The organism is Micromonospora chaiyaphumensis, assembly GCF_900091435.1.
In the GTDB taxonomy this organism is placed as follows: domain Bacteria; phylum Actinomycetota; class Actinomycetes; order Mycobacteriales; family Micromonosporaceae; genus Micromonospora; species Micromonospora chaiyaphumensis.
Genome location: NZ_FMCS01000015.1, coordinates 1 through 57,671, shown reverse-complemented (window position 1 = coordinate 57,671; position 57,671 = coordinate 1). Strand labels below are relative to the sequence as shown.

The following is a 57,671-nucleotide window of genomic DNA, read 5'->3' as shown; positions in this document are numbered from 1 at the left end:
CCGTTGTAGATCGTGCGGGTGGATGAGACGACCAGGTTGTCGCGGGCGCTTTCCGCGAGAATGACGCGGCCGGCTCCGTCGTAGGTGTTGAAGGTCTGGTTGTACACCTTCTTGGCGAGGTCCGGCGCGTACACCGGAGTGGTGCCCGGGGTGTTCTTGTCGTCCCACCAGCCGTTGTAGGTGGCCCTCACCCAGCTGCGGCTGTCGTAGAAGGTGTCGGTGATCATCCGGCCGCCCGACGGGGTGGTGTCCTGGGTCTGGCGCGGGCGCAGCTGGGCGTCGTAGATCTGGGTGGAGATGGCGTAGGCGCCGGCGTTGTTCAGTGTCTCGGTGGTCGTGGCGGTCGGGCCGGTCTTCTGGACGAGGTAGGTGTAGCGGTAGTGGGGTGTGCTGCTGGTCGGCCGGGAGGCGACCCAGACCGCCTTGACCCGGCCGAGCGCGTCGAACTGGCGGCTGGTCACAACGCCGTTGACGTCGCTGCTCACCGTGGTGAGGGCACGCATCGGCGTCACCGTCGCCGACGTCTCGTGCCCCTCGGCGTTGGTCGTTTTGACCCCGATGGTCAGGCCCACCGTGTTGTCGGTGTATGCGGTGGTGCTGGTGTTGCCGTTGGCGTCGTAGGTAGTGACGGCGCGGCCGTAGCGGTCGAAGTCGGCGCGGTCGGTTGTCTGGTAGACGTAGGCGCCCGAGACGTAGTCCTTCGCCTTGCGCACCATGGTCACGTCACCCTTAGTGGGGGCGGCGGTCTGCGGGAAGACGGTGTCGAAGGTCGGGTCGTCGTAGTACGTCCGCACGTGCGAGACGACCTGAGCGGGCCGGTCGACGTTCACCGGAGCGGTAAGCGTGTTGACGCTGCCGGGCTCGGACGCGGGTGAGCCCTGGGTGAAGCCACCGCAGGCGACCGAGACCGTTTCGATCTGACTGATCAGACCGACCAGGTTGAGAGCCGTGTTCACCGGTGCGTACGTGGTGGACGTGCATCGGTCGTAGGCGGTGCTGACCGGCACGGCGTGGTCGTAGGAGAACTTCAGCAAGCCGAACGTCGGCGAGTCGACATTCGTGTCGTAGGTGTTGTCGGTCTGGCTGTAGCGCCAGGTGGTGGTCCCCGCTGAGGTGACCGCCTGCCGGGTCCATGTCTGGATTGGCGCCATCTTGTTGGCCGTCAGAGCGGGCAGGCCGCTGCGTGATCGGGTCGCTGTTGCCGCCGAAATCCAGTAGGAAGTGACGGTCGAGCTCTCCACCGGTCCACCGTCGCCGCGGTACGCGGTCGTCTCGAGTTCGCGGCCGGCGAGTTGGTCAAGGTCCTCGTGCTGGCCGCCAACGGAGTCGGTCAGGTTGACGACCGTGCTGCTGTTGTTCCGCGACATCCCGCGGTAGTAGGTCGACGCCGACAGCGTTTGTGGGTCGTTGACGCCATCACCGTTGCGGGTTTCGACCGTGCCGTAGCCGCGGAACTGTCCGTAGGTGCGGTACTTGGCCTTGACGACCTCGTTGTCGTCGTAGCGCCAGGCCGCTCCGCCGACGTACCTGTAGCTGGTGGAGGTGAGCGGAGCGCCGCCGGTCGGATCCGAGGCGGTCACCCGCGTAACGGCGTACTTGTGGAACCAGTCCCGTTTCGGGGTGGTCAGGCCGTCCGGTGTCCAGTAGACCGGGTAGCAGGACCTCGTGTTCGACTCAGGGGCGACGGTGACGGGGGCCGTGCACGGCACCGGCAGTTCGTAGCTGGCAGTGATCACGGAGCCGGTTTCGGTGGTGACCGTCTCGATGCGCCGCCGGTAGAACGACGGAAAACCACCGGCGGTGTCCACCCGGTTGGCCAGCTTGATCGCGGTGAAGGATACGGACGGCAGGGTGATCGCCGTCGTCGACCCGCCTGAGGTGAGGTCGTTGCCGGTCCGGGTGATGGAGTCAAGCCACAGGGTCGGCGCGGTGCCGTCTCCGGTGGCTGGCATGGTCTGCGCCAGTGCATAGGAATCGACAGGAAGGTGCTTGCCTGCGGTCAGGTCGTACTGCTGGGTCTCGATCGAAGTCAGCCGAATAGTGGAGAAGAACGAAGGGCTCCAGGACTTGCAGTCGGTGCCCTGGTCACAGACGAGGTCGTAGGGGACGTCGGGCCAGTTGGCCTTCGTGGTGTCGTTCAGCGGCGTGCAGGTTCCGGACAGGCAGCGGACGTCGGTGTTGAACACGACCCGGTTCGACACGGTGCCGTAGGCGCCGCCGTCGGTGAAGCCGTAGTCAATGCGGGCAAGGTTGCTGTCCCGGATGTAGGGCACGTCGGTGCTGCCCTCGTTCTGCCCGTAGTAGTTGACGGCCTGGTTGTAGTAGTAGGCCATCGCGTTACCGTGTGGGTCCTTGACGTAGTCGAGGTTCCACCGATACGCCATCGTGCAGACGGAGGCGTTGAAGCCAGCAGCGTCGTAGCAGGGATCGCCGGCATGCGGTGAGTAGACCGGCGTGTAGTCGACAGACTTGGTCTCGGCCTTGCCGGACGTCCAGCCCGGAAGCCGGTTCCGCCCGAACTCGTAGACCGTGCCGTCCGGCTCGGTCACCCGCCAGTAGTCGGTGTTGTAGGTGCCGCTGCCGTTGTTGGAGTTGGTGACCTGGGTGATGTCGGAGCCGTTGTCGTTCTGGAGCTTCCAGACCCGCTTTCCAGCGTCCCAGATCATCGATGTCGACGAGCCGTTCAGCGACAGGGTCAGGATGGGGCCTGTGTAGCAGCGGTCGTAGGTTTCCTTGGGTGACGCGCTGCCGCCGGGGTCGTCCTTGCATGAGACGAAGGTCTGCTCGACGTAGTTGCGCGGGGTCGACCAGCCGTCGCCAATCCAGGACGCCTGGGCATTGGTGGCAACCGTCTGACCGTCCACGGCGCTTGAGTCGTAGGAGAGCGCGAGTTGTGGCGCGAGCTTCGACCTCGCCGGGGGCAGGGTCAGCGGGTACGAGTAGCTGAAGGATCCGGTGCTGCCCCCCGCGGTCCAGGATCCGGAGGGCTTCAGCTCTGTCGCGGCGTAGGTGCCCCCGGCACCACCCTCGTCGCCGGCCCCAGCGACCGCTGCGATGAGCATGGCCGTGTTCGTTGTGCCAGCTTTCGAGTCGGCGCCTACTGGAAGCTCGGCGGAGACGGTTTTCGCGGCAGCGTCGTTGATCGAAGGCAGCGGCTGCTGCCGGCGGCACTCAGAGCGCTGCGGCGTGGTCAGTGCGCAAGCCGGCAGGCGGACCAGCCTGAGCCGAAGGCCGTAGTTGCCTCCGTACGCCTCGGCGAAGGAGTCATAGTCCACCCCGACTCGGACAGTCCCGGTACCCGCGTCGCCCGCGGATGGGGTGGACTGTGGCGTCACCTCGACCAGCAGCCCATTCACACCGGCGGTAGCCGCCGCGGTCCGATCGAACACCCGCACGTCGAGGTGCTTCGGTCCGGCATAGTTGGCACGGCCCTTCGGCGCCGGACTCACCCACACCGGCGTCCCCGCTGCTTTGGCCTTCACGGGGCTGGATGCGTTGGTCTCGGCACCGCTCAGGTCGACCTGGGCGTTGGCAGCCCCGGGCCATCTGGTCCTGGTTGGCAGGTAATTGGCCCTGGCGGTGTTGCGAGCAGGCGCGAACTTGCTGGGCAGCGGTTTCACACCGTCGACTGATCTGCCGGGCGCCGGAACCGGCGGCTGCGCCGCGCCCACCCCTTCCGGCTTGCCACTGGCGGGTGTGCCGACCAGCGTGCCTGCCGTGATGACCGCCGCGGTGAGCGATGCGACGAGCCGTGTGCGGCGCGCGAACAGCCGCGATCCCCCGTGCCTGAGCATGCGATTCCCAACCTGAGAACGGATGACGGGCCACGCGGGTTGTTCCCGTCGCACACCCCCGTGGCGCGAACAATCTGCCATGAAGCAGATGGGAAAAGGTCACGGGAATATAACGATAGATCAAAGAGCATGCGATCAAACCTGTCGCAGTGAGTGCGAAAAGGACAACCGAAAGTAAGGAGATCCGTTCCCGGGATGGCGCTGGCGCTGGTTCACTGTGCCCCGCCATCGGGACGCGCACCGGCGCGTCCCCTGACACGGGGAGTTCCTCACCATGCCCACAACCCGGCCTCCACGACGAACAAGGGCCACCTCGTTCGCGACCGCGGCCAGCCTGCTCGTCACCGCAGCCGCGATGTGGCCCGGTGCCGTCGCCACCGCCGACCCGGACGGCTACGCCGGCGCCCCCCGCCCGGCACCCACCGCGGACACATCGCTGGACGTCGAGCAGGCCTTGGCACAGGCACGACGGACCGGCCAGCCGGTCGAAGCTACCGCCACCGGGACATCGACCTCAGTCGTCACCGCCCTGCCCGACGGCCAGGTTCATCTGACCCAGCACGCCACCGCCACCCGCAAGAAGGTCGACGGGAGCTGGAAGCCGCTGGATGCGACCTTGGTCAGGCGGCCGGACGGCACCATCACCTCAAGCGTGACAACCAACGACGTCGCCCTCTCTCCCGGCGGGGAGGCTCCGCTGGCACAGTTGACCTCCGGCGACCGCACCTTCACCGTAGATGCGCCGATGCCGCTGCCCGCACCCACACTGTCGGGTGCCACCGCCACCTACGCCGGCGTGCTACCTGACGTCGACCTCGTCGTCACCGTAAATCGGAATGGCGGCTTCTCCCACGTTTTCGTGGTCCGCACTCCGGAGGCTGCCGACAACCCAGAGCTGTTGACCCTCTCGCTCGGCACCCACGCCCAAGGCTTCAGCCTCAGTGTCGACAAGGCCGGGAACATCGCTGGCCGTGATCGGTCGGGGGCAACGGCGCTCTCCGCGCCAGCGCCGCTGATGTGGGACTCCAGCTCCTCGCCCGCAGCGGGACCGGCAGCTCGTAGCGGGCAAACGTCAGATGCCACCGCGCCCGGCCGGGCCGCGCGTACCGCGCCCGTCAAGGTGCGCATGCAGGGCCGAAAGCTGCATCTGGTTCCCGACCGGACCCTGCTTAGCGGCACGAAGACGGTGTACCCGGTGTTCATCGACCCGACGTTCAACTGGTCGCCCGCCGGATCCGGAAGAGGCGGCTGGGCGAGCATCTCCTACCAGCACCAGTCCACCAACTACTGGATGACCACCCCAGATCCCATTGGCCGCATGCAGGTCGGGAACGCCGGAGAGCAGCGGTCGAACACCCTCATCAACTTCTCGGTCCCCGTCAGCACGCTGACCGGCGCGGAAATCAACTCGGCCATTTTTAAGATCACCAATACACGATCTTGGAATTGCGACCCGAAGCAGGTCAACGTCTACGCACCCAACACCGTGCTGAGCGGCACCAACGCCACATGGAACTACTGGGAAGGCCAGAGCAGCGGACCTCTAGCCGCCTCCAAGAGCTTCGCGTACGGATACAGCGGATGCGCGGCCGATGGTGTCTCCTTCGACATCACCGGTCAGATTCAGAGGGACGTCAGCGACAACCACAAGACCCGCACCCTGTGGATGAAGGCGTACAACGAGGCCGGCGACCCGGAAAGTTGGAAGGAATTCCTGGAGACAAGTCCGACCCTCGAGATCCAGTACAACCACAAGCCGAACAAGCCCACCGGGCTGACCACCTCCCCGAAGACCACCTGCGCCGGCGGCTCGACCGTCGGCGACGCCTCGGTTTCGCTCTACGCGCCGGTGTCCGACCGCAACGGCGGCGTCCTCGGGGTGTCCTTCCGGCTCACCCGCAAAAGCGACGGCGCCGTCGTCGCCACGTCCGATCCGAACAAGCTGACCGCCTCGTCTGGCACCACCGCCGTGCTCGTGGTCCCGCAGGCCACCCTGCGTCAGTACGCCGGCTACACCGGCCCCGGCACTGGGACGGTCACGGCGTACACCTGGAAAGTACAGGCCACGGATTTCAGGACGCCCAGCGACTGGTCGGACACCTGCACCTTCAGCTTCGACCCCACTCGCCCGGGCCACCCCGATGTGACAGCCCCGGCTGAGTCGGTCATCGGGCAGCCGGCGAGCTTCACCATCACCGCAGCAGGAGGCACAACCCCCAGCGGTTACCTCTACCAGCTCAACGCCGCCGCCCCGGTCCAAGTCACTGCGTCCGGCACCGGCAGCACCACCGTCTCCATCCTGCCGACCCGGTACACCAACACCCTGACCGTCACCAGCCTCTCCCCCGGCGGCAACATCGGCGACTCCGAAAGCGTCACCTTCAACTCAGACCCCGCAGTCACCGCGGTCGACGGCGACATGACCGGAGACGACATCCCCGATCTACTAGTCGCCGGCAACACCAACGGCCTCCCGCCAGGACTATGGCTCACCGAAGGCGGCTCGGACGGCCCGCCCGCACCCGCCACCAACATCGGATCCAAGGGCAACGGCCTGGGCACCGTCGGCTCCTCGAAAGACTTCAACGGCGCGCAAGCCATCACCGGCCAGTTCGCCGGCTACGGCCTCCAAGACGTCCTGGTCTACTACCCGGCCGGTGCCAACGCCGGCGGAGCCAGCATGCTGCGCGCCAACGGAGACGGATCAGTAATCCAACCCTACGAGAACGGCAACCAGGTCACGGTCCCCCGGGAAGCCCTGACCGACGAGGCCGACGTATCACCACTGCAGGTCGCCAACGCAGGCGACGCCCGGCACACCGGCCAGCCCTACCCCGACCTGATCGGCATCAGCGGCAACGAGACCGGCTACTACCTCACGTACTACCCGTCCACCGGACCGGGCTCGTTCCAGCAAGTCACCCGCACGTCAGCGACGACCCCCGACGGCGGCAACGACTGGAACAACTGGACCATCGCCACCACGCAGACCACCAACACAACCGGCACCAGCACGGCCATGTTCCTGTGGAAGCCCGGCACGGGTGCCCTGCACCTCTGGACCGGCCTCAGCTTCGACATCGACAACGGCCAGCTGACGTACACCTCGTACACACTCTCTACAGCAGGCTGGAACAAGGACGCCGTGCTCGGCCTGCGCGCCGCCGACATCAACAATGACGGCACCCCGGACCTCTGGACCGTCGGCGCCAGCGGCACCACCAAGACGTGGCGCGTTACCAACCTCACCGCCGGAACGGGTTCCATCACCGGCGATCCTGAGGGCAGGATCGTCACCGCCAAACACGCCTGGCACTTCGCCGACGCCAAGGACGGACAAGCCAGCACCGTCCCAGCGGAGGACGCGGTCGGAACGCTGGCAGCGACCGGCAGTGGCGCCGCAGCCTGGCGGACCGGGGATCTCTTCGACCCGAGCATCACTCTCGACGGCGCCAACAGCACCCTGACAACCACCGGGGCGGCTGTGGCCACGGACGCCGGCTTCTCCATCTCGGTGTGGGCGAAACCCAACGCCAGCGGCGGCACGGTCGTCTCCCAGGACGGCGTCAACACCGCCGGATTCAAACTCTGGGCCGATGCGAGCGACAACTCCTGGCGGTTCGCGATGTCCCGCAGCGATGTCGCGAGCCCCATCTGGGACACGGTGAGCAGTGGCGCCAACACCGTACGACTCGGTGCCTGGACGCAATTGGCGATCACGTTCAAACCCGCCAGCGGAACTCTCAGAAACATGTACCTCTACATCAACGGACGCAACATCGCCTCGGCCTCGCACACCACCATCTGGAATGCCGACCGGAGCCTGCGTTTCGGCAGCACGCGCACTGGAGCCAGCACCACCGGCGGCTACTTCAACGGCCAGCTCTCCACGGCCCAGGCATGGGACTCCGCGGTCATCAACCCGAGCCCCGCCCCGCACGACCTCAACGGTGACGGCAAAGCCGACATCGTCACCGCCGACTCCTCCGGCAACCTTTACCTCCGGCCCAACACCGGCGGCACCGGGATGTCCACCTTCGGCACCCCGATGAAGATCGGACAAGGCTGGGACGGCTGGCGGTGGGACATCCACGACTGGACCCAAGACGGTCTCGCCGACGTCATGGGCGTCGACGCCAGCGGACAGCTGTGGGCCTACCCGAACGTCAACGGCGCGCCCACCTACGCAACCCGCAAGCGCGTCGGCGTCGGCTGGACTGACTATACCCACGCCTCCGCCAACGCCAATACATCACCACAACCCGACCATTTCGGCATCAAAAACTCGACCGGCGAACTGTTCTACTACCCCAACGGCTGCTGTGCAGTACGGGTGGCGCAATCCGGGTGGTCGAACTACCGCATCTACCCGGTCGATTTCAACCGCGACGGACTCGACGACCTCATCTCGATCGACACGACAGGCAACCTGTACTGGTACCCCAACACTGGCCAAGCCGGGCTGGCGATGTTCGGCACCCGCAAACAGATCGGCTCTGGCTGGGCCACCTATCGCGTCGCCATCACCGACGTCAACGGCGACGGTCTCCCAGACATCGTCGCCGGCGACTCGAAGGGCGACGGCTGGGTCTACCCGGGCAGCAGCGACGTGAGCTTCCCGAGCCGATACCAAATTGCAAGTGGCTGGCTCGTCAGCCTAGTGAAGACCATCGGTTGATGTGAGCCCCAGAAAGATCCGGTGCCCCGAAGCTCACATCTCGGGGCACCGGATCTCGACGTCGAACTCCGGCCGACTAATGGCTACAAGCCAAAGAAGCGCCGGACGATTCGGTCTGTGAGAGATCGAACGGCCAACCTGGCCGCTGCACAAGCTCAAACGCCGAGGGGTCGCGCGCCACCAATCCGCAGCGAAGGTGGGCAGCCGAGGAACTCGCTGCGCCTCACCTGCCATCACTACCCGACAGCAACGTCGTGGCTCGCGCACGCATCGACCAGCCGCGGGACCGCCCTCGACAGCTCGGTGCGAGCCCTCTCGGCTGCTGGACCAGACCTGCGAGGGTCTTGGACCCGCTCGACCATCCCCACTGCATAAACACCAGCGGACTTCAAATCATCATGCGAAGAGCGCTCAAAAAGTTCCCCCACGCGCCGCATCTCGCCGTCAGGTGCCGCCTCTCCCTCCGCGGCCCGAATCACCAGGTCGGCCGATCGGCAGGCAGTCACCCCTGGGTCCTCCTCACGAGATCCCCTTAACTGCCAAACCACGGCGATGGCGCCCACGAGCAACACGAAAACAATCATGGCTGCGCCAATCCAACGGCGCTGAAATCCTGGCTTGTCAGCAGATTCCCTTGCTTCAGAGGCAGGTGCCCGCATCACATCTCCGTCTCACAACCTAAGAGTCAACGAGGAGAGCGGTAAGCTACCATCGGCCAAAGGTTCTAGGAACCTCCACATGCGCTCCTGGCGCAACGCGCCGGCCTGGTAGGTCGCTAGAGGTCTACCGTCGCCAAACGAGGTCGGCGCTGCCGCTGCGGACAGCTCTCGGTGACGGCGATGCAGCACCTACCGCGTGCCGTTGCCGCGCACATATCCGAGCGGCAGGAGGTCGCAGTCGGCGCTGGCGCGTGAGGCCTTGGCAGTCGTTGGTGGCGAGTTCTCGTGCGACCGACGGGTCCGCGCGGTAGAGGATCGCGCAGGCCGGTGCCGTTCGGCGAGGCCGTGACCGGTATAGGCCGACGCCGACTGCTACACGCCGAGCCGCGCAGCGCCCGCGCTCTGCCTTGCGAGGACCGAGCCGGCGCTCACCACGCTAAGCGCGCTGCGGCCCTGAGCGACCCTGCAGAACCTGGCTTTCAGCTGCTGACTCAACACACTCTGTCCCACAGGGTCAGGACATGCACGGCCGACAAGCGTGAGGCAAAGACGCTGACGCCTTCGGTCTTCCCGAAGAGGTCATGCATGACAACTTGGGGGGCCGCTCGTGCGTGACCTGCGGCGATAAGCCCTTCGGGTACGGGTAGCGGCCGTTGATTCGCAGTTCAGTGCTCCCGGTTGCTCCCAACGCGCTCCCACCGAGGCAGTCGCTCCGCCCGCGGCGTCGTCGAGAGACCGCGCAGGGCTTCCTAAGCCGTTACGCGGCCAGTTGACGGCGAAGCTCCGAGGCTTCGTCGATGCGTCCGAGACCGTCGAGTACATCTGCCATGGTGTGGCACGCGGACAACAATTGTCGTCCGAATGCTTGTGGTAGCTGCTCGGCAAGTCTCGAGTACAGTCCGACCGCTTCCGTAACCGCGCCGAGCGCGTGGGGCAGGTTGTCCTGGACCATGACGCAGATCTGCGCGTACACCCACAACGACATAGGGAGATCGGGCACGTGAGCAGCCGGGTAAGCCCGCGCCAGCTGTCGGTAAAGGTCGGTGGCTTCCTCGGCGGGGTCCAGGGCCTCGCGCCGCCCAAGGCGCGACAGCTGGATGCCGAAGTTGCTTAATGCCCCGGCAAGGTTGGGCAGGTGGGCAGGGTTGGCCTGGGCCAGCTGCCGGTACAGGTCGGTGGCTTCCTGAGTGGGGGCCAGGGCCTCGTCCCACCGCCCCAACTCGGACAGCACCGCGCCGAAATTGATCAACGATGACGCGAGGTCTGGCAGGTGAGCGGCCGGGTAAGCCCGCGCCAGCTGCCGGCGGAACGTCACGGCTTCCATAGCGGGGATCAGGGCCTCGTCGTGCCGCCTTAGCTTCGCAAGCTGCATGCCGAGGTTAGTCAACGACGCGGCGAGGTTGGGCAGGTGGACGGCGGGGTTGGTCCGCGCCAGCTGCCGGTACAGGTCGGCGGCTTCCTGCGTGGGAGCCAGGACATCCTCCCACCGCCTCAGCTCCGACAGTCGGATGCCGAAGTTGCTCAGTGACATGGCGAGATTGGGTAAATGCGCGGCGGGGTTGGCCTGGGCCAGCTGCCGATACAGGCCAGTGGCTTCCTGAGCGAGGACCAGGGCCTCCTCCCGCCGCCCCAGGTCCGACAGCGAGTTGCCGAGGTTGGTCAACGACATGGCGAGATTGGGCAGGTGCGCGGCAGGGTCGGCCTGGGCCAGCTGCCGGTACAGGCCGGTGGCTTCTTCGGCCGGATCCAAGGCTTGTTCGTGCAGGCCAGCGTTGGCGAGGCGCCAGGCGTGGATGGCGTGCAGACGCGCGTGGTCCACGGGGTCGTCAGTGGCGGCTAATTGGTGGCGAGTAAGAGTGGTGGTAATGGCGGCGGCGGCGACGTCGAGGTCTACGTGTCGCTCGATGGGCAGGACGCTGTCGACGGCGGTGAGGACGTCGGGATCGACTCCAGGGATGGTGGTGAGGCGGGTGATGGTGGCGCCGCCGGCGGCCAGGGCCAGTTTTGGGTGTCGGCGCAGGAGTGGATACAGCACGTCAGTGGCGACATGGTCCCAGCGGCGCGCGGTTTCGACGAGCACGGCAATAGTGTTGGCTGCCCATGGCGGCGGGTCGGTGTCGGTGTGCAGAAGCTGTCCGGCGGCGGTGAGGGCCCAGTCGTCGCTGTCCCATTCGTCTTCGTCGCTGGTGTGCGGGTGGCCGGGCGTGAACAACGCGATCAGGTCTTCGCCGAGCCGGTCTGGGTGCAGCGCCTGCAGCACAGTGCGGGGGTCGTCGGGCGGGTAGCAGAACCGGTGGTCGTCGATGATTGTGGTGGTGCCCGGTTCGGTCAGCCCGACGCGGTGCAGCAGGTCGATGGCGGTGGCGCGGGGCACGGCGGCGGTGAGCGTGGCGAGGTACACGGCGCGGCCCATCACCTCGGGCGGGGTCTTGCGCGGTTCTGCCGGGCGGTTGTGCAGCTTGTACCAGTGGTCGCGTTCGCGTTCCAGGAGGTAGGACGACAGCGCGTGCGGGTGGGTCGGTGCTGCGGTGTTGCGAAGGTGGGCGTCGACGGCCACGAGGGCCGCCATGTGTATGGACAGCACCTGCCGGAACGCTTCGTCGGCCAGATTGGTCGGCAGCGGGAGCTGGTCGGCGCCAGCCACGTCCAGTGCGGCGGCGAAACGGGCGCGGGCCTGCTGGAACAGCATCTCGCGGTTGACCTGGTCGCCAAGCGGCGGCAAGGGCTGTGTGGTGGCATCCACCTGATGGTCGCTGCGCAGTCGGTTGCGAAGTGCGGGCCACCACCCGGTGGTGGAGCGGGCCAACAGCAGCACCCGCACGGTGAGCCCAGTGCTCAAGTTCATGCTCTTCAGGTGGGTGAGCAGGCTCTGCAGATGGGCGACCGGCCACCGGTCGGCGTAGTCAACGACGACCAGGAGCCCGCCACCAGCTGGTAGGTCCATCCTGTAGCCGCCGGAGAACACCGGCTCGTGCAGCACCCGCCACACCGTCCAGCCGGTGGCAGCGCATGCTTCGGCGACGTGCGCGGCCAGCCGGGTCTTGCCCTGCCCGCCAGCCGCATGCAGCAGCCGCACCAGCACCCCGCCCGGCCGGGCCATCCACGCCGCCACCTCGCCGAGGTCGCCGTCACGTCCGACGAGACCCACCACCCGATGCTCGGCCAGCAGCAGCCGAGACGGTCGCTGCCGCGCCGCCTCGACGGCAACGGTCTCGGCCACACCGGGGAGCGGCTCTATCCGGTACGGCGGCCGTTCGGTGGTGATCGTGACGTTGCCCCCGACCCCCGACACTGCGATCAGATCGCCGAACGTGACCACACCGTCGAACCACTGCCCGTGCGTCGATCCATTGGCCGGCCGGGGCACCGCCTCCACTGATACCGCCGACCCTGGCGGGCTGGGCCAGCCGGGGCCGGTCACGGGTTGATGTCCACGTCGCCGTCCACCCCGCGAACGATCCGGATCGCGCCTTTGGCCCGCACGTCATGAACTACTTGCTTGCCTGGCACCGTCGGCGTCCCTAACGTTTGTGGCGGCTCGGACGTGGCGGACGGCGGCGTCACCGACGACGGTGCGGTACCCATCCGCAGATTGCCCCGCACACCATCGACCACATCGATGTCACGGCCGGCGTCCAAGCCCTCGACCTGCTGTGCAACCGTCACCGGCAGAGGTGGTGGTGACGGCGCGGGTGCGGGTCGGCCTGACACGATCCCGTACACCGTCGCCGACAGCGCGGCGATACCGACAAACAGTGCGAAGACACTGGCGTATCTGTCCGCATCGTCCAGCCCGACCACCACCAGGAACCCCGCGAGGCCGCCCAGCACGACGCCCACACCGACCCAGCTGAGCACCCTCGCCCAGTTCCAACCTGTCACGACACCATCATCAGGGTTGACATCCAGCCTGGCATCCTCGCACCGGTTCGCCTATCCGACACCAACCGCCACCAGCCATAGTCGATTGGCTGCGTCAGCAGCTCAGCGCGCCATTCGCTACCTGCGATCGACGACGAGGTGGATCTTCACCTCATTCTTTTGCGGGATCGGCCTATGGCCTCGCCACCTGCGCACCACGCGTCGCGAAAGCTTGATGAGGAGCCTCATTTTTGCGAATAGAGCTGTCAGGCGACAGATCGCAGCCGGCGGACGGCCCTTTGGGGACGGTCGGGTTGGGTGGCTTCCCAGCGACGCTGAAGCGCGTCGACCAGGTTGCTGATCATGGGCTCGGTGACGTGGCTGTAGATGCCTCTTACGCCTGCGAGGCGGTGTCCGAGGCGGCGGGCTTGGGCGATTTCGGGGATGCCGTCTTCGATAAGCCAGGTCTTGTGGGTGTGGCGCAGGTCGTGGAAGTGCATGCCGGGCAGGATCGGCGGGATTCCCTGTTTGGGGTTGCCTGCGACGGCGGGGGTCCAGGCGCGGCGGTTGAAGTTGGAGCGGCGTTGGTGGTAGCCGCGGGCGCCGGGGAAGACGGTGTCGTGGGGGTGTTCGGCGAGGTGGGTGGCGAGGAGGTTGGTGAGGAAGCGGGGTAAGCGGATGTGGCGGACGGAGTCGTTGGTTTTGGGTGGGCCGAGGTAGAGCTTGCCTTCGACTTCGTGGAGGGCGCCGACGTCGGGGTGGACGTAGATGCTGCCAAGGTTGAGGTCGAGGTTGTCGCGGTGCAGGCCGGCGAGCTCCCCCCAGCGCATGCCGGTGTAGGCGGCGGTGAGGATCATCAGCCCGTCCGACGGGCGGGCTTGGCGGGCGACGATGGCGGCGACCTGGTCGGCGGTGGCGTGGGGTCGTTCGGCGCGGATGCCTTTGGGGATGCGGATTCCTCGGCAGGGGTTGAAGGGGATCCGGCGGTCTTCGACCGCTTCTTGCAGGATCATCGACAGGACCATGATCACGTCGGTGACGGATCGGGGGGCCAGGCGTTTGCCGAGGGCGACGGCGAGGGCCTTGACGTGTTGGCGGCGGATGTCGACCAGGGGTAGTGGGCCGAGGGTGGGCAGGATGTGCAGCCGCAGGTGGCTGCGGTAGGCGGCCCAGGTGGCGGGCGATGCCTGGTGGGTCTGTTCCCAGATCGGGACCCAGTCGCTGAGGGGGATGCGTCCGCCGCGCGGGTCGATGAAGGTGTCGCGGGAGACTTCCACGTCGATTTCCTTGGCGCGGATGGTGGCGTCGGCGCGGCGTTCGTGTGTGGAGTCGGTGGTGACGGTGCCGTCGGGCATGCGGAGGCGGACGCGGAACTTGGTGCCGCGCTTTTCCACCCAGGCCATGGGTTACTCCGATCGGTTCGGTTCGGGTGCGGCGGTGATTGGCGCGTGACTTTGAGGTTGGGTCAAGTCGGCGGTCGACGGTGGGCGTGGCCGCCTGGCCCGTCGGCGGCTGGTGGCGGGTTCGGCGGCGGCGGCGATGATGGCGGCGAGGTCGGCGGCGGAGAATCGCAGGTGTTTGCCGAGGAAGGTGCGGGGGATCTGGCGGCGGCCGGCGCGGCGGCGCAGCCAGGATTCGGGGACGCGCAGCAGTGCCGCGGCCTCTGCGGGGGTGTAGAGGCGCGGGCCTTGATCGTCGGATAGATCACCAGCTGGGGCGGGTGGAGGCGCGGGCGGCGGTAGCCGGCGTCGGGATCGCGAAGGGTTCGAAGGCATAGCTGGCTCCCGGGAGCGTGTGGGGTGACGTGGCCAAGGCGGACGGGGTCTCCGCGGGCAGCCGCATGAGGCTGCCCGCGGAGAGTTCCGTGTGGTGGGGCGTTCAGCGGTGGCGGCAGAGCAGGAGACGTAGGGCGGTCGCTGCTTGGGCGGGGACGACGCCGTTGCCGAGGACGCGCAGGGCGCCGGTGCGGGGAAGGTCGAGGGTGGGGTCGGTGACCCAGTGGGCGGGTAGGCCCATGAGCCATTCCACGAACGGCGGTGCGAGCACGGGCTTGCCGTGCTGGCCGGGTTGGGTGGGCGCGGGAACGGGCCGGCCGATCAGAAGCTCCCAGCGTGCGATCGCCGGTGCGTAGATCCCCCAGGTCGCCTGATCGGGTGTTCCCAGGCTGCCGGTGGCGAGTTGGGCGACGGTGGTGCGTAGGTCGGGGCCGCCGTCGCCGTGGTGGCCGGGCCCATGCGCGTCGGAGGCCCGGGGCGTCGGTAGGGCGGGCACCGCACATCCGACGGCTGCGGACGGCAGGGTGAGGTCGCCGTGTGAGCCCCGTTGTCCCGGGCAGCCTTTCTGCCCGTCCGTCGCCCGCGGGGTCGGCAGGAGCACCTGTGACAGGGGCGGCCGGAAACGGCTACCCGCTCGGCGGCCTGGGGTGCCGGTGTCGCTGGAGCGTAGGGTCGGCAGCAGGTCGTGGCGGGTGCCGTGGGGTTCGATGAGGTCGGGCAGCCCGTTGTGGTGTCCGGGTCCTTTGCCGTCACGGGCGCAGGGCGTGGGCAGTGTCCGCATGCTCTCCCCCGCCGCTGGTGGCGAGCAGGAACAGCCGGTCGCGTCGGTGGGCGGCGCCGATGTCGGATGCGCGTAGGCATAGCCAGCTCGTGTCGTACCCGAGCGTGGCCAGGTCGGTGTGGACGACGTCGAGTCCGCGCCTGCGCAGGGCGGCCACGTTCTCCACGAACACGAGCGGTGGTCGAAGATAGCGAAGGGCTCTGGTGATGTGATGCCAGAGGTTGGAGTGGGGGCCGGTGATGCCGGCGCGTTTGCCGGCGTTGGAGATGTCTTGTCGCTCCAATGTCAAGTTTTGGACGGTGCGACCCAGGCTTCGCTCCTGACCGAGGGCTGGTTGGATGGGCTCGTGCGTGAGACAGCCGAGTGGATCGATCACCGCGTGGTGGACGGCGGGGTGATCGAGCGGTCGTTCCGCCTGACTGGGGCGGCCGGTCCCATTCCGGGCATGCTGTGGCTGCCGCCTCGCCCCAACTCCCCACCACCACTTGTCCTGCTGGGGCACGGGGGTAGCGGGCATAAGAGAAGCGGGCGGATAGCGGATCTGGCCCACTGGTTCGCAGCATGTGCCGGTCTCGCGGCACTCGCGATTGATGGGCCTCACCACGGAGAGCGAGTTCCTGCTCCACTAAAGGCCGCGGAGTACCAGGCCCTCATCGTCGCCGAGGGAATCGAAACCGTCCTCGATCGAATGGCGAGCGAGTGGCGGGCCGCACTACGTGCCGTCAGTATTCAAGGCACCGTGGACACCGACCACGTCGGGTACCTGGGCCTGTCCATGGGGACACGGTTCGGGCTGCCCTTAGCCGCCACCATGGGCGACGAACTTCGTTGCGTGGTCTTTGGCAAATTCGGATTGCAACAAGGACCGGCCATGCACAAGGGCTTGGAGGCACCAGAGCGCGTTCTGAGGGATGCCCGGCTGGTTACTGCCCCGGCCCTCTTCCACCTCCAATGGCATGACGAGATTTTCCCGAGGGACGGGCAACTGGCCCTCTTCGACGTGCTGGGCTCACGGGACAAGCAGCTGATCGGCTACGCCGGCGGGCACGCTGAGACCAAGTCGCAGGCTATCGTCCTCTGGCGCGACTTCATCCGTCGCCACCTGACTCCCGGACGTGCAGACAACTGCCAAGAGCTACCCGGTCGCGCCAGCTGGGGCCGAATTCGGTAGAGATAGACGAGTTGATGCTGCGGCCGTGGTGAGCAGTCCGTACACGTGGCGGGCGAGGTGACGTTTAAGGGCACGAATTGCCTCAGTGCGACTGTTACCCATGCTCTTGCGGCGCTCCAGGTAGCGCCGGGCGCCGTCGTGGATACGGGCCTGGGTGATCACGATGCGATGGATGGCGGCGTTGAGCCGGCGGTTGCCGCCTCGGTTGAGCCGATGCCGGTGTGTGGCCCCAGACGAGGCGGGGATTGGTGCGGTGCCGGTGTGCATGGCGAACGCGGCGCTGGAGTGGAACCGGCGCACGTTTCCGGTCTCCGCCACGATCCTGGCCGCGGACAGTGGCCCGCACCCGGGCAGCGCGAGCAACTGCGGCGCCTGGGCCTTCATCAACTCGTGGAGTTCGCGTTCGAGCTGATCAGCGCGCCGGGCCAGCTCCTCGACCCGGCCGAGCAGTTCCGCAGCGATGGACAGACCGACACTCCCCGTCTGCGCGGCGAGGTAGTCGCGCACATGCGTCACCCAGCGGCGCTTGTGTAGCTTGCGTGCCGGAATCGTTTCGGCGAAGTCCGGGTCCAGGTCGTGCAGCAGCCACCGCAGCCGTGAGCACATGCGCACCATCTCACCCACGAGGTCCTCGCGGTGGTCGAGCAGCATCTTGACCACGCGCGACTCGTCCTCCGGCAGGGCCGGCGGCAGGTCCTCCCGCAGCGCGGCGCGGGCGACGGCGAGAGCGTCGATAGGGTCGCTCTTGCCCTGGCCTCGACCGACCCGCCGGTGGCGGGCGGTCAGCTGCGTCGGCACCCACACCGCCTGCTCGCCGGCGGCGAGCAGACCCCGCATCAGGCCGCCGGCAACGTGCCGGACGTCCTCGACGGCCCATAACCGTTCGCCGTACTGCCGAGCCCACCGCAGCAGGGACTTCACCCCGCGTGGCCGGGCCGGGGCGGAGGTCACGTCGAGCTGACGGCCGTTGCTGTCCACCGCGACAACGACCAGCAGGTCTTTGTGGGGGTCGACACCAAGAACGATCACTTCTGCTGAACTCCCAGGTCGTGACGGCGAGAGGTGAACCTAACCGGCGGACATGCCTCAATCGGGGACGGGACCAAGCTCCAATCAAGTCACGCCGGCAGGTCGACACGGCGGCGGACGACATGACAAGACCTCGTCAGCCCGCAGGGCGACAGCACGGAAACGAGTCAGTCCGCCACCGTGGCGTATTTACCACGGCGACGGACCGACCAGCGCCCCACGGGGCGACAGCACGGGAATGAGTCAGCCCGCTACCGCGTCGGCGCCGCCCGAAGACGGCCCACCCAGCGTGTCATTGAGGCAGGGGAAGCCGGCGGTGAGAACGTCGACGGGTGGGACGCGGGTCCAGTCGATGGTGCGGATGTCGCCGAGGTTGGGCACGTGCGGCCAGTGGTGGGCGCAGACGGTGCGGGCGTGTCGGTCAGTTTCGGCGTACCAGAGGAGCTGGCCGCCGAGCACCAGCTCGACGGCCAGGTCGAGGCCGCCGTAGCCGGTGCACAGCGACCCGATCCGCGGCCCGGAAACGCGGTCACTCACGCCACCTCCCGCACACCGTTGCGGACGTTGGCGCCCAGCGGTGGTCGTCAGTCATCGGCGACCGCCGCGGGTAGTTCCGGCCGCCGGAAGATCAACACGTCCTCGTGGGTGATCAGGTGCAGCGGCGTGCCGCCGGTGCGGGCCTTGCGCACGGCTTGAAGTTGGAAGAACGACGGCCGGGCGACGAGCCGCCCGTCGCGGACCGCGGCGAGGAGCGCGACGCACCGCTCGGTCGGGATGAGGCCCGCCCGGACACCAGCGGCGATGACCGCGCTGGGCAGGTCGACCAGCTGGCCGTTCTTGCGCCACGGACGGGCGGTGACCACCACGGTGCCGCCGGGGCGCAGCAGCACCGCGCACCCGGACAGGATCTGCTCGAACCCATCAGTGAGACCGGTGAGGTCCCGGTAGGCGAGGTTTCCCTTGTCGGTGCCGTCGTTGTAGGCGTTGTCGAATTTCGCCACCCCGTCGGCGCCGGGTCGGACGAGGCCGTGAACGGTGGGCCCGTACGGCGGTGAGGTGACGACCAGGGCGACCTGCCCCGTGAGGGCGGCGGGCAGCAGCGATCGCAGGCGGGTGGCGTCGCCGCGGACCACGGAGGCCCGGCCGCCGGCGCCCTGTTGCTGTGCGTGGGTGATGTTGGCGTCGGCGATGTTCGACCATCGCGGCTCGTACTCCACCCCGATCGCGTCGCGGCCCGCGTGGATCGCTTCGACCAGGGTGGTGCCGATCCCGCACATGGGGTCGAGGACGAGGTCGCCGGGTTGGGTGTAGGCGGCGATGGCGTGGGCGGCGATCGCGGGCAGCATCCGGGCGGGGTGTTTGACGGACTCGGCGACGTAGCGGCCGCGGCGCTGCACCGGCCCGGTCCGCTGGGCGGTCGTCCACACCGACAGGCCCTCCGGTCCGCCCGGCGCGCGGTGACGTCCGCCGGTGTCGCGGTGGCGGCCCTCGTAGAGGAGGTGCTGACCATGGTGGGTGTCCTCGGCTGAGCTTGCCGGCTGGTTCGGGTCGGCGGGGAAGAGCAGGTGCTCAGCCACGGCGACCGCCTTCCGAGCGGGGGTTCGGCTGAGAGGTGGGCGCCTGGTGGTGGTTGAACACCAGCAGGTCCGCGTGCACCTGCAGGTGCGCCACCGTCCACGGCTGCTCGGCCTGCGTGGCGAGGGCCAGGAGTTCCTCGTCGGTGACGTGGTAGACGAACGCGTCGCCGCACGTGTCGGCGGTGACGGCGACGATGTGCTGCAGGTAGCCCAGCCCGACGGCGGCGGCCGCATGAACGACGGGGGTGAAGTCCTCCGGGGCGGCCGCGCTGGCGGGGGCGGTGACGACGAGGATCAGGCAGCCGCCGGGGCGCAGCAGCCGCGCGCACGCGGTCAACAGCCACGCCAGTCGGATGCGGTTGGTCGCGTCGGCGGTGTCGAGGGGCCAGCAGGCCACGACCAGGCTGGTCGCCTCCGCCAGGGACGCGCCGTCGGGTACAGGGATAGCCGGGTTGCTGGACGGCGGCAGGTCGGTGTCGGTGAGGTCGTCACCGAACCAGGCGCCCGTGTCCGGCAGGTCGCCGTTGTCGGGCTGGGCGGCCGGGTCGGGGCGGGTCGGCGGGCCGATGATCAGGCTGGACGCGTCGGTGAACCAGCCGGGGTGGTGTCGGCGCCCGCCCGTGGTGCAGGCGATGGTGAGGGCGTGGTCCGTGGTGAGGTCGATGACCGCGTCGCCGGGGCGGCTGTAGGCGGCCACGAGCCGGTAGGCCAGCCGGGCGCCGATCGGGCGGCCGGTGTCGGCGTCGGTGCGGGCGGTGCGCCAAACGGTGATCGGGACCGGCGGGTCACCGGCCACCAGGTCGATGATGGTCGGGTCGACATGCGGGTCGACGGGGTGGGCGGGGTCGTGGTGGTGCTGCGGCGTGTGCTCGCTCATCTGGATGTCGGCTCCGCGCCGCGCGGGTAGTGCGCTGACACCCCCAAACCGACGGTTGTGTGCTCTGACGAACGCCCCCGGTTCTCACAGCGGCTCGCAAGCGCTCACGGTCAGGTGTTCGTCGCGCTCACATCGGGGGTCAGCGGCGGTACTGGACTGGTGAGGGCGTCGCGAGCGCCCGCCGTTTGCTCCAGTTCCGTGCGCCCGCTCAACCCGGCTGGGCGGGGCGTGTGGCGTTCGGCTGCTGTGTGGTGGGGACATGCGGCGGCACCCTCACCTAGGCCCTGTTTCATAAGCCGGGTCGGAGCCATTCGTTGATCGTGGCGACGTGCACGGTGGCGTGGTAGCGGACGGCGAGTTTGTCCGCCGCCGCCTGACACAACCACCCGGCAACCGTGCGACTAGGTAGACGCCCACGTAGCCGGCCTACCTATCGCTGACCAGCGGGCATGCCGCAGGGTAGGCACGATCGATTTCATCCGCACGACGATTGCGTGGGCCAAAGCGTTGATCTACGGTTCGCACGTGACGAACCAGGGACGCGTGGTAGGTGGCCGCCTGACGGGCGCCAGCGTTGACTCAGGCCAGGGCGGACTCGTCATCCCGCACCCGTACAACCCCTTGAAGCGGTACAAGCTCAACGCCGAGACCGTGCTCGAATGGGAGGAACTTCCGGGCAACGAAGGTGTCGTCAGCGCCATGGGCCGGGCTGCCGCGACGGCTGCTCTGCCGGGGAGGATCGGCAAGGCTGTCGGCGCCAGCCTCGGGGCTGCCATGAAACCCCCGCGGGTAGTCCGCGTGAACTGGGCCGACGGCGATCAGTCCGTCCTCGAGTTGCCGGAGAAGCTGTTCACGGTCTTCTCCGTATTGCTCCAGGGCCGACAGGTCGTCACCGAAGCCTCCGCGCAGGCCAAGTCTTCGGAGCTTCAGGCGCAGCCCGGCGTGACCGACAAGATCTTGGACCTCGCCTCCTCGGTGATCCAGCGAGGCACGCCGGGGACCCCGGCCGTGGCCGCAGCTCAGCCGGATGTCGTTGGGCAGATTGAAAAGCTCGCCTCGCTCCACGACGCTGGCATCCTCACGGATGAGGAGTTCGCGGCGAAGAAGGCTGAGCTGCTCGGACGCCTCTGACACTCGAGGAAGCCAGTCTTCGCTCCGATCGCCGAACGCGGACGGACCGCTCAAGATGGAAATCCGCCCTAGCAGTACTAACGGCCCTCCCCGGCTGCGCCGGGCGTCGGCTCCGCCGCCGGGCGGGCGTGTCCCACGCATGACCCGCCCGGCCGGTCGCTGACCGCCGCCCCGGTATGCCGACACGCCCCCCGGCCGGCTGTTCGCCGCCCCCGCCACTGTGCGCCCCACCCCCACCCCGGCCGCTGGCGCTAAGTGGTGACACGGCCGGCGCGAGTGGCTGCTCGGTGTTCGGCTTGGGCCGCGAGGGTGGCGGCGGCGTGCGGGGAGGCGATGCCGGTGAGCAGACCCCTGTGCAGTGCGTCGGCGATGCGGGTGTCGATGCGACCCAGACGCATGCGTAGGGCGTCGACGGTGATGCCGAGTCCGGCGGCGATCGGCTCGATCGCCCGCCGCCCGAGCCGCACGTCGATGTAGGGCTGTTCGTCGTCCGGGTCGAGGATGCCTAGGCCGACGGCGCGGCGCACAAGCACGTCGGGGTGTCCGTAGGGCACCTTGGGGGTGCGGGGGCCGGGCAGGTGGTCGACGTCGGCGATCGAGGTGTACTCGCCGGCCTGCAGGCGCAGCCGGTGCCCGGCGCGCCACGCCGCCCGGCACAGCGCCGCGTACGGGGCGTCCCCGGTCAGGTCGACGCGGTCGCGCAGGGCAGTAAGGAATCCGGTGAGGATCTCGGCGTCGATGTCGTCGGGGTCGCCGTCGTAGCCGGCGCACAACTGCCCGGCGTAGCGGCGCAGGGCAGGCATGGCCATCCCGACCGCGGCGATCACCCACGCCGGCCCGTCCAAGCGGGCACGGCGGATCAGCTCCCGCCACACGCCGTCGCGTAGCGCATATGCGTGAGGGTGCCGCAGGAGCCAGTCGCGCAGCGCCGGCAGTGTCATGACGCCCGACCCGGATGCGTCGGGCACGCCGCAGGTGTCTAGGTCGAGCGTCAAGGGTGCTGGCTCGCCGGTCAGCGCGGTGAAGGCGGCGTCTGCGGCTGCGAGAGGCGAGGCTGGCCAGTCGGTGGCGGCGGGCACGCTCATGTCACAACTCCCCCTGTGTCGAAAATGACCGCCGATTCGGCAAGGCCGCGATGTCACGGCGGCGCGGCGGCACCGATTGGGCCACGGCCGTCACACAACCCGCTCACAGCGCAGGCCACGGCCCTCCGGGGCGGCGCCGGCACTCGTGACACCGCCACAGGCAGGCAACCCGTGACATCGAGCCATGTCGTTGCGTTTAGATTTGTCAGTGCCCTTGAGCTGGGCTGTGACACAGGCCAGGCGCTGATGCCACCGGCCGCCGAGGGCAATGCCGTCGACAACCGGATGGATCGCGACGGGCTTGCCACCGGCGGAGGTGACACTCACCGCCGCCTACGGTCGCTCACAACGACTCACATCCGGGCACCTGTGTCGTCGGGCGACCGCGACGCTGTCACCGGTGCCGGGTCTGGCGCGACGCGGCGTCGACGTCAGTGCCACCAGGACCTCACAAGGCCGGTCTGACACCGAGACCTGAGGTCATGTCAGCGGCAGGATGACAAAGCATCGGTGACACCGGCGGCGATGGTCACAGGAGGTGTCGTCCGCGCCGTGTCACCGGCGTCTATAGCTAACTTCGGCGGCCTTCAGTGGTGCGTCGTGTCTGACAGCCGTGCCTGACATCACCACGACTCGACCAGGTGTCGCACATCGGTGGTCCCCGGCCGACATCCGCCATTACACCGAGGCGGAGTCCAATCGGCGCGAGATGAAGTTGCTGTGTGCCGCTGTGAGTGGCGGAGAGAACCGGGGGCGTTCGCCACAGCACACAACCGGCGGTTTGGGGGTGCAGGACTCCTCGTCGCCCACGCCGTGGCGAGGATCCCGCCCGCCGCCGGGTCCGCACCTAGTCGGGCCGCCCGCCGTGCCGGCCGCCTCGGGTGCCGCGCAGTGCTTGGTGCGCTGACACCTCATCGAACACCCGCTACCCGACAAGGGAGGAAGGGCTCCTCCCGGGGACGGTCTGGTTCGCCGCGCGTGCCGTCCGCAGGCCCGGCGGTGGTCTCCCGTGACCATCCGCTAGCACCCCGCCGCGTCCCCGGACGTCGGCGGGGCCGGAGGTGAAAGAGTCATGTCCCGCATTTCGGCACGTCTTCGTGCCCTCACCCGCTCCCGTACCGCCCGCCGTCTCGCCTTCACCGGGTTGGTGATGGTGTTGTTGTCGGCGCCCACCGCCGCGCACGCCGATCCGGGTGCGCCGGCGATCGTGGCGGTGAACTCGCTGCCGGTTGTCATCGCCAATCTGCGGGCCTGGCTGATCGGCATCCTCGCCGCGCTGGCCACTCTGTTCCTCGTCCTGGCCGGCGTCTACTGGGCCACCGCCGGCGGCGACCCGGCGCAGGTCGAGCGGGCCAAGGGCGCACTGAAAAACGCCCTCGTCGGCTACGGCCTGGCCGTCCTCGCCCCGGTCCTGCTGCAGGTCGTCCAAGGAATCGTCGGGGGCTGACCATGGGCTGGCTACTCGACCAGATCCTGGACTGGCTGGCGGCGGCGATCCTCGCCAGCCTGGACGCGCTGTTCGGGGTGATCAGCAGCGCGCTGCTGATCACCCCGAAGGTCACCGCCCTGCCGCAGGTGCAGGCCCTGACGGGCCGGTCGGTGCTCGTCGTCGACACCGTCTTCGTCCTCGCCTTCGTGGCCGCCGGGGTGCTCACCATGACCGCCGGCGGCAGTGAAACCACCCGCTACACCGCCAAGGACCTCACTCCGAGGCTGATCGTGGGGTTCGTCGCCGCGCATTTCTCGCAGCTGTGGTGCGGCATGCTCATCGACCTGGCCAACGCCCTGACCGGCGCGCTCACCACCCCCGAGGGCGACAGCGACGGCGCGCTGCGCGCCATCAAGACGCACATCCTCGCCGGACGGGACACCACGGCGGTGCTGCTGTTCGTGATCTGCGTGGCGATCATCGCCGTCCTGCTCGCGGGCACCGCGTTCAGCGTGATCGTCCGCTTCGCCGTCATCATCGTCCTGACCGCCTTCGCGCCGCTGGCCCTGGCGTGTCACGCGATGCCGCAGACCGAACCGGTCGCCCGCATGTGGTGGCGGTCCTACACCGGCGTCCTCGCCGTCCCCGTGGTGCAGGGCTTCACCCTCTACGCCGGGCACTGGATGCTCACCGACCCCGAGCACCTGCTGCCCGTGCTCGGGCTGCCGGTGGATCCGGGCGGCGCGATCAACCTGTTCGTGGTCATGGCCATGCTCTGGACGACGCTGCGCGTGCCGTCCCTGATGCGCCGCTACGTGGCCACGGGCAACAGCGGCCGCGGCGTCAACATGCTCGGCGCCGCCGTGCGGGTCATCGTCGTGCAGCAGGCCACCCGCTCCGTTCCCGGCCTCGGCCTCGGCCGCGGGCTGAAGGCGGTCGGCCGATGAGCCGCCACGACGACCACGCCGATGCGGGCCGGGTGCGGATGCCCGCGGACGTCGACGCTCCCGACAAGGTGCTCTACGGGCTCACGTTCCGGCAGCTGGCGATCCTCGCCGTCGCCGCCCTCGCCTTCTACGGCGTCTGGCGGGCCCTACATCAGGTCGTGCCCGCGCCGGTACTCGTCGGCGCCGCCGTTGTCGGCGGCGGGCTGGTTTTCGGTGTCGCTGTCGGCCGGCGTGACGGCCTGCCATTGGACGGGTGGCTGCTCGCCGCCGTCTGTCACGCGCGGGCTCCGCGCGCGCTGTCGACAACTGACACGACGTCGAAGACACCGGACTGGGTTCAGGCGCCGACGACGAGGGTGATGCTGCCGGCGCCGCTGAAGCTGCCCGCCGACGCCATCGACGACGGAGGGGAAATCCGACTCGGCGCCGCGCGAGCGGCGATGGTCGCCACGACGAACGTCAACCTCGCGCTGCGCACCGGCGATGAGCAGGCGGCCTTGGTCGACACTTTCGGCCGCTGGCTCAACAGCTTGTCGGCCCCCACGCAGATCGTGGTGTCGGCGCAGCCGGTGGACCTGCATTCGGCCGCCCGCAGCCTCGCCCACGCGGCCGTGCAGCTGCCGCACCCGGCGCTGACCGAAGCGGCCGGCGACCACGCCCGCTTCCTCGACGACCTCGCAGCGCGCAAGGATCCGCTGCGCCGGCAGGTCCTCGTCGTCACCGGCACGAGCGCCGGTGAGCGTGGCGAGCACACGGCGCGACGGCGCGCCGATGACACGGTCCGCGCCCTGTCCGGTCTCGGCGTCACCACCCGCGCCCTCGACGGGCCGGCGGTCACCGCGGCGCTCGCCGCGGCCGCCGACCCTTACCGGCCGCCACGGCCCGGCGGCCTCGCGGCCCCGGACACCGTCATCACCTCAACCCCACCCCATCAGCGTCAGCGGCACGGAAGGAGCCGACCGACATGAAGCTGCGCCACAGATCCCAGCCTGCCGACGGTGGCTGCCAGCCGGACGGATTGGCGGCCGCCGTCGCCCCCGCCGCCGTCGAGGTCACCCCGCGGTTCCTGCGCATCGGGGACGGCTATGCCGCCACCCTCGTGGTGACCGGCTACCCGGCAGAGGTTGGCCCGGCCTGGCTCGAACCTCTGTTGTCGTGGCCGGGCCGGCTCGACCTCGCGTTGCACATCGACCCGCTGCCCGGCCCGGTCGCCGCCGCCCGGCTGCGTAACCAGCGGGCCTGCTTCGAATCGTCCCGGCGGGCGGACGCGGAGCGGGGCAAGCTGCCCGACCCGTCCGTGGAAGCGGCGGCCGACGACGCCGCGGACCTCGCCCAGCGGTTGGCGCGCGGTGCGGCGAAGCTGTTCCGCGTCGGCCTCTACCTGACCGTGCACGCCCGCACCGAGGACGAGCTCCGCGAGGCGTGCGCGCAGGTGAAGGCAGCCGCCGCGTCCACGTTGATCGAGGTGCAGCCCGCCACGTGGCGGCACCTGGCCGGATGGACCACCACCCTGCCGCTTGCCACCGACAGCCTGCAGATGCGCCGCACCATGGACACCGCCGCTCTCGCCGCCGCGTTCCCCCTCGCCAGCGCAGACCTGCCCGCGCCGCTGCCCGGCGACCCGCCCGCCGACGGCGGGGTGCTCTACGGCGTCAACCCCGACTCCAGCGGGATCGTGTGGTGGGACCGCTGGGCACAGGAGAACCACAACAGTGTCGTTCTCGCCCGATCGGGCGCCGGCAAGTCGTACTTCGTGAAGCTGGAGATCCTGCGCAACCTCTACCAGCAGGTGCAGGTCGCCGTCATCGACCCCGAGGACGAGTACCTACGGTTGGCCGACGCGGTCAGTGGAGCCGTGGTCCGCCTCGGCGTCGCCGGCGTGAAGGTCAACCCTCTCGACCTGCCGGGAGGTGACTCCCGCCCTGACGTGCTCACCCGCCGCGGCCTGTTCCTGCACACCCTCATCACCGTGCTGCTCGGCCAGCAGCCGCCACCGGCGGAACGGGCTGCCCTGGACCGGGCGATCCTGGCCGTCTACCGGGCCGCGGGCATCACCCCGGACCCGGCCACCCACCACCGGCCCGCCCCACTGCTTCGTGACCTCGCCGACTGCCTGCACGCCGACACCGACCCCGCCGCCAGCCAGCTCGCCGCCCGCCTCACCCCCTGGGTTGAGGGTTCCTTCTCGCACCTGTTCGACGGGCCCACCACCACCCGCCCCGACGGGCACCTCGTCGTATGGTCGCTGCGGCACCTGCCCGACGAACTGCGCACCGTCAGCACCCTCCTCGCCCTCGACGCGATCTGGCGGCAGGTCGACGCCCCCGGCGCTCTGGCCGCACGACGGCTCGTCGTCGTGGACGAGGCCTGGCTGCTCCTGCGCGACGGTGAAGGCGCCCGGTTCCTGTTCCGCATGTCCAAGGCAGCCCGCAAACGCCACGCCGGCCTGACCGTCATCACCCAGGACGTCGCCGACCTGCTCGGCACCGACCTCGGCCAAGCCGTCGTCGCCAACGCCGCCACCCAAATCCTGCTCAAGCAGGCCCCGCAAGCCATCGACGCCATCGGCGAGGCGTTCGGGCTCACCGCCGGCGAACGGCGGCTACTCCTCGCCGCCCGGGTCGGCACCGGCCTGCTGATCTCCGGCACCAACCGGACCAGCTTCGAAGCCATCGCCTCGCAGGCGGAGCACCAGCTGTGCACGACACGTCCGAGCGAACTGGCCGACCTCGACGAGGGAGACGACCTGTGACCCCACCCGCCGCATACCTCGCGGCGATCCTGACCTTCACCCCCCAGCCGACCGGTCCAGGCGCTGACGTCGTCGTGCCGCCCACCGGCACCCCCCACTGGCTGCTCGAGGCCACCGCGTGGCTGGGGCAGCGGCCGTGGCTGCTCGCCGTCGCCGCCGGCTTGCTCGTGGCGCACGTCGCCGGCCGCAATCTCCTCGCAGCGTGGCGGCACCGCCGGCACAGTGAGCGCGCACGGCTCGTAACGATCGCCCCACCACCCGAGGTCGACCCGCACTGCGCGTCCGCGCTGTGGGCCAACCTCGCCGGCACCCTCACCCCGTCCCGGCGCCGCCGCTGGCTCTACGGCAGCCCTCACATCGCCTGGCAGTACACGTGGACGGGACGACGCCTGCTCATCTCCATCTGGGTACCTGGCACCGTCCCGCCCGGCGCGGTCGAGGCCGCCGTCCGCGCCGCCTGGCCCGGCGCCGCCTGCACCACCGACGACACCCCCACCCCGCCCATCCCGCTCGACGTGCCAACGGTGGTGGGCGGACATCTGCTGCCCACCGCCGCCGAATGGCTGCCCCTGCGCATCGACCACGACAACGACCCGCTGCGCGCGCTGATCTCCGCCGGCTCCCAGCTACGGGCCGACGAGCACGCCTGCGTGCAGATCCTCGCCCGCCCCGCCGCACCCCGCCGCGCCCTGCGCGCCCGCCGCACCGCCGGCAGGTTGCGCGACGGCAAGACCGCCGTACCCGCCATCAACCCGGCCACGCCGCTGCTGTGGCTCGTCGAGGCATTCCTACCCTGCCACACCTCCAGCGCCCGCCGTCCGGGGCCGACGGGCCGCCGCGACCCCGGAGTGGAACGCGACGTGCGCGCCATCCTCGACAAGGCTTCCCACCCTCTGTGGGAGACCGCCATCCGATACGCCGTCGGCAAGAACAGCCGACGCGCCGGCACCGACCAGCGGCCACGGTTGCGGGGCATCGCCGACACCATCGCCTCCTCCTTCGCCGTGTACTCCGGCCGCAACCGACTCACCCACCGAGCCCGCATGCCCGCCCCCGCCGCGGTCCTTACGCGGCGGCGCCTCGGCGCCGGATTCCTCACCTCCACGCCCGAACTGGCCGCGCTCGCCGCGCTGCCCCAAGATCTGGCCGTCCCTGGCCTGGACCGCGCGCGGGCAAAGTCCATGCCCGCACCGGTCGCCGTCCCGACCGGCGGACGCGGCACCAAGATCCTCGGCACCGCCGAGGTCGGCGGCCACGGCGTGGCCCTGGCCGTGCCGGATGCGAGATATCACCTGCACGTGATCGGATCCACCGGCAGCGGGAAGACGACACTGCTGGTCAACATGGCCGTCGACGACATCACCGCCGGCCGCGGCACCGTCGTCATCGACCCGCACGGCGACATGGTCCTCGACATCCTCGACCGGCTCCCCGCCTCCGTCGCCGACCGCCTCGTCATCTTCGACCCGGACCAGCCGAATCCGCCGACCATCAACCCACTCGCTGGGGACGACCCCGACCTGGTCGTGGACAACCTCGTGTCGATCTTCGGGAACATCTTCGCCAAAGCGTGGGGCCCCCGGATGGACGACGTCATGCGCGTCGCCTGCCTCACGCTGCTGCGGCACGCCAACGTCACCCTGCAACACATCCCACCCCTGCTCAACAGCGCCCAGTTCCGGTCGGCGATGACCGTCGACCTGGACGACCCGGCCGGCCTGTCCGGGTTCTGGCAGTGGTACGACGAGCTCAACCCCGCTCTGCGCTCGCAGGTCATCGGCCCCGTCCTCGCCCGCCTCCGCGCGTTCCTCCTGCGCGACTTCGTCAAACGCACCATGCGCTACCCGCGCTCGAGCTTCGACATGGGCAAGGTCCTCGACGGCGGTGCGCTACTCGTGCGCATCCCCAAGGGCCAGTTGGGTGAGGACACCAGCAAGCTCCTCGGCTCCCTGGTCCTGGCGCAGGTGTGGCAGGCCGCCACCGCCCGCGCGCGCATCGCCCCCGACAAACGCCGGGACGCCACCCTGATCATCGACGAGGCCCAGAACTTCCTCACCCTCGCCAACAGCCTCGACACGATGCTCGCCGAAGCCCGCAAATACCGGCTCTCCCTCGTCCTGTCCCACCAGGACCTCGCCCAGTTCCCGAAGGATCTCCTCGCCGCCGCCTCGGCGAACGCCCGCAACAAGATCTACTTCTCGTGCGCGCCGGAGGACGCCCGCGTCCTGGCTCGGCATACCCTGCCGGAACTCGACGAGCACGACCTGACCCACCTCGACGCCTATACCGCCGCCACCCGCCTCATCGCCAACGGACGCCAGACACCAGCGTTCACCATGAAAACCCGCGCACCCAAGCCGGTCATCGGGGAGGCCACCGCGATCCGGCACGTCGCCGCCGCAGCGACCACACCTCAAGACGCCAGCGCCATCGACACCCTCGTCGACCGGTACTCCCGCCCCGAGCAGCCGCATGCCAGCACCAGCACGGCCAGCACCAGCGGCAGAAACGGCGACACCACCAAGCGGGGCAGCCGCAAGACCCTCAGCTCCTGACGACGTCCCCTGGTAGCCCTGCCGGGGAGATGGCTGGTTCTGACGGTCTCAGCCGGCTTTACCCCGACGGCTTGAAGTGGCCCCACCATGAAGGCGGCCCGATGCCGAGCTCGGACTCTGGACCGGGACGCCGACCTACGCTGCCTGGCCGCGTTGCTCGATGCCACCGCCGGTGGGAGGCCGAAACTAGCTGGCGCGCCAGCGTGACGGCGCTGCTTGAGTGGCTTTGGTTCTACTGGCAGGCTCCCCGCCGTCCGCAACCGCTGGTCTGCAGCGAGTACCCGGCCCTCTTGCCCTGGTCCGAGGCCGCATGCCGCGCGATCGTCGGGGACCCAAATGCCGGCTCGTTATCGAGCACTGCGAGCCTGTTCACCTCGTGATTCGTGACCTACTCGATCATCCGCCTGCCGACATCAACCAGCTTCGCGACGTACTCGACAATCGCCGCGCCTGCTGCGTCATCACAAAGGCTGAAGGTGACGCGATCAACGCGGCCGGGTTCGGTACACGTTTGGTTCCTGGAGGTGAGCAAGATCAGTGGGCTCGCTAACCCGGACAGATTCGCGCGACATTCGCGAACAGGGCCTTTGCCTGAAGCGGTTCGATAGGCGCGGTCCTGCCGATGAGCCTGATTTGCTCTCGCTACGGCGCCGGGCGGGGCATCGGCCTGCCAATCGCGTAGGTACGCGGCGTCGCGGCCGTATTGTGCCAGTGCGGCACCTCGTCGTCCGTCCGCCTGTCCCATGCCTCGTGATGTCCTGCCTCTACTGCCGAGCCGCTGACAGGACGGTCGCTGTCAGCCCGACGACGGCGACCAGGCCGGAAAGGAGTGCCGTGCCGAACGGGATGATGTTTCCGGGCAGGAGCAGCGCCGGGAGGATACCGGCAATCAATGGGAGCCCGATCAGTCCCGCGGACCAGCGCGGAGCCCTGGACCACAGGGCCAGGCTGGCCGCCCCTGCGAAGAGCACCGCAGAGCCGAGCAGCCAGAGCGTACCGTGGGCTTCGTCGGCCATGGCCTCGCTGGTGTTCTCGATGTGAAACCGCAGGTTCATGCCCTTCGTGAGCATCAGCAGCGCGGCTGCCCCGGCAGCGCAGGCAGCAGCGGCGCGAGGCAGACGGGCACGGCGAGTCGTCACCGCGGTCGTGGGCCATCTAGCCATCGTGTCCTTCTCCTTTGCTGCTGATGATGGTTGCGCCTCGCGTTGTCCACGGTGCCGTCCACCCCAGCCCCGGGGCTGGCAGTGCCAGCTCACCGGGGCCGGGACGGACCGGCGCAACTATCGAGACTTGATGACGAACCCGAACGACGGGTGGCCCGGACAGAACTTGCCGATCACGACCTTGCCGTTGCCGCTGACGGTGCCCTTGCCGCGATAGGTGTGCACCTTCCTACCGTCCATGACCGTCACGGTCGCGGTGTAGCTGCGGCCGCTGCGGACGACCTGGAAGATCATCTGAACGGTCTGCTTGCTGTGCGTCTTCACCGTGACCGTACCGGTGATGGACTGGACGACGCCCTTGGTCCGGGCGATGGTCAGGTGCCCGCTGGTCACGTCGCCGTTGATCACAATGTGGTCGTAGCCGTCGGCGACGAATATGAGCCGCTGCTTGCCGGTCAGCGGGGTGACTGTCAGCGTCACCGTCGCAGGTGCGGACTCGACGCCGTCGCCGTCGACCGCTGTGTAGGTGAAGCTGTCCGAGCCGCCGTATCCGTGTGCCGGGGTGTAGGTGAAGGAGCCGTCGGCGGCCAGCGACAGGGTTCCGTGCGTCGGCTGCGTGGCGAGCTTGGCGGTCAGGGTGTTGCCGACGTCGGGGTCGGTGTCGTTACCCAGGACACCCGGTGCGGGCACCGTGAGGGTGGCGCCGGCCTCGGTGACGAAGGCGTCGGCCGTCGCTGTCGGAGCCTGGTTGACGCTGTCGCCGACGATGACGCCTTCCTTGTCGGTGGTCGGGATGCCGGAGCTGTCGTCGCACAGGTCGCCGACGTTGTCGCCGTCCTCGTCCTCCTGACCGGGGTTGTACAAGGCAGGGCAGTTGTCGACCTGGTCCTCGACGCCGTCGCCATCGACGTCGACGAGGATAGGCGCGGTGGCGGTGCTTGCCTTGCCGCTGCTGGAGGTGACCTTGACCGACACCAGCCCCTTGTACGCCGCCGAGTAGGTGTGGGTGTACGTCGCCGTCGTTGTGGTCGCATCCACCGTGCCGTCGCTGTCGACGTCCCAGGCGTAGCTGAGGGTGCCAGCAGCGGGGTCGAAGGACCCTGCGGCCGTGAACGTCACAGGCTTGCCGATTGCGGCGTGGTAGCCGTCGCCGATGGTCGCGAACGGGGCCGCGAGCGAGGTGGTGACTATCTCGTGCAGTGCAGTCGTGACGTCGCTGCCGCTGGCGGCGGACAGGACCTGGCCGCCGGTACCGCTGGCGACCGACGCGAGGGTGGTGTCGGTGTTGCCGACGACGTTGACGATCGCGGGGTCGACGGCGAGGGCGTCGGCGATGACTTGGGACGCGGTCAGGTTTGAGACCGGCTCCGGGTCGTGCGCCGGCGCGTCGGTGAAGAGGACGATCTCCTTTCTCACCGCGGAACGCCAGGTCAGCTTGATCGCCGTCTCTAGGCCGGAATACGCGGACTCGGGGTAGTCGGCGCCACCGTCGGCGACCAGGTTTCCGACGGCCGTCTTGACGGCGGCAGTGTCGGCGGTGAAGTCCTGGTCGAGGCGGGAGGCGTAGTCGCCGGGGTCGCCGGTGTAGCTGGGCTGGTCCCGGTAGGAGACCACTGCGAGGCGATAGGACGACGTACCGGCGGCGAGCTGGTCGACCACGGCGTTGACGTTGTCCTTAACCGCCTGGATGGTGCCTCCCATTGAGCCCGTGGTGTCGATGACGAACACCAGGTCCAGGCCCTGCGCGCTGGCGAGGGGCGATCCGGGGGTGCCGTCGCCGAAGTTCGTCTCGAGGATTCCGGCGTACTCGTCGTGCCCTGTGCGGTTGGGGTGGTACCAGGTGTCGGTGCTAGTGCTCTGGAACGGCTCGACGATCCACGAGTTGGGGTTCTTGTCTCCGAGGCGTGGGTCGGGCTGGTGGCCGTCGAACAGAGACAGGGCCTGCGGCAGGTAGGTGACAAAATCGGCGCCCTCGGCGGCCTCGGCGGCGCTGACGGCGTTCGTCTGGACCGTCGAGCCCTTGGTGCCGAGGTCCCGGACGCCCTTGGCGGCGTCGTAGGTGTCGGTGACCTTGCCGAAGATGTTGCGGTGCTTCAGTACGTAGTCGACCGGGCCGATCAGCTGCGGGTAGCCGAGCAGAACGACCTTGGCGTCCGTGCGCAGCCGGTTCTTGTGCAAGTCGATGAGAATGTTCTTGATACGGGCCTGCATCCCGTCCTCGGTCGTATCGTCCATCAAGGTGTTGGCGGCGTTGACCTTCGTCCGACAGTCGCCGGGATCGCGGTAGCCGACGATGAAGCACTGCTTAGCAATGTCACTGAAGTGGATGTCGTTGCCCCCGAAGGTGAACAATACGAGGTCCGTGCTTTTGTCCACTGAGTCTTTCTGGGCGCGAAGCGTGGTGTTGCACCTGGAGAAGGCGCCAGCGCCAACACGTGTGGTCACGATCTCGTCACCGGTGCCGGTGTGGCAGGCTCCGACCTCCGAGTGGTCACCGAGGTCGCGGGTGCTCCAGTACTGGGAGGTGACGCCGCCGGAGCAGGCCCGGTCGGTCACGGTGACCGGGTGGCCCTGGCCGCGCAGCCATTGGGCGTAGCGCTCGCCCCAGTTGCTCCGGCTGCGGTAGCAGCCGCCGGGGCCGTAATAGTCGCCAGCGCCGTTGCCCGCCGAGTAGCTGTCGCCGATGACGACGATGTTGATGTGACTTCCCGCGGCCGAGGCGGCCGCCAGCAGTGCGGCCGCTGCCGCCTTGAACGCAGCCGGAGACGAGGCCAACGCTGCCGATGTGGAGGGGGTGCTGGCGCTGTCAATGGACGATTGCTGCCCGCCTGCCCGGCCTGCAGCCGTCGTGGTGGAGGTCGCGGTCGTCTGCGCAGTGTCGGATGCGCTGGCCGGCGACGACGCGAGAAGCGTTGCTGTCAATAGCGCTGCTAGTACGGCAGCAGCGCGATCTGCTAGTGGCGGAAACGTCACGGCGCACTCCTTCGACCTGCTGTAAACGGATGGCGCAATCCGTACAGTGCGACGCGGAATAGGCCGGGGGAAATACCCCCGCCTGCCTTCCACCGATGTGACGGATGTTTTAGCCCGAACGGCTCCAGCCACTAGGGAGCGTCTCCCCGATCAGTCCGCGAACGAATGCCGGGAGCGTTCAAACCGGCCGGCCGAACGGCTCGATGCAGCCAACGAAACACCGAGGGTTCGACCTGACCGGTCACAACTGCGACGGGCGCCGCGTGGCCCTTCGGTCGACCGGGTTCGCCGATCGATGATCTGGGGCAATTCGGAGCTCTGCCGCATCAGATGTTTCGACGGGCCCGCCAGGACCACATTCCCAGCCGGCTCGGTCGTTCAGACAAGAAGCTCGACGTCGAGGGGCTTTGCTAGGCATTCGGAAACGTTCGGTTGAAGCCCGGTCGACTACTTCGATCACTGCCTGGATCCCGCGCAGGTAGAGCTCTCGCCGGAACCCCTTGAGGCATCTGACCTCCGAGCATTTTCGGACCGCTGTTGTTCACCGCCATGTCCACGTGGGGTGACCTGCGATACTTCAGACACTTCCTGCCGCCGCTGCTGGAGCTCGTCGCCGCCGGTGAGATGGAGGACTGGAGCTATCCGACATTCCTCCCGAGCTGCCTTGAGGAATGCTGGACAACCAGGCCGCCGGGCGAGCAAGGCGCGATTGGCGGGGTTCCTGGAGCGGGGTCGTTGGCGACCATTTCTTCTGGCCCAGCCGATGCGAGCCGCGAGAAGTGCTGGAGAGCGCCGACGGTTCAGAGGCGCTGTCGCAGCGGACCACCGGGTTTCCGTGCCGCCTTCCGCTGCGGCTTCACCCCACCTTCACCACCTCTCACCACCGCGTGCGGTTGACGTAAGACCGGATGCGGCTATCAGCGCAGGACAGCGCCCGTGACCGCCCACCGTCATCGGCGGCGACAGTTCCAGACTCCCTCCCCACGGGAGGGGTCACTCTTCGTCTACTCCCTGAGGAGATTCCTCATGTCCCGCGAATCCGCCAACCCCGAGTCCCGCCCGTCCCGCTCGCCCTCCAGCAAACTGCAGCGGCTGGCGCACCTGCGTCGGCTGACCCTGCGCGACCGTCAACTCCTGGCCTGGCTCGCCGAGCACTATGTGCTGTCCACCGCCCAGATCGCGGCGGCGCTGTTCCCGTCACCGCGCTCCGCGCGGCTGCGCCTGGCCGCCCTGCACCGCATCGACGCCGTGCACCGCTTCGTCGACGTCACCACCGGCGGCGGACAACACCTCTACACTCTTGGCCCGCTCGGCATGCTCGTGCACCCCACCACCTACACCGACCCCGAACACCCTGATGCGCGGCCGCCGCGCTCCAGCATTGAACGCACCGAACGCATCATCGGCAGCCCCCGCCTGCGGCACCTGCTCGGCGCCAACCAGCTCTTCATCGACCTGCACGCCTACACGCGCACCGACCCCACCACCAGGCTGGTGCGGTGGTGGTCCGAGCAGCACGCCAGCGCCGCCTACACCCTCGCCGGCATCCGCCCCGACGGCCACGGCATCTGGTCCGCCGCCGGCCGCGCTGTCGGGTTCTTCCTCGAGCACGACAACGGCACCGAACCCCTCGCCAAGGTGCTGCGCAAGCTGCGCGGCTACGAACGCCTCGCCGAGTTCGGCCCCCGCTACCCCGTCCTTCTACGGGTGCCGACCCGCCGCCGCGAAGCTCACCTCCTCGACGCCCTCGCCGGCGTGCCCACCGTCATGCCCGTGGCCACCGGCCTGCACGACGAGCACCCCGCCGGTCCCGCCTGGAGCCTCGCCGCCGACCCGGGTCCGCGCCGGTGGCTGCACGAACTGCCCTCCGACCACGGCCCCCGCAACACCGCCACGAACCCCCACCGCTACACCGACCCCGACGGCGACCTCTGACACCCAGGCCCCGTTCACAGTCGCTCACACCGCAGGTCGCGGCCCAGCCACGCCCTTCAGCGCGTTGTGTGACTGTCACACCGCAAGATCGGCTGTGAGTGGATTGACCACTCACAGCGCGACACACCTCACCCGCCCGACAACGGGTGTTGATCTCTCAGAGTGCAGGCCAAAGGCCCTTCCTGCCGCTGTCGCACCGGAATGTCGCTGTGAGTGGCAGCCGCTACCTTTGCGACAACACCACACCCCAGATATCGCTCCACCCCGGCTCGTCCCACCTCAGGGATCCCCCGCCGCACTCCAGCGGTACGCGATGCCCACCCGCTTCGGCCGGTCGGCACGCGCCCGCGCGGCGGCCCCTCGAGGTCACACCTGCCACCCACACCAGCTCTTCCCTTGACCCGGCCCAAGTACCCGGTGGGCCGGTCATCCCTGCGCGCCCGCGCGCACCCCATCCAAGGAGGACAGCCCTATGTCCACTGTCAACGGCACCCCGCTGACCCGCCACGGCAGCCGTGTGCCAGCCATCCCGACACGACCGGCGCCGGCGAAGGCGAAGGCGACGCCGGCAGCCGCGCCCCGCCCGGTCCGCACCCGACCCACCACCACCGCGCGGCCAACCGTCACGCCGGCCCCGACCATCGCCACGATGATCATCTGCCTGCCCGACGCGCTGCCCGCGCAGGCTCTCACCAGCCACCAGCTCGACACCCACTTCGGTGTCACCGGCACCCTCACGCCCCAATTTTGGGCGGTCGCGCAGCTGCGTGTGTGGCAGCGCCAGCAGCTGATCGGGCTGCGCAAGGGTCGACCCGCGTCGTGCGCGGGCGGACCGGTTCGCCTGCTCGACCTGCAAGGGATGCGCCACGCCGCCGCGGTCGGCGCCGGGATCCGCTACCAGATCTGGCAGCAGGTCGTGCACGGCACCCGAGCCGCCACCCCGTGGCCGGTGTTCGAAACCTGCCACATCACCGACCCCGACCGCTACCCCCTCGACACGGCGATCGCGGACTTCCACGCCCAACCCCGCGTCCACGCCATGCGCCTGCACGCCGCCGCCGCTCCCGGCCCTGGCCAGCCCGCCGTCGGAGAGCTGGAGATGTACCAGGCGGGGCAGATGGCCTACCAGCACTACCGCGCCGCCAGCGCCGTCGCCGGCGACGCGATGCTCACCGCCGACGGACGCAAGCTCGCCCCGGCCAGCGATGCGCTCGCCCACCGCATCACCTACCTCGAGCAGGCCGTGGCCCACCTCGATGCCTTCGACCCCGATCAGCGGCTACTCGCCGTCGCCTTGTAGACCCCGCCGCCCACGCCCCGGTGGCGAGCACACCGGTTACCGCCTGCGGCCCAGCCCAGCTGGACTTCCCCAGCGATCGGTCCATGCCGTGTCGACCTGCGGGGCTGGCTATCCGCTGCTGCGGTCGACGCACCGCAGCTGTCTCAATGGCCAGCGGCCGAACCGCCTCACCCAGCGGCGGTCAGTGCTCTACAGGCCCGGCGCCCCGGGCGTGGGGCGCCCACTCCCGTCTGGCCTGCACAGGCCGCCGTGTTCCTCTTTCAGCCCACTACATCGACAGAGGTGCTTCCACAGTGTCCACCCGACAGTGGTTCGGCGTCGAAGACATGCTGCCCCTCGTGGTGTACGGCATGGCCTGCCCGGCCCCACCGCCTCACCAGGGCTCAGGTCGCCGCGGGTGAGCGCTGGTGCCCCCTGGCCTTGACTCTCACAGGCGCCAGCCACGGCCTGCACTCCAACGGCGTGCCGACCTTGTCGCCCCCACACATCACTGTCGCGACGGGCCACGGCCCACCCCCAGGCAAGCTCGGGCGTCGTTCACCTGCCGCTGCCTGCGCATATTCGCCGACTGCCCCGCCACCGGAACCCTCGCAGGTCCGGTCGGCTATGCCGACCTTTTCAAGATCCGCTCCTGGACTCTGAGGTGACGCTGCAAGCTGACGATCTTACTGTCCCCCGATTGGGGTGTCTGTTCGAGAACCTCGCTCAGGTCGACCGCTTTAGCTTCAGCGAGCTTCCAGGTGTGATCAGCCACGATGGCGATCAGCACCTCCAGCTGTTCAGCAAGGATCTCAATCCTGCCGCTGCCGGCCTCCTTGTTGACAGCGTCCAGATCCGAGTTCAGACGATGGAGGGTCTTCACATCTAGACTTCCGTTCTGAACTGCTTCCAAGTAGGCACTCAACGAGGCGATGCAGTTCTCGACCGACTTCGGCCGCTCAAGCTTGGCAGCCTGCTTCTTCTTTCCTAAGACGAAACCTGCTACCCCGCCCGCAGTGGCCGTCAGCGCTCCCAAACCTAGCCCGATTGCGATGACCTTGGGGCTAGTCAGCGCTTTTGCAATACCCCCAGCGGCGATCTCCTGCCCTTCCGTGGGTAGTGACACTTCCTTCAGCAGGGCGACAAGGCGGCCCGCGAGGTCACGAACTACATCGCCGTCCTTCACGTATTCACCGGACGCAATGCCAGCCGCAACCTGTTCCGAAATGTCCAACGCGGTGATATCGACAGGCATGACTCTCCCTGTATCGCGGCCTATGGAGGCGCCGGTTTCGCTGGATTGTAGTGCCTGGCAGGCTTGATCAGATCAGCCCCGGCCCTCGAGGACCGCGTCGACGAACGGGGCCGACCCGGACAAGTCGCCGCCCTGCTGGTCAGATCAGCCGGTACTCCATCGGCACGCCGCATGCACGATCGAGACATGGGCGGCGTGGCGGGGCGGCGTCGCCACACTGTCGACGCTGGCAGCGCCGAGGACGCCAGTCGGCGCCGGCGCACGGATTCCATGCCTATCCGCTCTCGATCACGGCTCACCGTGACCACGGTGGCCGCCCGCACACGCGAGTTCGTCGCCGTCCGTCGGCTACCCCGCAGGCATCTCCCGTCAACGTCAGGTCCTCGATCTAACCGCACCTAACCGGCGATCGCCGGCCGATCACTCATTATTCGCCACGCGCGCCCGGCTGGCGCCCGACCACGGCGCGGATCTCAGGGGGTGTCCCGAGATCCGGTCGTCGCACTTGATCAGCGACGCGGTCGAAGCGTGGATCACTGCTGACCTCCACACCAGGAAGGACGTGCCCATGACGGATGCAACGGAGCCCGTACCGGCGCACTCGATGTTCACGGTCCTCGCCGCGCTCAGCAAGCTCGGCGAGGCCACTGCCACGGCCGTGGCCGAGCACGCCGGGCTCGGCTACTCCACGGCGACGGCGAAGCTGCGCGCCTGGGAGAAGACCGGGCAGGCCGAGCGGTTCCGCAGCGACGACAACCGCACCATGTGGCGGTTGACCGACACCGGCCGTACCACGACCGACACTCCACCCTCCACCCAGGGGGCGGCTGGCGCACCCTCCGCCGGGGCCGCGGTCGCCACCTCAGACACCGCCACCCCGACCGATCCCCTAGGCACCGTCGACAGACGAGACCAGGACGGCGAGCGCCCTGTACCGGCGGACGGGCGCACGGATGACCTCCCCCCGACCTCGACTTCCACCAGCAGCGCACGCGCTCCGCTGGACATCGTCACGTCTTCCGGCGGCGGTGTGGACGAACAGCCTCCCTCGGAAGAGGCGATCCACGACCGCCAGCAGCCCGACCCCGTGCCCGCCGACGCCGAGGCGAACAGTGGCCCGCAGGGGCAGGCAGCTCCGACGGGGAACGGCCGCCGGGTGAAGGGCTCCCTGCGGGGTGCGGTACTGGACATCCTCGAAGCCCACCCCGACCGGCAGTACAAGACCAGTGAGTTGTGCAAGCTCATCGACGCCGCGAACGCCGGTAGCGGCGCGAGGAAAGCCAGCCAGGGCGCGGTGTTCAACGCGGCTATCAAGCTGGTCGCCGCCGGCACGCTCGTGCAGACCGTCGAACGCCCGGCCACCTTCCAACTCGCCCCCAACGATGGCGGCCAGTAGCCCACTCGTCAGGCAGCCCGAGGGCGGGCGTCGAAGTTTGCGGCCTCACGCCCGCCCCCGGTGCTCCTTCTTATCCAAGGAGCGTTCCGAGTGTCTCCCATCCTGCAAGGCATCGTCACCACCGTCGGCGGGATCCTCGCCGGCCTCGCCCTCGCCGGCGCCCTCCTGTGGCGTCAACAGCAAGCCCTCGACGCGGCCCGCTACGAGGCCAGCCACGACGAGATCACCGGGCTGCCCAACCGGCGGCTGTTCGTCGCCCGACTGCGCGCCGCCCTCGCCGAGCGGGCGGCGGTCGGGGTGGTGCTGCTCGACCTCGACGGGTTCAAGGCCGTCAACGACAGCCTCGGCCACGACACCGGCAACCTCCTGCTCGCGCACGTCGGCCGGCTCCTCGCCGCCCTCGAGGCGCCCGTGGAGATCGCCGCAAGGTTGTCCGGCGACGAGTTCGCCCTTCTGGTGCGCGGCGACCACGAGGAAGTGGCCGCTGCCGCCCGCGCCGCATGGCAGGCCATCGGCGTCGCCCCCTTCCGCCTGAACAGCGGCGAGGTCAGTGTCAGCGGCTCCGTCGGCTACACCCACAACCCCGCCTACCTGTCCGCGAACCCCCGGCAGCTGCTGGCCGAGGCGGACGCGGCGATGTACCACGCGAAGCGTTCCGGTGCCGGTGTGCACGGCCACCATCCCTGGGCCGCCCCGGTGGGACGCAGCCGCGACCGCCACCACCACTGACAGGTCTGACGCCTTGAGGGCCCCGCAACCACCCGGTTGCGGGGCCCTCCCCCTTTCGCCGCCCTGACAACGGAGACCCCTTGTGCTGTCCTTCACCGCTGTCCACGCCCTGGCCGGTTGCCTCCTGACGACCGACGTCGACGCCGAGCATCTGGGCTGGGGCCAGCCCCCGACGCTGCTGCTCATCCACACCCGCCCCCTCCACACGGCCTCGCCCGCGCACGCTGTGCGCAGCGTGGAATTCCCGCTGCGCCGCGACGACCTGCTCACCGACCCCGCTGGCCTGCCCGCCCTGCTGCACCGCCTCGCCGCAGGCTTGCGCCAGCCCGACGCGGCAACGCCCTACCGGGCCGCCCTCGACACGATCGTCCGCCTGATCCGGGCGACCGAACCCGATGCGCGGCTACTGGCCTGGGCCACCTGCTACGACGACATCCTCACCATCGGCGACGCGCCGGGGCAGGCCCGCCGGATCGACGCCGTCGACACCGACGGCCGCCTCTACCAGCTCAGCCACCCGCGCGGCGATGACCGGCCGCTGCTGCTCATCGACGACAGCCCCGGGCCGAGCGACGTCCCCGCCACCTATCCCGGGCTGACCGCCCTCCTCACCGCCACCACCCAGAAGTCCAGCAGCGGCGACCACGGGACGCATGGGAAAGCCGGGCCGTTGCGGCGACCTGACGGCAGCGACGAGGAGCCGATCTTCATCACGTGGGGGCCCGACGGGACGTCACTGCGCTGCCAGGTGTGCGGGGCCGTCGACGAGTTCGTCCAGGACGAGATGCCGTCCATGGCCGGCTACGGCGAAGACACCTATATCCGCTGCAGCCGCTGCGGATCCGTCGAGACCAGCGACCCGATCTTCGGCTGGCGCGCCAAGCCCGCCCCTTGGCCGGCATCCCCGCAACGGGACGAGCCGTGACCGTCCCGTCCGGCGTCTCGGCCACCCGGTGCGCGCACCTCATTCCCTCCCACTCCCGCATCTGCTGCGAAGGAGACCTGCCCCGTGAGCACCCACTGCTTTGTCGGCACGACTGATCCTGCGAACCCGCGCCTCGTGTACGCCCGTTTCGTGCTCCTCGACGGCTACCCAGGCGTCGTCGTGCCCGCCCTCGCCGCGATCTGGGTCGGCCACGCCCGCCGCGACGCCCACGCGCTGAGCACCGCGATCCTCGCCTCCGACTGGGAGTACCTCGACCCGGCCATCACCGCCACCACCGAATCCGGGCTCGCCGGGCAGCGCCCGGTGCCCGGCGTCGGCATGACCCTCGCCAGCACCACCGACGGTGCCATCGACGCTGCGGAACCGGTCACCGTGTTCCCGCTGTCGCACGCCCGGCACCTCGACGTGGAATGGATCTACCTGATCGACCCGCTCACCGCCACGGTCGCCGTGCACACCGACGACGGGCAGCACCTGGCCCGCTACCGGCTCGCCGGCTGCCTGCCCCCGTCACCGGATGCCACCTGCACCCCCGCGAGCCGCCCACCCGCAGCCCGCCACGCCGCGCAGCCAGTGGCGGTCCGGCGGTGAGCGGGCGCGGTCTCGCCGCAATCGCCGCTGGGGTGCTCGCTGTGCTGATGCTGTGCGCGGGCGGAGTGGGGATGCTGTTCACCGGCGGTGGCACCGCCTCGGCCGCGTGCAACGGCACTCTCGGCTCAGGCCGGCAGCCGTTGCTGCTCGCCGTCACCGTGTCCCCGCCGGCCGCGGGCGTCGGGGGCTGGACCGGTGAGCAGGTCACCAACGCGGCGGTGATCGTGTCCGTCGGCGTCAAGCTCACGGTCCCGCCCCGAGGCTGGGTCATCGCCCTGGCCACCGCCATGCAGGAGTCCACCCTGCGCAACCTGCACGGCGGGGACCGCGACTCGGTGGGGCTGTTCCAACAGCGCCCGTCCCAAGGCTGGGGCACACCCGCCCAACTCCAGGACCCGCGCTACGCGGCCGGGAAGTTCTACCGGGCGTTGCTGGCCGTCGACGGTTGGCAGGCCATGCCGTTGACCGACGCCGCCCAATCGGTGCAGCGCTCCGCCTACCCCGGCGCCTACGCGAAGTGGGAGGACGACGCGATCGCCCTGATCCGCGTCCTGGCCGGCGGCACCCCCGCCGGGCCTGTCACCGCAGATCTGGAGCAGGCGATGAGCAACCCGCTGTGCCTGTTCGACGCAGGTGACGGCCAGCCCGGCGGCGAGCAGGTGCCGCTGCCGGCCGGGTTCACCCTGCCGGCGGGCACGCCGGCGGCGGTCGTCACGGCGGTCGGCTGGGCGCTGGCGCAGCTCGGCAGCCCGTACACCTTCGGCGGGGACTGCACCGCACCCCACTCCGGTATCCCCGCCCGCCAATGCGACTGCTCCTCGCTGATGCAACAGGCCTACCGGGCCGCCGGCATCACCCTGCCCCGCACCACCAGCGACCAGATCCACGCGGGCCGGCCGGTCACCGACTACCGGGACCTGCGGCCGGGGGACCTGCTGTTCATTCCCGGCAGCCGCGGCACCACCGCCAAGCCCGGGCACGTGGGCCTCTACCTCGGCCAGGGGCTGATCGTGCAGGCCCCGCACAGCGGCGACGTCGTCAAGATCAGCCGCCTGTCCGCGTGGGCCGAGCAGCTCGCCGCCGCGCGCCGCGTCATCGGCTGAACCACCGCATCCCTCAAGCCCTTCACGGATCCCGTCAGCCGGGGCTGCCTCGTAGGCGCCGACGGCTGCGGATCCCCCATCCCTTCGGAGAGGACATCACCGTGACCGACACGGACCACACCAGCAGCAGGAAACAGCCGGGGACCCGGCCCGAGGACCACACGGACTGGGTCGCGCTGGGCCGCCGGCTGCAGAACATCCAGAACACCCTGGTCCACCACGAGAACACCCCGCGCTACGGCGACGACTACTACGCCGAGGCGCTGCGCCGGCTGCTGACCGACTCCCGCTGCGGCTGGATCAGCAGCGCGGAGCACCAGCGGCTGCTCGACCTCCACACCCAGGTGGACCGGCGCAACGCGCAGGAGGCGAACCGGCGGGCCCGGGAGGCCCGCGCCCGCTACGCCACCGCCTCCCGCACGATCCGCGCCGAACTGGCCGGGTGGCTGCGCCGGGTCACCAATGAGCAGACCGTGCCGGCCCGCTACCGCCGTGAGGGGGTGCTGCTCGCCGCCGACTGGCTCGACCCGGCCACCTCCGCGGCCCCATACGCCAGTTCCCCGGCCAGCGCCGCCTCCAGTAGCCCCCATCAGGCGGCCGTGTCGCCGGTCCACTCTGAGGTGCTGCTGGCGTTGCGGAACGCCGGTGAGCATGAGGGACAGCTTGCCGCGGGCTGGTGGCAGCAGCACGCCCTCGAGGGACGCACCACATCGGAGCAGGAGCAGACCGCCCAGACGGTCCTGGACGGCATCGACAGCAGCGACGACGCGGTCCTGGCGGCGTTACCCCGCTCCGACGTCGCCGGCTACGACGCCGACCGCTACCAGGCCCACGCCCCGGCCGGCGCCCCCGGCTGGTCGGAGCTGCCCGATCACGATCAGGCGCTGGTGGTCGACGCGGTGCGGGACGGGTTCACCGACGCCGTCCGCGACGGTGTCGCCGCCCGCTGCCACGCCGTCCTCACGGCATGGGAGGGGACCCGATGACCTACCAGCCTGGCGAGCGGGTAGCGCTGGAGCACACCAGCGACCCGCACACGCTGCTGCGTCCGGGTGACGAGGGCACGGTGCGCCACTACCACCCGGACCAGCAGGTCCTCGAGGTGAACTGGGACAGCGGCTCCTGCCTGTCGATGCTCCTCGACGCCGGTGACCGCGTCCGCCGGCTCCCCACCCCCACCGGCGACGCCGGCTGGGAGCAGGTGCTCGACGCGATGCGGGCCGCGGGCGCGGCGGCGGGCCGGGACGCGGCCGTGTGGTGGGCGCAGAACGTTATCGGGGGGAGGGCCACCGGCGACGTCCGCGAGGTCGCGCGGCAGGTCCTGGCCGGCATCGACGACGTGGACCCGCCCGTCATTGACGGGCTGCCCACCGCCGACCGGTACGTCCTCGCCGAGGACCGCGACCGGTATGCCGAGCACGCCCCGCAGGGTTCGCCGGCGTGGGAGGAGCTGACCGGCCGGCAGCGCGACCAGACGCGGTGGGCGTGGTGCGACGGGTTCGACGACGCCGCCGAAGCCGAGGTGGCCCGGCAGTGCCGGATCGTGCTGCACCCGCACGGCGACGACCGGGACATGAGCCACCTGGCTCCCGACCGGGTGCGCCTGGGCGGGCCGGGCGTCTTCGCCGGGGACTGGGCGTGGACGCCGAACGGCCACGGACAGACGCGGATCCCGGTCGGGTTCGTCGGCATCCTGGTGGACACGTGGAACGGGTGGGCGGTGTTCACCTGCACCCGGCAGGTAGCCGAGGCGATCGTCGCCGACCAGCAGGCCGCCCGCGACCGCTACCGGCAACAGCTCGCCGCAGAGGGCGTCAGCGGGCAGCGGCAGGAGCGGATGGTCGACGAGTCCATGGCGCGGCTGTGCTTCGACGGCGACGTCATCGTCGCCGACGAAACCCGCGTGCACGACGACCCGGACGCCATCGAACGGATCAGCCCCGACTCGGACGGCCGGTACGTCGTGATGGGCCGCGCCTGGACGTGGCTGCCGGTGCACCCGTACGACTGCGACCGCATCGCAGGCGACATCCCCGACCCGCCCACCGCCGCCAGCACTCGTGGAACGCAGGCGGAGGGAGCACCTGATGCCTGACGACGACCTGGCTGACGAGTTCGGCGAGTACGCCCACGAGGACATCCTGCAAGCCCTCGTCCTGAGCCTGCTGACCAGCGCCGACCTGGACGAGCTGTGCGACGACGCCGACCTGCCGCAGCTCACCCACGACGACGGGCTGCCAGTGACGATCACGTCAGCGCGCACGTACCGGGACGCGGGGGTCCTGACCCTGGACCGCGGGGTATGGCTGGAGCTGTCCGACGGCAGCGTCTTCGGCCTGACGGTCGGCATTTCCCGCCGCCCCCGCGGCGAGGTCACCCTCCGCCGAAGATAACCCACAACTGGCGCACCCGCTCCCGGATTCGACTTGATCGATCCCGGCGCGGGTGCGTTCCTTGTCGTCGCCCACCACCCGATGGCGGCGGCACCACCGATCCGCAGCCCGTTGGGCTGCCTGCTGAGCACCTCACGGAGCTTGCCGGCCATCCCCTGCCAACCGGGGTCCGGCCCGTTCACCGCCCCGTCTCCACCGCGCGGACACCGCACCACCTTGCCCGCGCACCCCGGAGACGGGGGTGCGCGGGCTCAACCCCAGATCACAGGAGGCCTGCATGGACCCTGCAACCCCAACCCCAACCCCTACCACCGGTGATGCCTCCCCCACACCCAACCCGGGTGACGGCCGCCGGCCCGGCTACCTCTACCGGCAGGTCGCCGCGCACCTCGCCGCGCACCCCGACCGGGTGTTCAAGGTCGGTGAGCTGACCACGGCGATCGCCGCCCCCTCCACCGGCGCGGTGTTCGAAGCCCTGAAGAAAATGGCCGCCGCCGGCTACGCCACCCATCAGACGGGCCCGCACCGGTTCCAGATCACCCAGGCCGGGATCGACGCCGCCGGGACTATGCCACCGCCCGCCCCGCGTACACCCCGCCAAGGACGTCACGGGGCGAGTCGGCGGCAGCCCGTCACGCGCCCCAACGGTGACCTGTACTTCCCCCGCAAGCTCGCGGGCGCCACCGACGTGGACGTGCTGCGCAGGCTGCGGGAGAAGCGTATCCCCGTGCTGCTCTACGGTCCGCCCGGCACCGGCAAGACCGCCCTCGTCGAGGCCGCCTTCCCGGACCTGCTCACCGTCGCCGGAACCAGCGACACGGTCGTGGAGGACTTCCTCGGCAACTTCATCCCCCTCCCGGACGGCGGGTTCGAGTTCGTCTACGGGCCCCTCGTCACCGCCATGCGCGAAGGCCGGGCGCTACTCGTCGACGACGCCACCCTCATCCCACCGAAAGTCCTCGCCGTGCTCTACCCCGCCATGGACGGACGCCGCGTCATCACCATCCCCGGCTACCGCAACGAACGCGTCGAAGCCGCCGACGGGTTCTACGTCATCGCCGGCCACAACCCCGGCGTGCACGGGGCGATCCTCACCGAAGCGCTCGCCTCGCGGTTCGACGTGCACCTCGAGGTCACCACCGACTGGGACCTCGCCCGCCACCTCGGCGTCCCCAACCCCGCCGTCCAAGTCGCCATCGCCCTTAACGCCGATCTCGCCGCCGGACGCGTCACCTGGGCGCCGCAACTGCGCGAGCTGCTCGGCTTCGCCCGCGTCCGCAAAACCCTCGGCCTGCCCGCCGCCATCTCCAACCTGGCCGGCCGCGCCCCCGCCGACGACCGCGAGCCGGTCCTCGCCGCGCTGCGCCAACAGTTCGGCACCGACATCACCGCCCTGACCCTCGGCAAACAGCGCTGACCCCGAAAGGAGAACCCCTGATGCCTCATCCGCACAGTCACCTGCAGACCGGCCCGGCCACGTCCCGGGCGGGTGACCCGGACTGGCAGGTGTGGAGCGACGCCTGGACCCGGCACATCCCAACCCTGGCCGGCCGCAGCGACCTGACCGTCACCGTCGCCCCCGGCGCCGGTGGCGGCGCACCCGCCTGCTGCTACCCCGACGCCGGCCGCATCGAGGTCGACGCCACCTACATCGGCGCCCCCGACATCGCCAACCCCCGCCGGGCCGGCCACAAACGCCTCGTCCCGACCGCCTACGGGCTGCTCGTGCACGAGGCCGCGCACGCCGCCCACAGCCGCTGGCGCACCCCGCCCGGCACCCCACCCGTGGTCGCGGCTGCCGCCGAGCTGCTCGAGGAGTCCCGCATCGAGTACCGGCAGCGCACCCGCCGGCGCGGCGACCGCCGGTGGCTGCGGCACACCGTCACGACCCTGATCAGCTCCGACGACGCCGCCGTCGACGACCCTTGGCACGCCGCCCACCTCGCCGCGCTGCTGCTCGCGAGGGTGGACGCCCGCATCCTCACCGCCAAGGACACCAAAGGCATCCGCGCCGCCGTGACGACCGTGCTGGGCCGTAAGCGGCTGCTGCAGCTACGCGACCTGTGGCGGCAAGCCCACAGCGTCGACGACAGCGACGCCGACACCATGATCGACCTGGCGTGGCGGTGGTGCCGCATCCTCGACGTCGACCCCCACCGCCAACCACAGGCACCCGGAGCGGACGCGGGCGTGTTCGCCGGCCTGCTCGCCCAGGCGCTCACCGACTACCTCGCCCAGACCGCCGGGCTCACACCAGGGCAATACCGGGACCAGCAGATCACCGAACGGTTCTGCGCGCCCGCGACGTGGACCCGCCGCGACCCGACCGACGGTGAACGTACAGCGGCCCGCCTCCTCGCCGCCCGGCTGCGCGCCGCCCGCACCCACCACGCTGAACCCGACACGCGGCCCAGCACCGTTCCGCCGGGACGGCTGCGGACCCGCCACGCCATCACCGCCCAGGCGCAGATCGCCGCCGGCGCCGCGCCCACCGCCACCCCCTGGCAGCGGCGCACACAGCTGCCACCGCCGAAACCGACCCTGCACCTGGGCGTCATCGTCGACGCCTCCTTCTCCATGCACCCCTACGCGGCACCGATGTCCTCAGCCGGGTGGATCCTCGCCCACGCCGCCCACAGCAACCAGGCGGTCACCGCCACCATCGCCTTCGGCAGCGACGTCACCCTGCTCGTCCCGCCCCGGCGACGGCCCACCCACGTGCTGGAACTACGCGCCAATGGCGGCAGCACGGCCTTCACGGACGCGGTGAAACTCGCCGACCAGCTGCTGCAGCTGCGTCAGCCCGGCCGGCTGCGGATGCTCGCCGTCGTCTCCGACGGCGACCTGCCCGACACCGGCCCCGCCCAACGCCTCCTCACCACCCTGCACCGCACGGGCTGCCCGGTGCTGTGGCTGCGCCCCGCCGACCTGGACGGGCACACCTTCACCGACGCCACCACCATCCTGGTGGCCGACCCGGTGCAGGCCATCGGCCACATCGCCGACGCCGCGGTCACCGCCCTCGAGCACGCCTGACCCGTCTCTCGGCCGGGCTCTCCCCTGGCCGAGGTGTCAGCTCGCGGTCGACCGAACTCCGGCATCACGCCGACAACCACCGGTCGAGATCACTCATCGCGCTCCCACTGGCCGTTGCTCGGCCACCCCGCGCACTTCCAACGCCGAGCACGGCCGCTCAGCCGTGCCCGGACCCATCACGACAGAACAGGAGAAACCGTGAACAGCCCGAACAACCCGCGCCTGCCGATCACCTCGCCCGCGGACCTGCTCACCGCCGTGCCCTACCTGCTCGGCTTCCACCCCACCGACAGCCTCGTGATCGTCGGCCTCACCGGCACCCGGATCGCCGTCGCCAGCCGCGCCGACCTCCCCCAGCCCAGCCAGGTCGCCGCCTGGGCCGACGACTACATCCTGTCGCAGATCCGCATGCTGCGGAACGCGGCGGCCACCCGCGCCATCGCCGTCGGCTACGGCCCCGCCGCCACCGTCACCCCGGCCATCGACACCGTCATCCCGCGGCTGGCCGCCACCGACATCGACGTCTTCGACGCGCTGCGGGTCACCGACGGCCGCTACTTCTCCTACCTCTGCCAGGACCCCGCCTGCTGCCCCACCGACGGCGTGCCCTTCGACCCCCAGCGCAGCGACATCACAATGCACGCCATCGTCGCCGGCTGTCACGCCCTACCCGACCGGGCCGCGCTCGTGGCCAGCATCGCCCCCACCACCGGGGACGCCCGCGTCGCCGTCACCCGCGCCACCGCCCACGCCCGAGCTCGACGCCGCACCCTCATCAGCGAGGCCGGACGCGACGGCCTGATCCGCGCCGGCGAACAGGCGGTGCGGGACATGCTCGCCCGCTACGCCGACGAGCAGACCCTCACCGACGACGAGTTGGCCTGGCTCACCGTCCTGCTGCCCGTCCCCGCGATCCGCGACGTCGCCTGGCAGGCCACCGACGCCCAGCCCTGGCACGTCGTCATGTGGACCGACATCACCCGCCGCGCGCACCCGCCGCTCGTGGCCCCACCGGCGAGTCTGCTCGCCTTCGCCGCGTGGCGCCGCGGCGACGGCGCGCTCGCCTCCATCGCCGTCGACCGCGCCCTGGCCGCCAACCCCGCCTACACCCTCGCGCAACTGCTCGACCAGGCGCTGCGCGCCGGGCTCACCCCGTCCGTGCTCGACGGCTGGCCCCACCCCGGCCAGCCCACCACCGCCTGACCCGCGCCCGTCCCGTCTGGAGACATCCATGTCCGCACCACACCTCGACGTCCAGCGGCTGCTGCACGACCAGGGCTACGCCCTCGACCCGGATCAGCTCGCCGAGGCCTGCGCACACCACCCAGAGCAGCTGTGCGCGCTGCTTGCCGCAGCTGGCACCATCGCCGCCAGCAGTGCCCAGATCACGGTCCTGACCGACGCCGCGAACCTGCTCGGCGACGTCCATGCCAGCAGCGACGCCGACACCGTTCTGTCGCTACGAGAGCGGCTCGACCGGGTCGCTGACGCCCTCACCGCCGCTCTCGCCCAGCACGACAGGGCCACCGCCGCCCTACGACACACCTGCGGCGCCCTGATCCGCACCGACCTCGCCGTGCTCTCGATTCCCGAGCACGGCAGCCCCGCCGAGGCGCCGGGCGACGCCACCGACTCGACGCCCTGAGCCAGACACCCGCACCCGCCGCCCCGAACCGGCGGCGGGTGCGCCGGTAAGCAACGCAACGGAGGACCTGATGACCGAACCGACGGCGGCCCCTGCCGCACCCCCGAGCCTCGAATCCGTCCTGCGCCATGCTTGGGACGCCTTCCACCCCGGCCAGCCAGCCCCGCTGGGATGGCTCACTCACACCAGCACCCAGATCCAGGCCTACCTGCGTAACCACCACAGCGACCCGCAGCCGCCGCCCGCAATCCCCGAATCGTTGACGCAGCTCCGCAGACAGATGTGGCAGGCGCTGCGCGAGGCGGTCAGCGAGCACGACATCGACATAGATGCGGCCAACCGGGTCATGGAGGTCGTCGACCTGCCGCTGCTGCCCCGCCGCTGGCAGGTCCGCCTCACCCTGACCGTCCTCGCCGAGCTCACGGCCGGCACGAGCGACGACGCCTTCGACGCCGCAGAAGCCGCAATCGAAACCGCCCTCGCCGGCGCCGAAATCGAGGCACGCATCGAGTGGAACGGCAACGAACGCGACAACGCCGTCCCGGGCGACCTTGACCCCACCGACCCGTGGCCCGGCTGCCCGCGGTAACCACCGCATCCCGGGCTACCCGGGACAAGCGGTCTCCTCTGACCCGCCGCTGCCTCCCCTGCTCATCACCGTCGGGGTGAGGCGATCACCGCGCGGCTCCCGAGAAAAGCGTGGAAATCCCACACACAGCAGGTCCCGGCCCGTTTCGCCGCTACCAGCCGACTCCCAGGGCCGGAGACTGCTGCAGCCCACGCATGTTGCGGTGGGTCTGCTCGTCGGGCGGCCGCAGGCCGCCCAGCCTCCCGGGACAGGGCGTTGACGAGCCGTCGGCGCGCTGGGCGCTGGAATGCTTCCTGCCCCCTGCGGCCGCTCCCTCCTCGCTGAAGCCCAGGCTCACCTCCTCGACGACGACTTGATCTATCGGGAAAGTCGAGCGTCACTCATGGCTGCCGCCACCCCGGCGGACCCGGCAGCGGCCCACACCGCTGGCCGGGGTGGCGGCCACCCGAGCCGACAATCCGCGAGAGGCAACGCCGATGACGCAGCCGCACCGCCGCTGCATTCCCCGCGACGTCACCGACGTCCTGCTGTGGCTGCTCGCCGCCGACGTCGCGTCTGCCCACCTCCCTGATCCCCACCGGCCGGACCGCTGCGCCAACCTGCGCTGCACCGGCGAGGCCTACCCGTGCCCGCCGGCGCGCGACGCCCGCCGCGCCTGCCACGCGGCCACCCGAGGCGAAGTGCTCGCCCGAGGGCGAGCGAAGGTCGCTGCTCCAGCCGGCGCGGCGGCGCGGTTCGCCGGCTGGTTCCGGCCCACCCGGCCGGTCCCACCGCCGCAGCGGCCGATGCCGGCGCCGCGCGCCGCCTAACAACTCGCGCTGACTCCCCACCCGGCGCCGCAGTCGGTCCTTCTGCCCTACCGGCGACTGACGCCTCGCCAAGTCGCGTCGCTGTCCGCGCTTCGGCGCCTCATGCCCCTGCGCCCTACCACCGCGGGCTACCGGGGCTTCGGATGCCTATGCCGCAACCCGGGCAACGGCGTCGGCTGCAGGCTGCCAGAACCCCATCCGGCTCGCCCGCGCCTAACGCGCTGGTCGCGCCCCCGCCACCTGCGGTGCAGGTCCGGACCGCCAGCAAACCTCGCCCCACAGACCGAGCCGCTCGAACAGCGCCCCAGTGCTTCACAAGGAGAGGAGAAACCCTATGGCAACCGCGATCGACCCGAACGACGACGCCGATGGCGGCGATCTCAGCGTCGGCGACCCTCAGCTGGGCAAGTCACGGCTGCTATCGCGGCAGTGTGACACCTGCGTGTTCGCGCCAGGCAACAAAATGCGTCTCACCCCGGGCCGGCTACACGACCTTGTCGCCGAAGCCCGGACCAGGCAGTCCTTCATCATCTGCCACTCGACGCTTCCGCATTACATGCATCCCGAGGTCAAGCCAGCGATCTGCCGCGGCTTCGCCGACCGCTACGACACCCAGGCGTTGCAACTCATCGCACGGCTCTTCGGTTTCGTCGAGGTCGACCCGCCCGAGCAGGGTCCACCCGACCTCAGCACCTCTACCTGAACAACCACATCAACGAATGCCCGGAGCGGGTGCGGTACGAGCCGCGTGGCCGGCCACCGTTGCCCGCATCCCCAACCGAAGGAGAGCGTTCCTCGTGACAGGAATAGACGACCTTCTGCACCGCCAAGCCGAGATCATCGACAGGGTGGGCTGGGCCGTAACTCTCGTCGTCCCCAGCGACGACGACCTCGACGACACCGCACCCTTCGCCTACACCGTCGGGCTCACCGCACACGACTACCCGGAGCTGATCATCGCCGGACTCGACCCGGCTACCTCCCAAGCGCTGCTCAACGACCTCGCGAGCAGGGTCTACGACAAGGCGGAGCATTTCCGTCACGGTCAGCGCCTCGGCGACCTCATCGCCGGATACGACGCGGTCATCATCGACGGCGGCCCGACCGAGTATCTGCACCCGGGCGGCGCGATCAGCCGCTACGGCCGCGACCGCGTCCGCCTGCAGCAGGTTGTCTGGCCTGACCCGCACGGCCGTTTCCCCTGGGACACCGCCTACGCGTTTTCCTCCGCCGTGCAGCCGCTGATCACGCGGCCGTAGACCTCGGCCCCGTGGGGCCGGATGCGATGTCGCATCCGGCCCCTCGCCGCGAGGTCCTTCGTCGCCGGAGCCGCCTGTCAACGACCGGCGCGAGGACAAAGATCGGTCCTTTTGTCTTTGCGGCGTCCCTCGTCGGCGTACGGGCTGAAGCGCAGAACCGCGTACGCCACCGAGTACACAACGGCATCGACATCCTCAAGCTCAGCGGCGGGCTGACCGGCCGAGTCGCCGCCAGCACACAGAAATCATCGGCTACCCACAGTGATTTGCCGAGCCCCGGTGGCGTCCGGATCTGCCGATGAGAGTACATTGGCGCCCTTTTGAGCTTGATCTGTCCAACTTATTTAGTTGGCGTCAGGCCATCTCGCGTGCACCGGGATTGATTGTCGGATGCCTGACATGTTTTCGTTCGTTTGAAGGTTTTTGGTGTTTGGTGTTGTGGTGCTGGTGAGTGGTGATTCGTCGGCCCGTCGGGCCTTTGTTCGATCTTCATTTGCTGTTTCCGCTTGCTAGTCGGATGGTTTTACCATTTTTCGACGAAGGAGTCGGGGTGGCGCAGACGGTTGCTGTGCGGGTGGGCGCGGTCGAGGTACTGGTCGAGGTCGTACCTGCGGCTGGGTCACAGCAGACGTCGGTGGGCGGACGCGTCGATCGCGCCGTGGACTATGCGGCGGGTGCGTTCGAGCGGGCGCAGTCGGCGGTGGAGGAGATCGCGGTGTCGACGGCGCGGATGGTCGGCCGGGTAACGCGCCGGGTCGGTAGCCCGGAGTCGGTGGAGGTCGAGTTCGGGCTGAAGGTGTCGGCCAAAGGCGACGTGATCGTTGCGGGTGCCTCGGGCGACGCATCATTGAAGGTGAAGATCATTTATGGTGCGGGTGGTGACCGTACACTTCGAGGGCCGGGCGAAGTGGAGCCGGACGACGCGGACACCGGCGTCGAGGAACCGCAGGATGCCGCGTAATGAGCGTGCGGGTGGTTGGGTACGACTTTCTCGGCTGGGTCGCTGCTGACGGTGCGGCGCCTGTCGGCACCTGTTTCCAGGTCGAGCCGGGGGTGCTGGTCACGGCCCACCATGTTCTCGTGGACATCGGTGCGGCGGCGGTGGGATGCGTGGTGCGGGTCGGGCCCGTCGGCGGCGGTGCTGGATGGAACGCGACGGTCCAACGCGTCGACGAGGTGCACGACCTGGCGGTCCTGCGTGCCGAGCAGCCGCTGTCGGGGTCTGTTTCGCAGGTGGTCGTCTCCGACGGAGTGCGGGACAACGAGGCGGTGACGACGGCCGGCTACCCGACGGTCGAGGACGACGGGCACGAGTACGCGCTGCTGACCGCGGGCGGCCACTGGCGCGGACCGGCACTGCGAGACGGCGTGTTGTGGTCACGTCTGCAGGCGGACGCGGTCATGCCGGGTATGAGCGGTGCGCCGGTGCTGCGGACGTCCGACCGGGCGGTGGTGGGCGTGGTCTCCGGCCGCTACAACTCCCAGGACGGCTGGCTGGCCGGTGCGGTGTGGGTGTCACGGGTCGAAGATCTGTCCGCGCTGCTGGACGGGGTGGCATCGGTCATCGTCGAGGAGACCGTGCCGGCGAATGGGCTGCTGGACATGGTGCTGACGGTGTCGCAGTCGCAAGTGCGCCTGTCGGGATGCGGACAGGATGTGACGGCGACGCATCGTGGTGTGTCATCCGGCCTGGCCAACGCGTTGCAGGACGTACGTCGGGAACGCGCACGCCGGCGCGTGGTGGTGCGTGACCTTGCGGCCGGAGGCCAGGCCGCCGGTGTGGTGTCCTTGCGGCGCGCCGGCGAGTTGTTGGCGGAATCGTTTCTGCCGGTCACGGTGGCGCAGGCGCTGGCCCGGGTGATCCGCCGGGCGCAGCGGGAGCATGTGCCGGTGCGGGTGGGGGTGCAGGCGCCGGATTGGTGGTGGTTGCCGTGGGAGGCGTTGCCTGAGCCGGTGACCGGCCGTCCGATGGTGCTGCACGAGCTGGTGTCGGTGTATCGGAGGGTGGAGGCGGCCGGTTCCCGGTCGGCTGTGGTGCCGGGCCCCTTGCGGATTGTGGTGGCGATCGCCTCGCCGGAATCCGGCAGTGGTCCGCTTCTCGATTACGAGCGGGAGTTGGGCAGTGTCCTGGACGCGGTGCATGGGGCGCACCGCAGCCGGGCGGTGGTGCGGATCGTGCCGTTCGCCACGACGGCGGCCATCCGTGCGGTGCTGGACGAGGACACCACGCATGTGCTGCATCTGTCCGCGCACGGTGCGCCGGGCATCCTGCACTTGGAGGACGAGCAGGGTCGTGCGCGGTCGGTGGATCCGGAAACCCTGATAGCGGAGGCGATCCCGGAGGGCCGGATGCCGCGGGTGATCTCCCTGGCGGCCTGCTACACCGATGCCGACGGCGAGGACGGTGCGGGATCGTTCGCCGCCAGGCTGGCCCGGCGGGGCGCGGGCGCGGTGATCGCGACGCAGACGTCGGTGACCGATGTGTACGCCACACGGTTGTTCGCCGCCGTATACGCCGAGCTGGCAGCTTCGGTGCGGCCGGATGTGGTCGCTGCGGTGGCACAAGCCCGTCGGCGCGTGCAACGAGACCTAGCCACCGGCCCGGACCCGCTGACCCAGGCGGTCGCGGGCATGGACGAGTGGAGTGTGGTCAGCGTGCTGGCCGCCGCACCGTCTGTGACCGTCGTGGACGGCACTGCACCAGCCGAACCTCGCGCGGAGATCGTGCCGGACCTGGGCGGCCTACTCGCCCGGCCGGTCGGGCAGTTCGTCGGTCGCCGGCACGCCCAGCGCACCCTGCCCGGCCTACTCAATGACGGCACCGGTACGGCGGTGCTGCTGCACGGTATCGGTGGGGTCGGGAAGACCACCCTGGCCGCCGAGGTAGTACGCCGCCTGCTGGACACGTCGCCGGACTGGCGTCTGGTCACCGTGACCGGGCCGGTCACCGTCGACGGGCTGTTGACCGCGGTCGCCGATGCGGCCCGCCGGGAGCTGGTGCTGCGGGCACAGTTCAGCGGCCCGCCGATGGTCGCGGTGCAGGCGGCCAGCCGGGTGGACCTGCCCTGGTCCGACCGGTTCGCTCTGCTGCGCGATCAGGTCCTGGCCGGCACGAGGATCCTGGTGGTGCTGGACAACTTCGAGGACAACCTGATCCGTGACAGCGGCATTGACGCCGGTTGGTCAGTCGGGGATCCCGGGTTGGCGGGATTGCTGGCCGCCTGGTTGACCAGCCCCGGCCGTAGCCGGCTGCTGATCACCAGCCGTTACCGATTCGGGCTACCCGATCCGGCCGCCGAACGGCTGCATCCCTATCAGGTGCCTCCGTTGAGCCTGGCCGAGACCCGAAAGCTGCTGTGGTCGCTGCCCCGCCTGGACCGGCACGCCGCCGACCTTGGCGCCCAGCGGCGGATCTGGCAAACAGTCGGTGGCCATCCCAGGGCCTTGGAGTACCTTGACGCGCTGCTGCCCGGCACCGACGGCGATCCTGCTGGACAGGGCCGCTTCGCCGACATTACCCGACGCCTGCGCCAGGCCGTCGAAACACGGCTCGGTGCTGCCGGCACGGCAGCGTGGCTGGCCCAACAGCGCACCTTGGACGCAGCGCTGGCCGACACGGTCACGCTGGCTGCTGACGATGTCCTGCTCACCGAGCACCTGACCCGCCTCGACACCATCGAGGGCGCGGTCCGGCTGCTGGCCGGGATCAGCGTCTACCGCGAACCCATCGACATCAACGGGCTGCTGTTCCAGATCGGCATCCCGAACCCGGACGCCGATCGGGAACAGCAGCCCGGCGGCAGGGCAGAGGCAGCCAGGCAGATCCGTGACCTGCTGTCGCGATACGCACTCGATTTGAACGAGCTGGCGCAGGCACTCGGGCAGGACACTCCGCTGACCCCGGCAGACCGCGAACGTCTCGCCCGGCTTCTTCAGCAGGCACGCCAACTCCATCAGCCCCCGTTCACCGCACCACCGGGCATGACCGGGCTGGTCCGGCAACTAGCCACGACCAGCCTGATCGCCGTCGTCGATGACGACCGGATGGTGATGCACCGCTGGACCGCCACCGAACTGCATCGCCACTGGAACACCGCCCACGGTCCACACCACCGCCCCGGGCTGGTCACCGCCGCCCACCACGCCGCCGCGACATACTGGCGGTGGCGCGTCGAGACCTGGCCGCAAAAACCGGTCGACGACCTCCACGATCTCAACGAAACCCGTCACCACCTGCTGGCCACCAATGATCTGGAAACCGCCGGAACCATCACCGAGCACATCTGCAGCCAACTCGACCAGTGGGGGGCATGGGACCGAGAGACTAGCCTCATCCACGACACCCTTCGCTGGCTTCCAAAAAATTCACCCCGCCGCCCGGCCTGGTACCACCAGCTCGGCATAATCGCTCAGTACCGGGGTGACTACGCCGAGGCCGAACGCCGCTACCAGCAATCCCTGACCATCAA

At 69.7% G+C, this 57,671-nt stretch carries 44 protein-coding genes (1 of these 44 running past the window's edge); 28 read left to right on the top strand and 16 right to left on the bottom strand.

Translation table 11 applies throughout. From position 1 onward, the window contains the following. Positions 1 to 3,794, bottom strand: the 5' portion of a protein-coding gene (locus GA0070214_RS29615) for an RHS repeat domain-containing protein (RefSeq protein WP_244167908.1). It extends 2,758 nt beyond the left edge of the window; only the first 3,794 of its 6,552 coding nucleotides appear in the window; the start codon lies at positions 3,792 to 3,794; the stop codon falls past the left edge of the window. Positions 3,795 to 4,068: 274 nt separating this feature from the next. Here GA0070214_RS29615 and GA0070214_RS29610 point away from each other — a divergent pair, with 274 nt between their 5' ends. Continuing rightward, a complete protein-coding gene (locus GA0070214_RS29610) occupies positions 4,069 to 8,472 on the top strand; it encodes an FG-GAP-like repeat-containing protein (RefSeq protein ID WP_091269819.1) in 4,404 nt (1,467 codons plus the stop codon). A gap of 1,416 nt (positions 8,473 to 9,888) precedes the next feature. Here GA0070214_RS29610 and GA0070214_RS29600 read toward each other — a convergent pair. The 6 genes from GA0070214_RS29600 to GA0070214_RS29575 form a co-directional block, all read right to left on the bottom strand. After that, a complete protein-coding gene (locus GA0070214_RS29600) occupies positions 9,889 to 12,507 on the bottom strand; it encodes a tetratricopeptide repeat protein (RefSeq protein ID WP_244167907.1) in 2,619 nt (872 codons plus the stop codon). A 41-nt stretch (positions 12,508 to 12,548) separates the two neighbouring features. Then, positions 12,549 to 13,013, bottom strand: coding sequence for a hypothetical protein (locus GA0070214_RS29595; RefSeq protein WP_139141937.1), 465 nt, complete (start codon positions 13,011 to 13,013; stop codon positions 12,549 to 12,551). Positions 13,014 to 13,258: 245 nt separating this feature from the next. Beyond that, positions 13,259 to 14,395: a tyrosine-type recombinase/integrase gene (locus GA0070214_RS29590; RefSeq protein ID WP_091269815.1), complete on the bottom strand. Its 1,137-nt coding sequence runs from the start codon at positions 14,393 to 14,395 to the stop codon at positions 13,259 to 13,261. 3 nt (positions 14,396 to 14,398) lie between these two features. Next, complete coding sequence (locus GA0070214_RS29585; RefSeq protein ID WP_091269814.1) at positions 14,399 to 14,767, bottom strand: helix-turn-helix domain-containing protein; 369 nt, start codon at positions 14,765 to 14,767, stop codon at positions 14,399 to 14,401. Positions 14,768 to 14,870: 103 nt separating this feature from the next. After that, positions 14,871 to 15,263: a hypothetical protein gene (locus GA0070214_RS32670; RefSeq protein ID WP_244167906.1), complete on the bottom strand. Its 393-nt coding sequence runs from the start codon at positions 15,261 to 15,263 to the stop codon at positions 14,871 to 14,873. A 253-nt stretch (positions 15,264 to 15,516) separates the two neighbouring features. Then, entirely contained in the window at positions 15,517 to 15,837 is a 321-nt protein-coding gene (locus GA0070214_RS29575) for a DNA cytosine methyltransferase (RefSeq protein WP_244167905.1), read from the bottom strand. Positions 15,838 to 15,894: 57 nt separating this feature from the next. Here GA0070214_RS29575 and GA0070214_RS31620 point away from each other — a divergent pair, with 57 nt between their 5' ends. Then, on the top strand, positions 15,895 to 16,719 hold the full coding sequence (locus tag GA0070214_RS31620; RefSeq protein WP_167364358.1) for a dienelactone hydrolase family protein: 825 nt from the start codon (positions 15,895 to 15,897) through the stop codon (positions 16,717 to 16,719). On the opposite strand, the gene GA0070214_RS29565 is transcribed toward GA0070214_RS31620, so the two are convergent. The 4 genes from GA0070214_RS29565 to GA0070214_RS29550 form a co-directional block, all read right to left on the bottom strand. Continuing rightward, positions 16,684 to 17,748, bottom strand: coding sequence for an IS110 family RNA-guided transposase (locus GA0070214_RS29565; protein ID WP_091269811.1), 1,065 nt, complete (start codon positions 17,746 to 17,748; stop codon positions 16,684 to 16,686). The two genes, GA0070214_RS31620 and GA0070214_RS29565, sit on opposite strands and share 36 nt — an antisense overlap. Positions 17,749 to 17,991: 243 nt before the next feature. Then, positions 17,992 to 18,285: a DNA cytosine methyltransferase gene (locus tag GA0070214_RS29560; protein WP_244167904.1), complete on the bottom strand. Its 294-nt coding sequence runs from the start codon at positions 18,283 to 18,285 to the stop codon at positions 17,992 to 17,994. A gap of 47 nt (positions 18,286 to 18,332) precedes the next feature. Beyond that, positions 18,333 to 19,325: a DNA methyltransferase gene (locus GA0070214_RS29555; protein ID WP_091269810.1), complete on the bottom strand. Its 993-nt coding sequence runs from the start codon at positions 19,323 to 19,325 to the stop codon at positions 18,333 to 18,335. Next, a complete protein-coding gene (locus GA0070214_RS29550) occupies positions 19,318 to 20,202 on the bottom strand; it encodes a hypothetical protein (RefSeq protein WP_091269809.1) in 885 nt (294 codons plus the stop codon). The genes GA0070214_RS29555 and GA0070214_RS29550 overlap by 8 nt, the downstream gene beginning before the upstream one ends. 525 nt (positions 20,203 to 20,727) lie before the next feature. Between GA0070214_RS29550 and GA0070214_RS32165 the strand changes: the two genes are divergently transcribed. Then, positions 20,728 to 21,333: an SHOCT domain-containing protein gene (locus tag GA0070214_RS32165; protein WP_208602954.1), complete on the top strand. Its 606-nt coding sequence runs from the start codon at positions 20,728 to 20,730 to the stop codon at positions 21,331 to 21,333. A gap of 251 nt (positions 21,334 to 21,584) precedes the next feature. Here GA0070214_RS32165 and GA0070214_RS29540 read toward each other — a convergent pair whose 3' ends face one another. Then, entirely contained in the window at positions 21,585 to 22,418 is an 834-nt protein-coding gene (locus tag GA0070214_RS29540; RefSeq protein ID WP_091269808.1) for a hypothetical protein, read from the bottom strand. A gap of 1,072 nt (positions 22,419 to 23,490) precedes the next feature. On the opposite strand from GA0070214_RS29540, the gene GA0070214_RS29535 reads away from it, so the two are divergent. Genes GA0070214_RS29535 through GA0070214_RS29515 form a run of 5 tightly spaced genes read left to right on the top strand, consistent with a single transcriptional unit; the run spans position 23,491 to position 30,101 of the window. Further along, positions 23,491 to 23,865: a pilin gene (locus GA0070214_RS29535; protein WP_091269807.1), complete on the top strand. Its 375-nt coding sequence runs from the start codon at positions 23,491 to 23,493 to the stop codon at positions 23,863 to 23,865. 2 nt (positions 23,866 to 23,867) lie between these two features. Beyond that, positions 23,868 to 24,794: a TrbL/VirB6 family protein gene (locus tag GA0070214_RS29530; protein WP_091269806.1), complete on the top strand. Its 927-nt coding sequence runs from the start codon at positions 23,868 to 23,870 to the stop codon at positions 24,792 to 24,794. Beyond that, on the top strand, positions 24,791 to 25,762 hold the full coding sequence (locus tag GA0070214_RS29525; RefSeq protein ID WP_091269805.1) for a PrgI family protein: 972 nt from the start codon (positions 24,791 to 24,793) through the stop codon (positions 25,760 to 25,762). Before GA0070214_RS29530 ends, GA0070214_RS29525 begins: the two co-directional genes overlap by 4 nt. Next, positions 25,759 to 27,546, top strand: a complete 1,788-nt coding sequence (locus GA0070214_RS29520; protein WP_091269804.1) for a VirB4 family type IV secretion system protein — start codon at positions 25,759 to 25,761, stop codon at positions 27,544 to 27,546. The genes GA0070214_RS29525 and GA0070214_RS29520 overlap by 4 nt, the downstream gene beginning before the upstream one ends. 26 nt (positions 27,547 to 27,572) lie before the next feature. Further along, entirely contained in the window at positions 27,573 to 30,101 is a 2,529-nt protein-coding gene (locus tag GA0070214_RS29515; RefSeq protein ID WP_139141944.1) for a helicase HerA domain-containing protein, read from the top strand. Positions 30,102 to 30,865: 764 nt separating this feature from the next. Here GA0070214_RS29515 and GA0070214_RS29510 read toward each other — a convergent pair. Both GA0070214_RS29510 and GA0070214_RS29505 read right to left on the bottom strand, forming a co-directional pair. Then, complete coding sequence (locus tag GA0070214_RS29510; RefSeq protein ID WP_167364357.1) at positions 30,866 to 31,264, bottom strand: hypothetical protein; 399 nt, start codon at positions 31,262 to 31,264, stop codon at positions 30,866 to 30,868. A gap of 117 nt (positions 31,265 to 31,381) precedes the next feature. Next, a complete protein-coding gene (locus GA0070214_RS29505; RefSeq protein ID WP_167364356.1) occupies positions 31,382 to 34,237 on the bottom strand; it encodes an Ig-like domain-containing protein in 2,856 nt (951 codons plus the stop codon). Positions 34,238 to 35,263: 1,026 nt separating this feature from the next. On the opposite strand from GA0070214_RS29505, the gene GA0070214_RS29500 reads away from it, so the two are divergent. Next, positions 35,264 to 36,172, top strand: a complete 909-nt coding sequence (locus tag GA0070214_RS29500; protein WP_091269801.1) for a replication-relaxation family protein — start codon at positions 35,264 to 35,266, stop codon at positions 36,170 to 36,172. Positions 36,173 to 36,598: 426 nt separating this feature from the next. Here GA0070214_RS29500 and GA0070214_RS32665 read toward each other — a convergent pair whose 3' ends face one another. Next, positions 36,599 to 36,829: a hypothetical protein gene (locus GA0070214_RS32665; RefSeq protein WP_167364355.1), complete on the bottom strand. Its 231-nt coding sequence runs from the start codon at positions 36,827 to 36,829 to the stop codon at positions 36,599 to 36,601. Here GA0070214_RS32665 and GA0070214_RS29495 point away from each other — a divergent pair. Then, positions 36,822 to 37,472 (top strand): hypothetical protein, encoded by a 651-nt coding sequence (locus tag GA0070214_RS29495; RefSeq protein ID WP_244167903.1) that lies wholly within the window; start codon positions 36,822 to 36,824, stop codon positions 37,470 to 37,472. The two genes, GA0070214_RS32665 and GA0070214_RS29495, sit on opposite strands and share 8 nt — an antisense overlap. A 604-nt stretch (positions 37,473 to 38,076) precedes the next feature. Here the strand turns inward: GA0070214_RS29495 and GA0070214_RS29490 are convergent. Beyond that, entirely contained in the window at positions 38,077 to 38,706 is a 630-nt protein-coding gene (locus GA0070214_RS29490; RefSeq protein WP_091269800.1) for a hypothetical protein, read from the bottom strand. A 505-nt stretch (positions 38,707 to 39,211) separates the two neighbouring features. Here GA0070214_RS29490 and GA0070214_RS29485 point away from each other — a divergent pair. The 18 genes from GA0070214_RS29485 to GA0070214_RS29395 all read left to right on the top strand — a co-directional run. Then, a complete protein-coding gene (locus tag GA0070214_RS29485; RefSeq protein ID WP_244167902.1) occupies positions 39,212 to 40,102 on the top strand; it encodes a MarR family winged helix-turn-helix transcriptional regulator in 891 nt (296 codons plus the stop codon). A 90-nt stretch (positions 40,103 to 40,192) separates the two neighbouring features. Continuing rightward, positions 40,193 to 40,831 carry a GGDEF domain-containing protein gene (locus tag GA0070214_RS29480; protein WP_091269799.1) on the top strand — a complete coding sequence of 213 codons (639 nt, stop codon included), beginning with the start codon at positions 40,193 to 40,195 and terminating at the stop codon, positions 40,829 to 40,831. 82 nt (positions 40,832 to 40,913) lie between these two features. Further along, the gene (locus GA0070214_RS32160; protein ID WP_244167901.1) at positions 40,914 to 41,756 is read left to right on the top strand and encodes a hypothetical protein; all 843 of its coding nucleotides are present in this window, start codon (positions 40,914 to 40,916) and stop codon (positions 41,754 to 41,756) included. An 84-nt stretch (positions 41,757 to 41,840) separates the two neighbouring features. After that, complete coding sequence (locus GA0070214_RS29465) at positions 41,841 to 42,368, top strand: hypothetical protein (RefSeq protein WP_208602951.1); 528 nt, start codon at positions 41,841 to 41,843, stop codon at positions 42,366 to 42,368. A 47-nt stretch (positions 42,369 to 42,415) separates the two neighbouring features. Then, on the top strand, positions 42,416 to 43,471 hold the full coding sequence (locus GA0070214_RS29460) for a C40 family peptidase (protein ID WP_167364362.1): 1,056 nt from the start codon (positions 42,416 to 42,418) through the stop codon (positions 43,469 to 43,471). A 101-nt stretch (positions 43,472 to 43,572) separates the two neighbouring features. After that, a complete protein-coding gene (locus GA0070214_RS29455; protein WP_091269797.1) occupies positions 43,573 to 44,457 on the top strand; it encodes a hypothetical protein in 885 nt (294 codons plus the stop codon). Beyond that, on the top strand, positions 44,454 to 45,566 hold the full coding sequence (locus GA0070214_RS29450; protein ID WP_091269796.1) for a DUF4314 domain-containing protein: 1,113 nt from the start codon (positions 44,454 to 44,456) through the stop codon (positions 45,564 to 45,566). The genes GA0070214_RS29455 and GA0070214_RS29450 overlap by 4 nt, the downstream gene beginning before the upstream one ends. Continuing rightward, positions 45,559 to 45,864 carry a hypothetical protein gene (locus tag GA0070214_RS29445; protein ID WP_091269795.1) on the top strand — a complete coding sequence of 102 codons (306 nt, stop codon included), beginning with the start codon at positions 45,559 to 45,561 and terminating at the stop codon, positions 45,862 to 45,864. Before GA0070214_RS29450 ends, GA0070214_RS29445 begins: the two co-directional genes overlap by 8 nt. A 277-nt stretch (positions 45,865 to 46,141) precedes the next feature. Next, positions 46,142 to 47,281 carry an AAA family ATPase gene (locus GA0070214_RS29440; protein ID WP_091269794.1) on the top strand — a complete coding sequence of 380 codons (1,140 nt, stop codon included), beginning with the start codon at positions 46,142 to 46,144 and terminating at the stop codon, positions 47,279 to 47,281. A gap of 20 nt (positions 47,282 to 47,301) precedes the next feature. Further along, positions 47,302 to 48,900, top strand: a complete 1,599-nt coding sequence (locus tag GA0070214_RS29435; protein WP_091269793.1) for a vWA domain-containing protein — start codon at positions 47,302 to 47,304, stop codon at positions 48,898 to 48,900. A 198-nt stretch (positions 48,901 to 49,098) separates the two neighbouring features. Continuing rightward, on the top strand, positions 49,099 to 50,103 hold the full coding sequence (locus GA0070214_RS29430) for a DUF4192 domain-containing protein (protein WP_091269792.1): 1,005 nt from the start codon (positions 49,099 to 49,101) through the stop codon (positions 50,101 to 50,103). A 28-nt stretch (positions 50,104 to 50,131) separates the two neighbouring features. Then, positions 50,132 to 50,545 (top strand): hypothetical protein, encoded by a 414-nt coding sequence (locus tag GA0070214_RS29425; protein ID WP_091269791.1) that lies wholly within the window; start codon positions 50,132 to 50,134, stop codon positions 50,543 to 50,545. Between the two features lie 70 nt (positions 50,546 to 50,615). Continuing rightward, positions 50,616 to 51,134, top strand: coding sequence for a hypothetical protein (locus GA0070214_RS31610; protein WP_139141934.1), 519 nt, complete (start codon positions 50,616 to 50,618; stop codon positions 51,132 to 51,134). Positions 51,135 to 51,610: 476 nt separating this feature from the next. After that, on the top strand, positions 51,611 to 51,943 hold the full coding sequence (locus GA0070214_RS29415) for a hypothetical protein (RefSeq protein WP_091269789.1): 333 nt from the start codon (positions 51,611 to 51,613) through the stop codon (positions 51,941 to 51,943). A gap of 334 nt (positions 51,944 to 52,277) precedes the next feature. Continuing rightward, positions 52,278 to 52,646 (top strand): hypothetical protein, encoded by a 369-nt coding sequence (locus GA0070214_RS29410; protein WP_091269788.1) that lies wholly within the window; start codon positions 52,278 to 52,280, stop codon positions 52,644 to 52,646. Positions 52,647 to 52,740: 94 nt separating this feature from the next. After that, positions 52,741 to 53,202: a DUF4262 domain-containing protein gene (locus GA0070214_RS29405; RefSeq protein WP_091269787.1), complete on the top strand. Its 462-nt coding sequence runs from the start codon at positions 52,741 to 52,743 to the stop codon at positions 53,200 to 53,202. 550 nt (positions 53,203 to 53,752) lie between these two features. Beyond that, positions 53,753 to 54,163 (top strand): CU044_2847 family protein, encoded by a 411-nt coding sequence (locus tag GA0070214_RS29400; RefSeq protein WP_091269786.1) that lies wholly within the window; start codon positions 53,753 to 53,755, stop codon positions 54,161 to 54,163. Continuing rightward, positions 54,163 to 57,671, top strand: a 3,509-nt coding sequence (locus GA0070214_RS29395) for a CHAT domain-containing protein (RefSeq protein WP_139141933.1), incomplete at its 3' end; no start/stop codon positions are given. The genes GA0070214_RS29400 and GA0070214_RS29395, both read left to right, overlap by 1 nt.

Bases quoted from the DNA above. Each gene is read 5' to 3' on its own strand.
- GA0070214_RS29610 (WP_091269819.1), top strand. From the start codon at position 4,069: ATGCCCACAACCCGGCCTCCACGACGAACAAGGGCCACCTCGTTCGCG.
- GA0070214_RS29590 (WP_091269815.1), bottom strand. From the start codon at position 14,395: ATGGCCTGGGTGGAAAAGCGCGGCACCAAGTTCCGCGTCCGCCTCCGC.
- GA0070214_RS29585 (WP_091269814.1), bottom strand. From the start codon at position 14,767: ATGCCTTCGAACCCTTCGCGATCCCGACGCCGGCTACCGCCGCCCGCG.
- GA0070214_RS29550 (WP_091269809.1), bottom strand. From the start codon at position 20,202: ATGAGCGAGCACACGCCGCAGCACCACCACGACCCCGCCCACCCCGTC.
- GA0070214_RS29540 (WP_091269808.1), bottom strand. From the start codon at position 22,418: ATGAGCGTGCCCGCCGCCACCGACTGGCCAGCCTCGCCTCTCGCAGCC.
- GA0070214_RS29535 (WP_091269807.1), top strand. From the start codon at position 23,491: ATGTCCCGCATTTCGGCACGTCTTCGTGCCCTCACCCGCTCCCGTACC.
- GA0070214_RS29530 (WP_091269806.1), top strand. From the start codon at position 23,868: ATGGGCTGGCTACTCGACCAGATCCTGGACTGGCTGGCGGCGGCGATC.
- GA0070214_RS29525 (WP_091269805.1), top strand. From the start codon at position 24,791: ATGAGCCGCCACGACGACCACGCCGATGCGGGCCGGGTGCGGATGCCC.
- GA0070214_RS29520 (WP_091269804.1), top strand. From the start codon at position 25,759: ATGAAGCTGCGCCACAGATCCCAGCCTGCCGACGGTGGCTGCCAGCCG.
- GA0070214_RS29510 (WP_167364357.1), bottom strand. From the start codon at position 31,264: ATGGCTAGATGGCCCACGACCGCGGTGACGACTCGCCGTGCCCGTCTG.
- GA0070214_RS29500 (WP_091269801.1), top strand. From the start codon at position 35,264: ATGTCCCGCGAATCCGCCAACCCCGAGTCCCGCCCGTCCCGCTCGCCC.
- GA0070214_RS29495 (WP_244167903.1), top strand. From the start codon at position 36,822: ATGATCATCTGCCTGCCCGACGCGCTGCCCGCGCAGGCTCTCACCAGC.
- GA0070214_RS32665 (WP_167364355.1), bottom strand. From the start codon at position 36,829: ATGATCATCGTGGCGATGGTCGGGGCCGGCGTGACGGTTGGCCGCGCG.
- GA0070214_RS29490 (WP_091269800.1), bottom strand. From the start codon at position 38,706: ATGCCTGTCGATATCACCGCGTTGGACATTTCGGAACAGGTTGCGGCT.
- GA0070214_RS29460 (WP_167364362.1), top strand. From the start codon at position 42,416: ATGCTGTGCGCGGGCGGAGTGGGGATGCTGTTCACCGGCGGTGGCACC.
- GA0070214_RS29450 (WP_091269796.1), top strand. From the start codon at position 44,454: ATGACCTACCAGCCTGGCGAGCGGGTAGCGCTGGAGCACACCAGCGAC.
- GA0070214_RS29445 (WP_091269795.1), top strand. From the start codon at position 45,559: ATGCCTGACGACGACCTGGCTGACGAGTTCGGCGAGTACGCCCACGAG.
- GA0070214_RS29440 (WP_091269794.1), top strand. From the start codon at position 46,142: ATGGACCCTGCAACCCCAACCCCAACCCCTACCACCGGTGATGCCTCC.
- GA0070214_RS29435 (WP_091269793.1), top strand. From the start codon at position 47,302: ATGCCTCATCCGCACAGTCACCTGCAGACCGGCCCGGCCACGTCCCGG.
- GA0070214_RS29425 (WP_091269791.1), top strand. From the start codon at position 50,132: ATGTCCGCACCACACCTCGACGTCCAGCGGCTGCTGCACGACCAGGGC.
- GA0070214_RS31610 (WP_139141934.1), top strand. From the start codon at position 50,616: ATGACCGAACCGACGGCGGCCCCTGCCGCACCCCCGAGCCTCGAATCC.
- GA0070214_RS29415 (WP_091269789.1), top strand. From the start codon at position 51,611: ATGACGCAGCCGCACCGCCGCTGCATTCCCCGCGACGTCACCGACGTC.
- GA0070214_RS29410 (WP_091269788.1), top strand. From the start codon at position 52,278: ATGGCAACCGCGATCGACCCGAACGACGACGCCGATGGCGGCGATCTC.